At 70.1% G+C, this 57,671-nt stretch carries 41 protein-coding genes (2 of these 41 cut by a window edge); 25 read left to right on the top strand and 16 right to left on the bottom strand.

The genetic code is table 11. The features are described 5' to 3' along the window. A protein-coding gene (locus tag KRR26_RS00850) for a non-ribosomal peptide synthetase (RefSeq protein WP_217078893.1) crosses the window boundary here: on the bottom strand, positions 1–12,778 show its 5' portion. Its footprint begins 4,064 nt before the window's first position; the window shows 12,778 of its 16,842 coding nt (coding positions 1–12,778); the start codon lies at positions 12,776–12,778; the stop codon falls past the left edge of the window. An 80-nt stretch (positions 12,779–12,858) separates the two neighbouring features. Further along, positions 12,859–14,748 carry a hypothetical protein gene (locus tag KRR26_RS00845; protein WP_217078892.1) on the bottom strand — a complete coding sequence of 630 codons (1,890 nt, stop codon included), beginning with the start codon at positions 14,746–14,748 and terminating at the stop codon, positions 12,859–12,861. Positions 14,749–14,888: 140 nt separating this feature from the next. Here KRR26_RS00845 and KRR26_RS00840 point away from each other — a divergent pair, with 140 nt between their 5' ends. The 5 genes from KRR26_RS00840 (at position 14,889) to KRR26_RS00820 (ending at position 20,205) form a co-directional block, all read left to right on the top strand. Continuing rightward, positions 14,889–15,062 (top strand): Xan family putative trans-acting RiPP leader peptide, encoded by a 174-nt coding sequence (locus KRR26_RS00840; protein ID WP_147422935.1) that lies wholly within the window; start codon positions 14,889–14,891, stop codon positions 15,060–15,062. Continuing rightward, positions 15,059–16,069, top strand: a complete 1,011-nt coding sequence (locus KRR26_RS37555; RefSeq protein WP_328707033.1) for an aromatic ring-hydroxylating dioxygenase subunit alpha — start codon at positions 15,059–15,061, stop codon at positions 16,067–16,069. The genes KRR26_RS00840 and KRR26_RS37555 overlap by 4 nt, the downstream gene beginning before the upstream one ends. 57 nt (positions 16,070–16,126) lie before the next feature. Then, the gene (locus KRR26_RS00830) at positions 16,127–17,083 is read left to right on the top strand and encodes a c-type cytochrome (protein ID WP_217078891.1); all 957 of its coding nucleotides are present in this window, start codon (positions 16,127–16,129) and stop codon (positions 17,081–17,083) included. A gap of 104 nt (positions 17,084–17,187) precedes the next feature. Beyond that, positions 17,188–19,089 (top strand): hypothetical protein, encoded by a 1,902-nt coding sequence (locus KRR26_RS00825; protein ID WP_120205305.1) that lies wholly within the window; start codon positions 17,188–17,190, stop codon positions 19,087–19,089. Between the two features lie 15 nt (positions 19,090–19,104). After that, the gene (locus tag KRR26_RS00820) at positions 19,105–20,205 is read left to right on the top strand and encodes a hypothetical protein (RefSeq protein WP_217078890.1); all 1,101 of its coding nucleotides are present in this window, start codon (positions 19,105–19,107) and stop codon (positions 20,203–20,205) included. A gap of 4 nt (positions 20,206–20,209) precedes the next feature. Here the strand turns inward: KRR26_RS00820 and KRR26_RS00815 are convergent, their stop codons facing one another. Next, complete coding sequence (locus tag KRR26_RS00815) at positions 20,210–21,511, bottom strand: TldD/PmbA family protein (RefSeq protein ID WP_217078889.1); 1,302 nt, start codon at positions 21,509–21,511, stop codon at positions 20,210–20,212. 67 nt (positions 21,512–21,578) lie between these two features. Between KRR26_RS00815 and KRR26_RS00810 the strand changes: the two genes are divergently transcribed. Continuing rightward, complete coding sequence (locus tag KRR26_RS00810; protein ID WP_236068169.1) at positions 21,579–23,264, top strand: metallopeptidase TldD-related protein; 1,686 nt, start codon at positions 21,579–21,581, stop codon at positions 23,262–23,264. Between the two features lie 5 nt (positions 23,265–23,269). On the opposite strand, the gene KRR26_RS00805 is transcribed toward KRR26_RS00810, so the two are convergent. After that, positions 23,270–24,652, bottom strand: a complete 1,383-nt coding sequence (locus KRR26_RS00805; protein ID WP_120205310.1) for a hypothetical protein — start codon at positions 24,650–24,652, stop codon at positions 23,270–23,272. 106 nt (positions 24,653–24,758) lie between these two features. Between KRR26_RS00805 and gntC the strand changes: the two genes are divergently transcribed. Continuing rightward, a complete protein-coding gene (gntC, locus tag KRR26_RS00800; protein ID WP_217078888.1) occupies positions 24,759–25,883 on the top strand; it encodes a guanitoxin biosynthesis PLP-dependent (S)-gamma-hydroxy-L-arginine cyclodehydratase GntC in 1,125 nt (374 codons plus the stop codon). 33 nt (positions 25,884–25,916) lie between these two features. Continuing rightward, positions 25,917–26,561 carry a hypothetical protein gene (locus KRR26_RS00795; protein ID WP_120205313.1) on the top strand — a complete coding sequence of 215 codons (645 nt, stop codon included), beginning with the start codon at positions 25,917–25,919 and terminating at the stop codon, positions 26,559–26,561. A 21-nt stretch (positions 26,562–26,582) separates the two neighbouring features. Here the strand turns inward: KRR26_RS00795 and KRR26_RS00790 are convergent, their stop codons facing one another. The 3 genes from KRR26_RS00790 to KRR26_RS00780 form a co-directional block, all read right to left on the bottom strand. Beyond that, positions 26,583–27,053, bottom strand: a complete 471-nt coding sequence (locus tag KRR26_RS00790; protein ID WP_120205314.1) for a carboxymuconolactone decarboxylase family protein — start codon at positions 27,051–27,053, stop codon at positions 26,583–26,585. 131 nt (positions 27,054–27,184) lie between these two features. Beyond that, complete coding sequence (locus KRR26_RS00785; RefSeq protein ID WP_120205316.1) at positions 27,185–27,484, bottom strand: aminotransferase-like domain-containing protein; 300 nt, start codon at positions 27,482–27,484, stop codon at positions 27,185–27,187. A gap of 432 nt (positions 27,485–27,916) precedes the next feature. Beyond that, positions 27,917–28,306 carry a VOC family protein gene (locus tag KRR26_RS00780; RefSeq protein WP_120205319.1) on the bottom strand — a complete coding sequence of 130 codons (390 nt, stop codon included), beginning with the start codon at positions 28,304–28,306 and terminating at the stop codon, positions 27,917–27,919. Positions 28,307–28,462: 156 nt separating this feature from the next. On the opposite strand from KRR26_RS00780, the gene KRR26_RS00775 reads away from it, so the two are divergent. After that, complete coding sequence (locus tag KRR26_RS00775; protein WP_120205321.1) at positions 28,463–29,482, top strand: YeiH family protein; 1,020 nt, start codon at positions 28,463–28,465, stop codon at positions 29,480–29,482. 4 nt (positions 29,483–29,486) lie between these two features. Here KRR26_RS00775 and KRR26_RS00770 read toward each other — a convergent pair whose 3' ends face one another. After that, positions 29,487–30,401, bottom strand: a complete 915-nt coding sequence (locus KRR26_RS00770; protein ID WP_120205323.1) for a LysR family transcriptional regulator — start codon at positions 30,399–30,401, stop codon at positions 29,487–29,489. Positions 30,402–30,470: 69 nt separating this feature from the next. Between KRR26_RS00770 and KRR26_RS00765 the strand changes: the two genes are divergently transcribed. From KRR26_RS00765 to KRR26_RS00730, 8 genes are all read left to right on the top strand, one after another. Beyond that, entirely contained in the window at positions 30,471–30,887 is a 417-nt protein-coding gene (locus KRR26_RS00765) for an EamA family transporter (RefSeq protein WP_120205325.1), read from the top strand. A gap of 276 nt (positions 30,888–31,163) precedes the next feature. Beyond that, positions 31,164–31,433, top strand: coding sequence for an acyl carrier protein (locus tag KRR26_RS00760; protein ID WP_120205327.1), 270 nt, complete (start codon positions 31,164–31,166; stop codon positions 31,431–31,433). After that, a complete protein-coding gene (locus KRR26_RS00755; protein ID WP_217078887.1) occupies positions 31,430–32,827 on the top strand; it encodes an aminotransferase class III-fold pyridoxal phosphate-dependent enzyme in 1,398 nt (465 codons plus the stop codon). Before KRR26_RS00760 ends, KRR26_RS00755 begins: the two co-directional genes overlap by 4 nt. Continuing rightward, on the top strand, positions 32,824–33,240 hold the full coding sequence (locus tag KRR26_RS00750) for an acyl-CoA thioesterase (RefSeq protein WP_120205328.1): 417 nt from the start codon (positions 32,824–32,826) through the stop codon (positions 33,238–33,240). The genes KRR26_RS00755 and KRR26_RS00750 overlap by 4 nt, the downstream gene beginning before the upstream one ends. Before the next feature lie 5 nt (positions 33,241–33,245). Beyond that, positions 33,246–33,719: a 3-hydroxyacyl-ACP dehydratase FabZ family protein gene (locus tag KRR26_RS00745; protein ID WP_233576860.1), complete on the top strand. Its 474-nt coding sequence runs from the start codon at positions 33,246–33,248 to the stop codon at positions 33,717–33,719. A gap of 11 nt (positions 33,720–33,730) precedes the next feature. Then, positions 33,731–34,834 carry a beta-ketoacyl-[acyl-carrier-protein] synthase family protein gene (locus KRR26_RS00740; protein ID WP_233576831.1) on the top strand — a complete coding sequence of 368 codons (1,104 nt, stop codon included), beginning with the start codon at positions 33,731–33,733 and terminating at the stop codon, positions 34,832–34,834. Beyond that, a complete protein-coding gene (locus KRR26_RS00735) occupies positions 34,831–35,415 on the top strand; it encodes a coronafacic acid synthetase (RefSeq protein WP_233576832.1) in 585 nt (194 codons plus the stop codon). The genes KRR26_RS00740 and KRR26_RS00735 overlap by 4 nt, the downstream gene beginning before the upstream one ends. After that, entirely contained in the window at positions 35,412–36,821 is a 1,410-nt protein-coding gene (locus KRR26_RS00730; protein WP_217078886.1) for a class I adenylate-forming enzyme family protein, read from the top strand. The genes KRR26_RS00735 and KRR26_RS00730 overlap by 4 nt, the downstream gene beginning before the upstream one ends. 25 nt (positions 36,822–36,846) lie before the next feature. Here the strand turns inward: KRR26_RS00730 and KRR26_RS00725 are convergent, their stop codons facing one another. The 4 genes from KRR26_RS00725 to KRR26_RS00710 form a co-directional block, all read right to left on the bottom strand. Then, positions 36,847–37,098 carry a hypothetical protein gene (locus KRR26_RS00725; protein WP_120205334.1) on the bottom strand — a complete coding sequence of 84 codons (252 nt, stop codon included), beginning with the start codon at positions 37,096–37,098 and terminating at the stop codon, positions 36,847–36,849. A gap of 559 nt (positions 37,099–37,657) precedes the next feature. Then, on the bottom strand, positions 37,658–37,900 hold the full coding sequence (locus KRR26_RS00720) for a hypothetical protein (protein WP_120205335.1): 243 nt from the start codon (positions 37,898–37,900) through the stop codon (positions 37,658–37,660). 86 nt (positions 37,901–37,986) lie between these two features. Continuing rightward, the gene (locus KRR26_RS00715; protein WP_217078885.1) at positions 37,987–38,253 is read right to left on the bottom strand and encodes a hypothetical protein; all 267 of its coding nucleotides are present in this window, start codon (positions 38,251–38,253) and stop codon (positions 37,987–37,989) included. A 7-nt stretch (positions 38,254–38,260) separates the two neighbouring features. Next, positions 38,261–38,965: a DUF899 domain-containing protein gene (locus KRR26_RS00710; RefSeq protein WP_120205338.1), complete on the bottom strand. Its 705-nt coding sequence runs from the start codon at positions 38,963–38,965 to the stop codon at positions 38,261–38,263. A 117-nt stretch (positions 38,966–39,082) separates the two neighbouring features. On the opposite strand from KRR26_RS00710, the gene KRR26_RS00705 reads away from it, so the two are divergent. The 7 genes from KRR26_RS00705 to KRR26_RS00675 all read left to right on the top strand — a co-directional run bounded on the left by KRR26_RS00705 (position 39,083) and on the right by KRR26_RS00675 (position 45,637). Beyond that, positions 39,083–40,294 carry a helix-turn-helix domain-containing protein gene (locus KRR26_RS00705; RefSeq protein WP_217078884.1) on the top strand — a complete coding sequence of 404 codons (1,212 nt, stop codon included), beginning with the start codon at positions 39,083–39,085 and terminating at the stop codon, positions 40,292–40,294. Between the two features lie 15 nt (positions 40,295–40,309). Further along, a complete protein-coding gene (locus tag KRR26_RS00700) occupies positions 40,310–40,723 on the top strand; it encodes an ester cyclase (RefSeq protein ID WP_217078883.1) in 414 nt (137 codons plus the stop codon). A 956-nt stretch (positions 40,724–41,679) separates the two neighbouring features. Then, complete coding sequence (locus KRR26_RS00695; protein WP_236068167.1) at positions 41,680–41,958, top strand: hypothetical protein; 279 nt, start codon at positions 41,680–41,682, stop codon at positions 41,956–41,958. Positions 41,959–42,035: 77 nt separating this feature from the next. Then, positions 42,036–42,701: a Vgb family protein gene (locus tag KRR26_RS00690; protein ID WP_217078882.1), complete on the top strand. Its 666-nt coding sequence runs from the start codon at positions 42,036–42,038 to the stop codon at positions 42,699–42,701. 317 nt (positions 42,702–43,018) lie between these two features. Continuing rightward, on the top strand, positions 43,019–43,444 hold the full coding sequence (locus tag KRR26_RS00685) for a hypothetical protein (protein WP_217078881.1): 426 nt from the start codon (positions 43,019–43,021) through the stop codon (positions 43,442–43,444). Positions 43,445–43,772: 328 nt separating this feature from the next. Beyond that, positions 43,773–45,074 carry a DUF2254 domain-containing protein gene (locus KRR26_RS00680; RefSeq protein ID WP_233576834.1) on the top strand — a complete coding sequence of 434 codons (1,302 nt, stop codon included), beginning with the start codon at positions 43,773–43,775 and terminating at the stop codon, positions 45,072–45,074. Between the two features lie 92 nt (positions 45,075–45,166). Beyond that, a complete protein-coding gene (locus KRR26_RS00675; RefSeq protein WP_158611441.1) occupies positions 45,167–45,637 on the top strand; it encodes an MgtC/SapB family protein in 471 nt (156 codons plus the stop codon). Between the two features lie 53 nt (positions 45,638–45,690). Here KRR26_RS00675 and KRR26_RS00670 read toward each other — a convergent pair whose 3' ends face one another. Next, positions 45,691–47,355: an arylsulfatase gene (locus KRR26_RS00670; protein ID WP_120205352.1), complete on the bottom strand. Its 1,665-nt coding sequence runs from the start codon at positions 47,353–47,355 to the stop codon at positions 45,691–45,693. Positions 47,356–47,500: 145 nt separating this feature from the next. Next, the gene (locus KRR26_RS00665; protein ID WP_217078880.1) at positions 47,501–48,223 is read right to left on the bottom strand and encodes a helix-turn-helix domain-containing protein; all 723 of its coding nucleotides are present in this window, start codon (positions 48,221–48,223) and stop codon (positions 47,501–47,503) included. Positions 48,224–48,296: 73 nt separating this feature from the next. On the opposite strand from KRR26_RS00665, the gene KRR26_RS00660 reads away from it, so the two are divergent. Further along, a complete protein-coding gene (locus KRR26_RS00660; RefSeq protein ID WP_217078879.1) occupies positions 48,297–49,460 on the top strand; it encodes a serine hydrolase domain-containing protein in 1,164 nt (387 codons plus the stop codon). Between the two features lie 9 nt (positions 49,461–49,469). On the opposite strand, the gene KRR26_RS37325 is transcribed toward KRR26_RS00660, so the two are convergent. Together KRR26_RS37325 and KRR26_RS00650 are read right to left on the bottom strand one after the other, a co-directional pair. Next, on the bottom strand, positions 49,470–57,164 hold the full coding sequence (locus KRR26_RS37325; RefSeq protein ID WP_217078878.1) for an amino acid adenylation domain-containing protein: 7,695 nt from the start codon (positions 57,162–57,164) through the stop codon (positions 49,470–49,472). Positions 57,165–57,291: 127 nt separating this feature from the next. Further along, positions 57,292–57,671, bottom strand: the 3' portion of a protein-coding gene (locus KRR26_RS00650; protein WP_120205358.1) for a helix-turn-helix transcriptional regulator. 265 nt of this gene lie beyond the right edge of the window; only the last 380 of its 645 coding nucleotides appear in the window; its start codon lies off the right edge, out of view — the gene reads right to left on this strand; its stop codon occupies positions 57,292–57,294.

Raw genomic sequence — 57,671 nt, 5'->3', positions numbered from 1 at the left:
CGGCCAGCGCGGCGAGGGTCGGGGTGGCGAAGAGGGCCGCCACGGGCAGCTCCACGCCGAACTGCTCGCGGGCTCGCGCGGAGAGCTGCACGGAGAGGAGCGAGTGGCCCCCCAGCTCGAAGAAGTCATCCCGAGCGCCCACGCGGCGCACGCCCAGGAGTTCGCGCCACAGCTCCGCGAGCGCGACCTCGGTGGGGGTGGTGGGTGGGAGGAAGTCCTCGCTTCCCGCAGCCTCTTCGGGGGCGGGGAGCGCGTCGCGGTCCACCTTCCCGTTGTGCGTCAGCGGCAGCGCCTTCATCTCCACGAGGACGGTGGGGACGAGGTGCGCGGGGAGTCGCTGCGTGAGCGCGTCGCGCAGCGCCTGCGTGTCCAGGCCGGGCTCCGTTCCCGTGAGGTAGCCCACGAGTCGGGGGCCGGTGGCGCCATCGTTCCGCAGGACGACGCACGCGGCCTCCACGCCGGGGAGCGCGCACAGCGCGGCCTCCACCTCGCCGGGCTCCACGCGGTGGCCACGCACCTTCACCTGGAAGTCGGTGCGGCCCAAGTACTCCAGCTCGCCCGAGGGCCGCAGCCGCACGCGGTCGCCGGTGCGGTACAGCCGCGCGCCGGGCTCGGAGGAGAACGCATCCGGGATGAAGCGCTCGGCGGTCAACGCGGGGCGCTGCCAGTAGCCGCGCGCCACGCCATCGCCGCCGATGAACAGCTCACCCGGTGCGCCCGTGGCCACGGGCCGCAACGCGGCGTCGAGCACGTACAGACGCGTGTTGGCGATGGGGCGCCCGATGGGCACCGTGCCTTCCTCCGGAGTGTCCGCGCCCACGGTGTGGGCGCAGCAGCCCACCACCGTCTCGGTGGGGCCGTACTCGTTGATGAGCCGCGTGGCGGGCGCGTGGTGCCGCCAGGACTGCACGGCCTGCGCGGTGAGCGCCTCGCCGCCGATGACGAAGGCCCGCGTGCGACCGGAGCGCTCGGAGGCGGTGAGCTGCGCGGACAGGAGCTGGAGGTGTGAAGGCGTCAGCTTCACGAGGCTGAAGTCCCCGCGCGCACGCAGCGCCGCCGCGAGCCCCTCCACGCCGTCCTCCTCGGGCACCAACTCCACCGGACGACCGGCGAGGAGCGGCGCCAGGAGGCTGGTGACGGTCAGGTCGAAGGCCAGCGAGGAGTGGACGGGTGCGCCCTCGCCCGCGGCTACCGCGTAGGCGCGCTGGGCCCAGGTCAGGTAGTTCACCACGCCCCGGTGCTCGACCATCACGCCCTTGGGCTGGCCCGTGCTGCCGGAGGTGTAGAGCAGGTACGCGAGGTCGCCCGCGTGGGCCTCTGGCGCGAGCGGTCCGTCGTCCTCGCGCCCCGCGGTGCGGGCCCACTCCGAGTCCAGACACAGCACGAGCTGCTGCGAGGCAGGCAGGGTGTCCACCAGCGCGTCCTCGGTCAACAGGACGGTGGCGCCCGTGTCCTCCAACACGAAGGCGAGCCGCGACGCGGGATGGGACGGCTCCAGCGGGACGTAGGCGCCTCCCGCCTTCAATACGCCCAGCAGCGCCACCACCAGGTCCACGGAGCGGTGGAGGAACAGCCCCACCAGCGTCTGGCGGCGCACGCCCATCCGGCGCAGGTGCCGAGCGAGCTGATTCGAGCGCGCCTCCAACTCGCGGAAGCGGAGCTGCGTGTCCCCTGCGCGCAGCGCCACGGCCTCGGGGGTCCGCTTGGCCTGCTCGGTGAAGAGCGCCCCGAGGGTGGCCTCGCGCGGGTAGTCCGCGTGGGTGTCGTTCCACGCGGTCAACACCGCATGTCGCTCGGCGCTCGGGAGGACTTCCAGTGCGCCCACGGGCGTCGACGGCGATGCGAGCGCGTGCTCCAACAAGCGGGCGTAGTGGCCCAGGAGGCGCTCGGCCGTGGTGTCCTCGTACAGCTCCGTGCCGTAGCGCAGCGCGAGCGTCTGTCCCTCCCCAGCGCTGGCGACCCACAGCGAGAAGTCGAACGGGCTGGTGAGCAGCTCGGGTCGCAGCGTCTTCGCGCGAAGGTGGGGGAAGGCGTTCGCCAGCCCTTGCTCCACGCGCACCAGGTCGAACATCACCTGGAACAGCGGCGCCGCCGAGGTGGAGCGCTCCACGCCCAGCGCGTGCACCACGCGATCCAGCGGCACGTCCTGATGGGCCAGCGCTTCCAGCACGGTGTCGCGGACCTGCGTGAGCAGCGCCGCGAAGGTCGTCTCCGAGGTCACCTGGGTGCGCAGCGCCACGGTGTTGAGGAGCAGGCCGACGACGCCCTCGGTGGCCGGATGCGTGCGGCCCGAGACGGGCGTGCCGACGCAGAAGTCCTCCTGGCCCGTGTAGCGGTGGAGCAGGGCCGCGAAGGCCGCGTACAGCACCATGTACGGCGTCACGCCGCGTGCATGGCAGAGCGCATCGAGTGCCTGCACCGTGCTCGCGGGCAGCGGATGGTCGGCGGTGATGGCGCCCGCGAAGGTGGGCGTGGCCGGACGCGGCTTGTCGGGCGTGAGCTTGAGAACGCCCGGCACCCCCGCGAGCCGGTGCTTCCAGTAGTCGAGCTGGGCCTCATCGCGTGCGAGCACCGGGGCGGAGCGCTGCCACGCGGCCACGTCGGCGTGCTCCAGGCGCACGGGGGGCGTGGACGGAGCGCGGTGCTGTTGGAGGGCGGCATGGGCCTCGCCCAGCTCTCGTGAGAGCACGTCCAGGGAGAGCCCATCCACCACGAGGTGGTGGAACGTGAGCAGGAGCACGTGCTGCTCCGGCGCGGCGCGCAGCAATCGGAACCGGTAGAGCGGCCCTCGCTCCAGGTCGAAGGCGGCGTGCACGGCATCGCGCATCCAGCGGAGCCGACTCGCCGCGGAGTTCTCCTCGGTGCCCAGGGTGTCCAGGGCGAGGACCGTGGTGGGCACGGGGTTCTGCACCGGCACGGGGCGCCCGCCGCGCGAGGCGACCGTGAGCCGCAACACCGCGTGCCGCTCCAACAGCCAGCGCAGCGCCGCATCCAGCGCGGCGGCGTCCAGCGGCCCCTCCAGCTCCACGGCCTCGGACAGATGGTACGCGCGGCTGTCCGGATGGAGTTGCTGGATGAACCAGAGCCGTTCTTGCGCGGGCGACAGCGTGCGCTCCGCATCGGGCGCGAGCGGCTGGGGCGCGGGCATCCCGAAGGACTTCCCCCTTCGCTCGGCCACCTCACGCGCGAGCCCCGCGACGGTGGGCTCGGTGAAGAACGCCACGAGCGGCAGGTCCACGGCCAAGGCCGCGCGCACCCGCGCCACCAACCGCGTGGCCGCGAGCGAGTGGCCACCCAGGTGGAAGAAGTCGTCCTCACGCCGGACCTGAGGCACGCCCAGCACCTGACCGAAGAGCTGCGCGAGCAGCACCTCCACGGGCCCGCGAGGCGGCTCCCCTTCCGACTCAGCCCGCTCGAACTCGGGCACGGGCAGCGCGGCGAGCGCGCGGCGATCCACCTTGCCGCTGGTGGTGAAGGGCAGCGAGGGGACCGCGAAGAATCGCGTGGGAACGAGCGCATCCGGGAGCGCGCGTGCAAGCGCGTCGCGCAGCTTCTCCACGCCACTGCCCTCGATGACGACGAAGGCCTCCAGGCGCGTGTCGCGCTGGCTCCCCCGCACCACGACGCCCGCCTGGCGTACTCCCGGCTGACGCAGCAGCGCGGCCTCGACCTCCTCCAGTTCCACGCGAACGCCGCGCACCTTCACCTGGAAGTCCGCGCGCCCGAGGAAGGTGAGCGTGCCGTCCGCGAGCCACCGCACCCGGTCTCCCGTGCGGTAGAGCCTTCCGCCAGGAACGTCCGAGAATGGATCCGGCACGAAGCGCTCCGCGGTGAGGTCTGGACGATCGCGGTAGCCACGGCCCAGGCCCGTGCCGGCGATGAACAGCTCGCCGGGGACGCCGGGGGGAACCGGCTCGCCGCGCGCGTCCAGCACGTACAGCCGGCAGCGGTCCAACGGCCGGCCCAAGCGCACCGGACGGTCGGGGCGGGTCACCTCGGCCGTGACGTTGATGCTCGTCTCGATGGGGCCGTAGGTGTTGAGCAGGCGCCCTTGCGTGAACGCGAGCTGCTTCACCAGCGCGTCCGGCAGCACCTCGCCTCCGGTGACGAGCACCTTCAGCGTGCGGAACGCCTCCAACGCGCCGGGCTCCTCCAGCGCGGTGGCGAGCGACGACGGCGTGAGCACCGCGTGGGTGATGCGGTGCTCGCGCAGGTCGTGCCCCAACCCGAGCGGTCCCACTTCGCGCAGCACGGTGCAGGCGCCGCGCGTGAGGCTGAAGAGCAGCTCCTCCAGGTGCATGTCGAATGACAAGCTGCCCGACGAGGCCCAGCGGTCCCCGGGCTGCGTGGCGTAGGTCGCGTCGAAGGCGGCGAAGGCGTGGACGATGTTGCCGTGGGTCAGCTCCGCGCCCTTGGGCTCCCCCGTGGAGCCCGACGTGTAGAGCACGTACGCGAGGTTCGCGGCGCCAGGCGGCCGGGGGGCGGGCAGCGCGTCCGCGTCACCCTCGGGCGACACACAGGGCACCCCCAGCTCCACCTCCGCGAACAGCGAGGGACGGCTGACGACGAGGCGCGCGCGCGACTGCCGCAGCAGCGTGGCGCGGCGAGCTGCCGGATGGGTGGCCTCCAGCGGCAGGCACCCCGCGCCACTGAGGAAGATGCCCAGCAGCGCCACCACGGCATCCGGAGAGCGCTCCAGGCACAGGCCCACCACGACCTCGGGCCCCGCGCCCTGCGCGGCGAGTCGAGCTGCCAACTTCGATGCGCGCATGTGCAGCTCGCGGAAGGTGAGCGAGCCCTGTGGCGCCACCACCGCGAGCGCGTCAGGCGTGCGCTCGACCTGCGTCTCGAAGAGGGACGCGAGGGTGGCGTCCTCGGGATAGGGGCGCGCGGTGGCATTGAAGGTCCGCAGCACCTGCTCACGCTCGGCGGGAGACAGCAGCGACAGCTCGGCCACGGGCGTGGCGGGCGAGGCCACCGCATGCGCGAGCAGGCGCACATAGTGGTTGCGCAGCCGCTCCATCGTGGCGGGCTCGAACAGGTCGGTGCTGTACTGGAAGTAGACCTCGAAGCCGTCACCCACCTCGATGGCGGTGAGGAACAGGTCGGCCTCGCACGTCCACGTCTCGATGGGCACGCGCCGCGCGCCGAGCGTGTGGAACCCGCTGGCCGCCGACAGCTCGGTGCGGTGCAGGTCGAACATCACCTGCGCGAGCGGAGCGCGGCTGGAGCTGCGCTCCACGCCCAGCGACTGCACTACCTGCTCGAATGACACGTCCTGATGTGCCAGCGCCTCCAACGTCGTCGCGCGCACCTGGCCGAGCAGCGTGGTGAACGGCGCGCTCGGCTCCACGCGGGTGCGGAGCACCACGGTGTTGGTGAGCGTGCCGACGACGCTCTCCAAGGCCTCGTGCGTTCGGCCCGAGACGAGCGTGCCGAGGCAGAAGTCCTCCTGCTGTGAGTAGCGGTGCAGCAGCGCCGCGAACGCGGCGGACATCACGATGTACGGCGTCACCTGATGCTGGCGGCAGAGCGCGCGGATGCCCTCGGCGAGCGAGGCGGGCAGCGGGTGAAAGCCCGTGTTGTCTCCACGGTGGGTGAGGACCGCGGGGCGCGGCTTGTCCGTCGGGAGCGTGAGGACATCGGGCGCTCCGGCGAGCTGGGTCTTCCAGTAGTCGAGCTGGGCCTCATCTCGCGCGCGAACCGGCTCGGAGCGCTGCCACGTGGCGAGGTCCGTGTGATGGAGCGCCACGGGAGGCAGCGCGGGCGCATGTCCCGCTTCGAGCGCGGCATGGGCGGCGCCCAGTTCGTGCATCAGGATGCCCGCGGAGAGCGCATCCGCCACGAGGTGGTGGAAGACGAGCACCAACATGTGGTGCGTGTCGTTCGTGCGGAGCAGGAGGGCCCGGTAGAGTGGACCTCGCTCCAACTCGAAGGGACGGTCCGCTTCCTCGCTGATCCGCCGGGCCATGCGCGTGCGCGCATCGGAACCCTCGGCGAACTCCTCCACGCGCAGCACGCGAGAGGGAACAGGCGCGAACTCCGCCCGAGGCTGTCCTTCGTGCGACGCGACGACCGTGCGCAGCACGGGGTGCCGCTCCAGCAACCACCTGAGCGCCGCGTCGAGTGCGTTCGCGTCCGTCGCGCCCGTCCACTCCGCCGCCTGGCCCACGTTGTAGGCTGCGGAGTCCGGCTGGAGTTGATGGACGAACCACAGCCGCTCCTGGGCGGGAGACAGCGCGGGGGCCGCTCCCTCGGGCCGGGGTGTGGGTCCCGCGAGTTCCACCGCCGACTCTTGAAGCCGCGTGAGCTCGCGAGCGAGGGAAGCGACGGAGGGGGAGGCGAAGAGGGAGGCGAGGGGAAGCTGAACGCCGAAGGCGTGACGGATGCGAGAGACGAGGCGGGTGGCGGAGAGGGAGTGGCCGCCGAGGTGGAAGAAGCTCGAGTCGCGCTCGATGGAGTGGAGGGAGAGGACCTGGAGGAAGAGGTGGGAGAGGAGAGTCTCGACGTGACCGCGAGGAGGGCCGCCGGAAGAGGGGAGAGCGGAGTCGTCGAGGTGGAGGGAGGCGAGAGCCTTGCGGTCGACCTTGCCTGTGGAGGTGAGTGGCAGGGAGTCCCGCGAGAGCCAGCGGGAGGGGAGCATGAAGGAGGGGAGGATGCGAGAGAGGGAGTGCTGGAGGTCCTCGATGCGCGCGTCGGCGCTGCTCGGCACCACCCACGCCACCAACTGCGTGTCCCCCGGACGAGGCGTCCTCGCGGTGACGGCGGCATGGCGAACTCCGGGGAGCGAGGCGAGCGCGGCCTCGACTTCGCCCAGCTCCAAGCGCATGCCGCGCACCTTCACCTGGAAGTCCACGCGGCCGAGGAACGCCAGCGTGCCGTCCGCGTTCCAGCGGCCCCGGTCTCCGGTCCGATACAGGCGGGCCCCCGGCTCGGCGCTGAAGGGATGGGGTACGAAGCGCTCGGCGGTGAGATCCGGGCGGCCGAGATAGCCACGGCCCACGCCCGTGCCGCCGATGTACAGCTCACCCGGGACGCCGCGCGGGACGGGCTGAAGCCCCGCGTCCAGCACGTACAGCTCCATGTTGGCCTTGGGCGCGCCGATGGGCGTGCTCGCGCCGGAGGGCGGGGCGTGCATCGTGTGCAGCGACGCGGTGTCCGCGCACTCGGCGGGGCCGTAGGCGTTGACGAGCGGGATGCGCGGGTAGCGCTCGAACCACGCGCGGCAGGTGGCGGGCGTCAGGGCCTCGCCAATGGTGACCATCTTTCGCAGCCCGTTGAGCGCGCCCTCCGGTGAGTCCTCCAACACCGCTTGCAGCAGCGAAGGCACCAGCTCCGAGACGGTGACTCCCGCCTGCTGAAGCGCGGCGGCCAACCGAGGCGGCTCGCGCACCACCTCGTCCTCCACGACGAAGGTGGTGCCACCCGCGACGAGCGAGCCAAGCATCTGCCAGATGGAGATGTCGAACGACAGCGGCGCCGTCTGGGCGAGCACGTCGTCCGGGCCCATGCCCAGTCCCTGCTGCATGCCGAGCAGGTGGTTGAGCATGCCCCGATGGTCCACCATCACGCCCTTGGGCGTGCCCGTGGAGCCAGAGGTGAACAGGGCATAAGCGAGCGTCGTCGGCGTGGCGTTCGGAACCAGCGGCTCCGCGGACTCGGTCTCCAGTCCGTCGAGCGTCACCCCGCGCGGGCGCTGCGACGCGGGAAGCTCCGAGAGCACCGCGTCCAGCGAGGCTCCCGCGCCCTCCAGCGGAAGGACGAAGGGCGCGCGGCTCTCGGCCAGGAGTTGAGCGAGGCGCGCGGGCGGAAGTTGCGTGTCCAGCGGGAGGTACGCGGCGCCCACCTTGTGCAGGGACAGCACCGCGCGCACGGTGGCCTCGGAGCGCTGGCCCAGCACCGCGACCACGGACTCGGTCGTGACGCCCTGCGCGCGCAGCCGTCGAGCGGCACGCGTGGTGTGCTCCTCCAGCGCCGCATAGGTCCACCGCGTCTGTGAGGACGCGAGCGCCACCTGTCCGGGGGTGCGTCGCGCGTGCGCCGCGATGCGCTCGGGCAGGCAGGTACCCAGGTCGAAGTCCGGCGCGGGCGACCGAGCCGGCACGAGCACCTGGGCGCGCGCATCGGGCGCGAGCAACGACAGCCGAGCCACGGGCGTTCCGGGCGAAGCCACGGCCCGCGCGAGGAGCTGGAGGTAGTGCGCCACGAAGGCGTGCGCGGTGCCGGGCTCGAAGAGTTCGCCGCTGTAGCGGAGAGTCAGCTCGAAGCCTGTCGGCCCTTCGAGGACGCTGAGCGCGAGGTCGAACGGGCTGGCGCGCACGTCCACGGGAACGGGCCGGGCGCGCAGCCCGCGGAAGGCCTCCGTGAGCGAACCCTGCGCCCGGTGCAGGTCGAACAGCACCTGGAACAGCGGCGCGTGTCCCAACCCACGCTCCACGCCGAGGGCACGGACCAGCCGCTCGAAGGGCACATCCTGATGTGCGAGCGCGCCCAGGGTGGTGTCACGCACCTGCGCCAGCAGCGCCGAGAAGGACGTGCCGCCGTCCAGTCGCGTGCGCAGCGCCACGGTATTTGCCATGAGCCCGACGACGCCCTCGGTGGCCGGGTGCGTGCGCCCGGACACCGGCGTGCCGACGCAGAAGTCCTCCTGCTGCGAGTACCGATACAGCAGCGCGGCGAACGCGGCGTACAGCACCATGAACGGCGTGGCGCGGTGCTCTCGCGCGAGGCCTTGCACGGCCTCCGCCAGCTCGGCGGGCACGGCCTGCATTCCCGTGGACGCACCTTGATGCGTGAGCACGGCGGGGCGCGCCTTGTCCGTCGGGAGTTGAAGGACGTCCGGCACGCCCGCGAGCTGGTGCTTCCAGTAACCGAGTTGCGCATCCTCCCGCGCGAGCAGAGGCTCCGAGCGCTGCCACGCGGCCACGTCGAAGTACTGGAGCGGCACGGACGGCAGCGAAGGCATCTCTCCGATGCTCGCGTCGGCATAGGCCGCGCCCAACTCGCGCATCAGGATGTCCAGCGACAGGCCATCCACCACGAGGTGGTGGAAGACGAGCAACAACACCGAGACACCGCCGCCGGTTTGGAGCATCAGGAAGCGATACAGCGGCCCCTGCTCCAGCGAGAACGGGCGCCATGACTCCTGGAGGAGCCGCTGCTCCATCCAGCTCGCATCGCGAGCCTGGGTCTCCACTCGCTCGACCTGGAGCGCGCGCGACGGCACCTCCGAGAGCGAGGCCCGCGGCTGTCCCTGGTGAGAGGCCACCGTCATCCGCAGCACGGGGTGCCGTTCGAGCAGCAATCGCAGCGCCGCATCGAGTGCATCCGTGTCCACGGCCCCCTTCACCTCGACGGCTTGAGGGATGTGGTACGCGCCAGAGTCCGGATGGAGCTGCTGGATGAACCACAGTCGCTCTTGCGCGGGAGACAGCGCGAGGGGCTCGTTCGCGGGCCGAGGCGCCGGCGCCGGAACGTCCACCGGAGCCCCTTGAAGTCGCGTGAGCTCGCGAGCGAGGGAAGCGACGGAGGGGGAGGCGAAGAGGGAGGCGAGGGGAAGCTGAACGCCGAAGGCGTGACGGATGCGAGAGACGAGGCGGGTGGCGGAGAGGGAGTGGCCGCCGAGGTGGAAGAAGCTTGAGTCGCGCTCGATGGAGTGGAGGGAGAGGACCTGGAGGAAGAGGTGGGAGAGGAGAGTCTCGACGTGACCGCGAGGAGGGCCGCCGGAAGAGGGGAGAGCGGAGTCGTCGAGGTGGAGGGAGGCGAGAGCCTTGCGGTCGACCTTGCCTGTGGAGGTGAGTGGCAGGGAGTCCCGCGAGAGCCAGCGGGAGGGGAGCATGAAGGAGGGGAGGAGGCGAGAGAGGGAGTGCTGGAGGTCCTCGATGCGCGCGTCGGCGCTGCTCGGCACCACCCACGCCACCAGCCACGCATCATCCACGGCGCGCCGCTGCACCGTGACGGCGGCATGGCGAACTCCGGGGAGCGAGGCGAGCGCGGCCTCGACTTCGCCCAGCTCGATTCGCACGCCGCGCACCTTCACCTGAAGGTCGGCGCGGGCGACGAACTGAAGCAGCCCCTCTGGCAGCCATCTCCCGAGATCCCCTGAGCGATACAGGCGGGCCCCCGGCTCGGCGCTGAAGGGATGCGGCACGAAGCGCTCGGCGGTGAGGTCGGGCCGGCCCACGTAGCCTCGGGCCACGCCGAGTCCTCCCAGGTACAGCTCACCCGGGACGCCGCGCGGGACGGGCTGGAGCGCCTCGTCCAGCACATACACTTCCATGTTGGCCTTGGGCCGACCGATGGGCGTGAAGGTGCCATCGGGCGGCGTCTGCACGAAGTGGAGGCTCGCGATGTCCGAACCCTCCGTGGGCCCGTACGCGTCCGCCACGCGGCACGCCGGGCAGCGCGCCATCCACGCGCGGCAGAGCGCGGGCGGAACGGGCTCGCCACCCAGCACCACCCAGCGCATGTCCGGGAACGCGGCATCGGGCGCCGCGCCATCCAGGATGTTCTGGAGCACCGATGGCACCATCTCCATGACGGTGGCTCGGCCCTCTTCCAACGCGCGCGCCAACCGGGGCGCGTCTCGCACGGTGTCGTCGTCGATGAGGTGCGTGGAGCCGCCGCCCACGAGCGCACCCAGCATCTGCCAGATGGAGATGTCGAAGCTGAGCGCGGCGATCTGCGCGACGACATCGCCAGGGCCCAGGTCGAGCGCCGCGCGCATGCCCAGCAGGTGGTTGAGCATGCCCCGGTGCGGAATCATCACGCCCTTGGGCGTGCCCGTGGAGCCCGAGGTGAACAACACATAGGCGAGCGTGTCTGGTGTCGCGCGCGGAGCCAACGGCGCGGTGCTCTCGGCCTCGGCGCCATCGAGTGTCAGGACGCGAGGACGTGACGCCTCGGGCAGCCGCGCGAGGACTTCATCCAGGACCGGGCCCGACTCACCGAGCGCCAGCACGAAGGGCGCTCGGCTCTCCGTCAGCAGCGTCGCGAGTCGCTCCGGGGGGAGCCGCGCATCCAACGGCAGATAGGCGCCACCGGCCTGATGCACGGCGAGGAGCGCGCGCACGGTGGCCTCGGAGCGCTGCCCCAGCACGCCGACGATGATGTCCGGGCCCACGCCTTGGACCACCATCCGCCGCGCCGCGCGGCGTGTGTCCGCAGCCAGCGCCGCATAGGTCCACCGCGCGCCCCCAGGCGTCGTGAGCGCCACGGCGTCGGGGGAGCGCGCGACCTGCGCGTCGAAGTGCTCCGGGAAGACGGACGCCAACGGGAACGGTTGCCGAGGCGGGCTCGCGTCCTGGAGGACCTGGGCGCGCTCATCGAGGGACAGCAGCGTCAACGCGTCCAGCCGCGTATGCGGCGCGCGCAGCGCATGGCCGAGGAGCTGGAGGTAATGCCCCAGGAGCCTCCGCACCGTGTGGGCCAGGAACAGGTCGGTGCTGTAGCGGGCGTATAGCTCGAAGCCGGAGGTGCTCTCGATGAGCGTCAGGTGGAGATCGAACTCGCACGCGCCTGTGTCCAGCGGCACGTCACGCGCCCCTGGGAAGGCGCCCGCGAGCGAATGCTCCACCTGGTACAGGTCGAACATCACCTGGAACAGCGGCGAGTGACTGAGGCTGCGCTCCACGCCCAGCGCTTGCACCAGCCGATCGAAGGGCAGCTCTTGATGGGCCAGTGCCTCCAGCGTGGTGGCGCGCGTGCGCCCGAGCAGGGCCGCGAAGTCATCTGCCGGAGACACCTGCGTGCGCAGCACCACCGTGTTGACGAACAGGCCGACCAGCCCCTCGGTGGACGGGTGCGGGCGTCCGGACACGGGCGTGCCCACGCAGAAGTCGTCCTGCCGCGTGTAGCGATACATCAACGCGGCGAACGCGGCCTGGGCCGTCATGAACGGCGAGACCTGCTGCTCCCGGCTGAACGCGCGCAGTGACTCGACGAGCGCGGCGGGCAGGGAGAGCCGCTCGGTCAGCGCGCCCCGGTCCGAGCGCTGCGCGGGGCGCGGCAGGTCGGTGGCGAGGTCCAGGTGTTGAGGCGCGCCATCGAGCCTGCGCTTCCAATACGCGAGCAGCTCCGGCTCGCGCTCCGACGCGGCGGGCGTGCGCTGCCACGCCGAGACGTCCGCCAGCTCCAACGGCAACGGCGCCAGGGACGGAGCCTCGCCTCGCGTGGCCGCCGCGAGCAGCACCGCCAGCTCACGCATCAGCACGTTGATGGACGCGCCATCCGTGACGAGGTGATGGAACGCGAGCACCAGCACGTGCCGCGGGCTCGAGTCGCGCAGCAGGCGGAACCGATACAGCGGCCCGTGCTCCAGGTCGAACGGCCGCGACGCCGCTTCCTTCAGGCGAACCGCCCACGGCCCCTCATCACCCGAGCCTGGCACCTCCTCCACGTCCAGCACGCGCGCGGGCACGGGCAGGAAGTCCAGGCGGGGGCGACCGCCGTCCTCGGGGAATCGCGAGCGCAGCGCCGCGTGGCGCTCCAGCAGTCGCCGCAAGGCCGCATCGAGTCGCCCGAGGCCCACCGGGCCACGCAGCTCCGCGGCCCAGGGCACGACGTACGTCGCGGTGCCCGGGCGGAGTTGGTGCAGGAACCACATGCGCTCCTGCGCGGGCGAGAGGACCGCGGGCGCATCGGCAGGGCGACGCGTGGGACCCGTCGCGCGCGGAGCATCGGCGCTGTTGGCCCGAGGGGATTGGCGTCCCAGGAGCTGCTGAAGCAACGCGCGCTTCGCAGCCGGGTCCAGGGAGTCGAGGTCGGAAGGGGAGGTCATGTCCGGAGGGAGAGTCAGGGGCCGGGAGGTTGCGGAGGAGCAGGGGCGCGGCGGTGGGGATACGCCGCGGGCGCTGCGGACTAGATGCGCATGAAGAGGCTCAGGCCCGCGCGAAAGACGCCCAGGCCCGGGCTGCTCGATGCGGGGTCGGAGGGCGTCTGCTCGAAGCGGAACTCGCTGCCCTTGGCTCCGTAGGGCACTTCGACGAAGGCGCGGACGGCGATCTCCAGCACATCGAAAGGCGAGGCCTGGAAGTCGAGCCGCGACATGAACGAGACATCCTGCAGATTGGCCAGGGTGGTGAAGATGACCGTGGGCGTGGTGCGGCTGCGGCGCGCGATGTTGATCTGCCCCATGGCGTAGTAGCGCCCGAAGTAGAGCGACTGGTAATCGCCCTGCGCGTTGAGCCACGGGAGATAGGCCCGGTCGTCGTAGCCGAGCGGATTGGAGAAGCCCTCCACCCGCAGGATGGCGCGGTACACATCCGCGAAGACGAGCTGCGCGGACACGCCCGCGCTGGTCAGGAGCTTGGGGCCATCGAGTTCGCGCTCGACGAACCCCTCGGCGGTGCGCTGCCACAGCCGCGTCGGGCTGTCGCGCACGAGTGCCACTTCCGCGTTGAAGTCGAAGATGCCCGCGCCCACCGACAGGTCCAGGCCATAGCGAGGACGCCGCTGCTCACGGAACGCGGCCGTGGCGATGAGCTCCCCGGGACCCACCGCCATCTCGGCGCGCACGGCGCCGCCGTAGCGCACGGCTCGGTCCTCGTCGGTCGTGCCCGTCATCTCCGCGGTGCCAATGAGCGACAGGTTGGCGGCCATCGACTCCCAGGGAAGCGACAGCTTCACCATGTCCACGCCCGTGCGCAGGTCCAGGTTGCTGAGCGGATCCGGATTGGGCGCTTGGAGGAAGTCCGTGGGCCGCCACACTTGCGAGCTGCCCCAGCGAACCTCTTGGCGCCCCGCGGTGACGTAGAGGGTCCGCGCGACGTCGAACTTCAGCCAGAGCTGCCCCAGCAAGACATCGGGGCGCGTGTGGCGCGTGTCGAGCGGATCGAACCCGAGCCGCCCCAGCATGTATCCACGCACGCGCTGAGACGCGGTCGCGTCGAGGTAGAGGTCCACGAGCGTGGGGAACGAAGGCTCGAAGGACGTGGCCCCGTCGCTGCGAACTCCCACCACCTCCGCGCGCTGGTAGAGCGCTCCGCCCAGCGCGAGCGCGGGCTTGGTGGGCATCCGCTGCGTCCAGGCGCTGTCGCCGCTCTCCTCCACCGGGCCCTGCCACCCACGGATGACGGAGTCGCTCGCGCCGTCCTGGGCCTGAGGCGACGCGGCGACGGGCGCGGCCGGAGGTGGCGCGGGCGCGGGCGTCACTGGTGCCTCCTCCACCACCGCGGGCGCGAGCCCCTGGCTCAATGCCAACGCGGTGTCCGGTACGACGGGCGCGGGCGCGACTTCCTTGGCGAGGACCGGCGCGGCCTCGGGAGGAGGCAGCGCCGCGGCGGGCGCCGGGAGGAACTCCAGCGTGCGCACGCGTTGTGTCCGGTCGATTAGGACGGTGAGTCCTCGGGCGCGATAGCGCAGGCGGCTCAGTCGACCCGGGGCGGGCTCTGGGTCGAAACACGCAGGCGCGTCCGCCACGGCCTCGTCACACGCGGGACCATAGAGGGCCTCGATGGCCGCGCGCTTCATGGGCCGAGCGGGCAACACCTCGAGGGAGTTCAGGACGCGCTCGGATCCGGTGAAGCGGAAGCGCACCCGACGCGCCCCGGGAGGCGCCGATTTGCGCTGATACGTGAGCTCCACCGCGCCGCCGCGCTCCGTTCGTTGACTGGGAGCACCGAACGATTGAAGGACTTGGGGGAGGGTGGTTGTTCCGGGCGTCGCGCCACTCCACGGCTCGGCACGTGCGAGGCCGCCGCAGAGCAAGGTGAGCGCGACCGTGGCGAGGGAGAGGGGAGAGGTGGTCATCGGGGAGAAGCCCGAGCGTATACGACTCGGACGGGTGACGGCAGAGGTCGGCCAAGCCGCGCGGCGTCACGGGTCGTGCATTGACACCGCCCCCATCCTGCCGTGAGCATCCCGACTCCCAGCATTCGTGAGGAGGCTCCATGGCCGCGGAAGACACCGTGCAGGCGCAGTCCGATCAGTCCACGCAGCCGACGTCCGCCGAGGCCGCTCCCGCCACGCTCACGGCTGCTCCGGAGAAGCTCGATGAGATCGAGGAGATCGACTTCCTCCTCGAGGAGATCGAAAGCAAGATTGCTCCGCTCGCGCTCGCGTGAGCATCCCGGGCACCTACGTCGGGGACTTCGCGCCGTACTGGCACCCCGTCGCGTATTCACATGAGCTGACCAACCGCCCTCTCCCCGCGCGGTTGCTGGAGACCGACCTGGTGCTCTGGCGCACGAGCGCGGGCGTGGCGGCCACGCATCGCCGGTGTGCCCACCGAGGCGCGGACCTCGCCGCCGGCGAGGTGACCCCCGAAGGCGTGCGCTGTGGTTTTCATGGATGGACCTACGGCGTGGATGGCCGCTGCGTGCGCGTGCCGTCCCAGCCCGCGGCGCCCATCTCGCCCAAGGCGTGCATCCCCGCCTTCAAGGCCACCGAGCGCTACGGCCTCATCTGGGTGTGCCTGTCGCCCACGCCCAAGGCGCCGCTGCCCGAGTGGCCCGAGCTGGAGGACGGCAGCGTGGCCACGGTGCCGCTGCCTCGGCTGGACTGGGATGTCTCAGCGGGCCGGTTGGTGGAGATCATCCTCGACGTCGCGCACCTGGGCTGGGTGCATCGCGGCACCTTTGGCAACCCCGAGGTGCAAGAGGTGCCGCCCTACGACGTGGAGCGGCTGCCCGAGGGCGGACTGCGCACGCGCATCGTGTATCCCGCGCTGGCGCCTTCGCTGGAGGGCGCGCCGCCCAAGGTGGACCGCACCACGCTGACGTATGACGTGACGCTGCCGTTCGCCGCGCGGCTGTCGTTCAAGCCCACGCTCTTCTACGTGCACACGGTGTACGCCGTCGCCTCGCCCATCTCCGAGGACAAGATGGTGGGCTTCTACTTCTCCAGCTACCACCCGCGCTTGCGCAACCACTTCCCGGAGCTCTTCGTGAAGAGCGAGCTGGCCATCCTGGAGCAGGACCGCCGCGTCCTGGAGGGCGTGCGTCCCAAGGCGCATCCGGTGGACTTCTCCAGCGAACTGCACACGCGCGCGGACCGACTCCCCATCGAGTACCGCCGCGCCCTCATCGCGCTGCGCACCGGCCAGCCCGTGGATGGCCCCGCGCCCGAGTGACGCTTCTCCCCAGAAGCGCGTCCGCGTGACGCGCTTCACCCCAGAAGGATCTCCCCGGTGAAGCACTCCTGGCTCCCCCTGCTGCTCCTGCTGTCCGCTTGCCGGCGCGATGCCCCGCCCGCGCCGGCCGCCGCCGCGCCTGCCCCCGCATCCCCCGCCGCACCCGTGAGGGCAGGGGCGGACTCCGTGGCCTCGCGTCAGGTGGAGCGCGGGCGCTACCTGGGCGAGCACGTGCTGGCGTGTGGCTCCTGTCACAGCGCGCGGGATTGGACGCGCTATGGCGGCCCGGTGACGGGCGCGCCCCTGGCGGGCGCATGTTGGGGCGAGGGCTGGGACCTGCCCGGCCGCGTCTGTGCCCCCAACCTCACCTCGGATCCAGAGCATGGTCTGGGGAAGTGGACGGATGACGAGCTGCTGCGCGCGCTGCGTGATGGCACGGGCCGGGACGGCAAGACGCTGTTCCCGCTCATGCCGTTCCTCCTCTACCGCGAGCTGTCCGATGCGGACGCGCGCGCTGTGATCGCGTGGCTGCGCACCGTGCCGCCCTCGACGCAGACGGTGCCCCGCTCGGAGCTGCCCGCCGAGATGTATGCCGAGTACCAGGGCCTCGCCGCGCCCCAGAAGGCGCCAGTCGCCGAGCCCGCCGCGGAGCCCGTCGCGCAGGGGCGCTACCTGGCCCAGCTGGCGCAGTGCGCCGCGTGCCACGCGGGCGTGGATGAAGCCGCGACCCCGTTCGTGGGCGGTCGGCCCCTGGCCACGCCGTATGGCCCGGAGGTGGTCGCCAACCTCACCCCGCATGCCACCGGGCTGGGCTCGCTGGACGCGGAGCGGTTCGTGGCGCGCTTCGCCGCCTTCCGGGACGTGGCCCCGGCGGCCAGTGTCCGCGGGCACCCCAACAAGCTGGCCATGCCCTGGATCTTCCTGGCCGGAATGACCGAGCCGGACCTCCGGGCCGTGTACCAGTACCTGCGCACCGTGCCCGCCATGGCCACCCCCGCACCTTCCGCGAAGTGACCTTCTTGGCTTCTAAGGAAAGCAACCAGTAGAGTGAGCGACCGAGCTTCGACTCACTGCCTCGTCACCCCCCTCCCTGGGTGGCAGGCGCGGCGCATGCCCTCATGACCTCTCCCCACAAGAGCCTGCTCTTCGCTTTGCTGGTGCTGACCGCCAGCTGCGACGTCCTCAAGACCTCCGATGTCGAAGGGACCCGCGGACGCGGCGCGAGGGCCTTCGACCCCTATGCCAGCTCCGCCTCCGGGGCCATCTCGCTGTCGCTGCTGTACTTCAACGGCTGCGCCATGCTGCCCAACGGCGAGGCGGTGTCGCGCGGGTCGCTGGACCTGCCGGACTACCCGGCCAGATGCCAGCCCCTCAACTCGCCCAATCAGCCGGCCCCGCCCTCGGAGCCCACCGCGCGCTTCCGGGTGCTCGCTGGGGAGAACTACTTCCTGCGTGAGTTCACCGCGGTGGACGCCATGTTCGGCGACCTGGTGAAGGACGTCCCCAACGACTTCAACGATCGGCACGCGGCTTCCGTGTGGATGCGGAAGATGTCGCGCTTCAAGGACCTGGACTGGTCTGGCGTCACCATCGGTCACGACACGTGGCGCAACGACGGCGGCTCGGTCTTCATCCGCGAGACCTTCTACGAGAACGCCGCGTGGATGGTGTCCCTGGATGACACCTTCCTCCTCGAGGTGCTGGATGCCTCGGGAACGGTGCGGACGTCGGTGACGTACAAGCGCACCGACTTCCTCTCCGAGAGCCCGGTGACGGGGCGCACGCGCGCGAGCTGGACGGTGGGCGGGCTGTCGCGTCCGCTGTCGCCGGGGGATCCGGTTCCTCGCCTGCCCGGGCCGGACGCGCCGACGTACAAGACCCTCGTCAAGGCGTCCTTCGTCAACTCCACCAACCCGTTCAAGTCCTTCCGCATGCCGGAGCAGGCGGGTGAGGGCGTCATCCGGGTCACCTGGAGCCTGCTGCCCAACAAGCCGTTCCTGTATCCCGTCACTTTCGTCGCGGACAAGGATCGCGAGGCGACCTGCTACAAGCTCGACGCCGACGGCATGTCCACGACGGAGAAGGTCGCGTGTGGCTTCGGCCTGACGCAGTCCGTGCGGCTGCAGCGGCCCACCAACGGGAAGTTCTACCAGCCGGGTGAGACGCTCGAGTTCGCCGTGTCGCTGCAGGACGGTGACGGCCACGGCCTGCACGCGCGCGACCGGATGCCCAGCTACAACAGCTACATCGCCTCCGAGTCCAACGGCCTGTCGTACTTCAACGACGCGATGCTCCTGAGCTACCGCGACGCGAGCGCCTCCGAGTCCGGCTACAAGGTCATCGGCCCGCTCCAGGACATCAAGGTCGTGCACGGCGAGCTGAAGCTGCCGTACTTCGCGTTCCCTCGTGGCGAGCCGCAGTTCTACCTGCCCGCGGGTGTGAACAAGGTCGCCGGTGGTGGCGACGCCGAGCCCTCCACGCGCTACGGAGTCCAGCTCCCGCCCGATGCCAAGCCCGGCACCTACGCCATCTTCCTCAAGGGGCACCGCTCCTTCATGGGCGAGCGGTTGGCTCGGTTGGATCCGTTCTTCTTCCAGGTCGGGCAGGCGCAGCCCACCACGTACCCGGGCCGCGTCGGTAACTGCCAGCTTTGCCACAACGGCGTGAACTCGCTGACGAACATCCACCATGGCCTGTCGGTGGACCACGTGGAGGCGTGCAAGACCTGCCATCTGGAAGAGAGCGTGGGCTACCTGCCGGACAGCATCCACCGCATCCACATGGGCTCGCGCAAGTACAACCAGAACAAGGGTGACTGCACGGTGTGCCACCTGACGCGGGAGAGCTCGCTGTTCCCCAGCATCATGGCCTGCAACGGCTGCCACGGTCAGTCGCACGGCACCGAGTACTTCGACCTCCAGTTCCAGCCCGTCACGAATACGCCCAATGGCTACGGCAACTGCGCCCAGGCCTGCCACGTCACCACGCCCCCGGCCGAGCACATCCTGCCGGCTCGCTGAGCCTCGAGGACCGCCATGAAGCGACGCACTTCCTTCGCCCATGCCGCCGTCTGCTCCGCGCTCCTCGCGGGCTGCGCGGCCTCCGACGCCCCCACCACTCCGCCGCCTGGCAACACCGCGCCGTATGCGGACCTGGCCGTGCGCAAGACGAACGTCTCGGGCGTGGTGTTCGACCCCGAGGCCCTCTTCTACTCGTTCGTGACGTGGCCCAAGAACCCGGACGACCCGACGGAGGAGCCGCCTCCTCCCGCCTTGCTGTACGGCATGCCCACCGTCATTCGCGCCAGCGCCTGGGGCGCGAAGGTTCACCTCGTGGACGTCACGGGAGCGGTGGCCGACACCAGCACGCCCGCGATGCCGCCGTGGGGCCAGTGGCAGACCGAGAAGGGCATCTCGCCCGACGCCTCCATGGTCTACCTCATGCAGGCCGAGTCCACGCCCGAGATGTCCATCGGCGCCAACGACATGTTCCCCGGGGAGGCGGGCTTCCTCCCCATCCCCGCGGCCACGTACTTCCCGACGGTCACCCTGCGGCCCCTGGCTCCCACGGGCACGCAGTGCATGATCCAGATGGCGACGCTCGTGGGAGACGCGGGCGCGCTCGGCGCGTTGTCGAAGACGCTCTCCACCGAGACGGGCACGACCGTCACGCCGGCCAGCCTGGCGGATCCATCCAGCGGTCGCGCCGTGGCGCTCATCTGGGTGTACTCGCCCAGCCCGGTGCTGGACCTGTTCATGTTCCCGAGCGGCGACATCGCCGCCGAGACCAGCGTGGGCGCGCTGTACTCGCTGGACTGGGCGCCGCCCACGGGCGCACCCGGGCAGTCTTCGATGGGCTTCACGGCCAAGCGCAACGGGGTGAGCAGCCTGGGCTATTACGCGCTCGTGGTTCCGCCCAATGCGCCGGGCCCGGTGAAGGTGTCCTTCGTGGACACCCTGACGAAGAAGGAGGAGGGACGCCCCTGGTCCGTGCCTGCGCTGAACATGCCCGGACTGCCTCCGGGGGTGTCGTTCACCCGGCTGCTGGCCAGCGCGGAGTCGGGTCCGGAGAAGGACGACCCGTTCGCGGAGGACGAGCTGCCGCCGGACTTCAGCTTCCTGTGCTTCCCCCAGTAGGGGCTCAGCGCCAGGGGTGGACGGTGAGCTGACGGAAGCGCACGGTGGGCTGCCCGAACGACACGGGCAGCGGACCGTGGTCCAGCTTCCGGCAGCCCCGGGTGGCGAAGAGGTTGCGTGAGTCCGCCCCCACCGCGTCGATGGCCGCGAGCGCCTCCAGGCCATTGCCGCGCAGGATGCCGGGGCTCACGCGACGGCCCGGTCGCCCGTCGCGGATCTCTCGCGCCTCTGTCATGTAGAAGCTGAAGTCGCCCGTGAGCATGTTCATGTGTCGCGGGTTGAGGTGCTGCACGAGCAGCCCGTGGCCAATGTCCGCGAGGAGCGAGTCCAGGTCTCCCGCGTGCGGCTCCACGCGCGTGTGCGCCATGCGAGGCAGCGGCGCGTGACGGAAGCTGACGCGGCGACCGTGGCCGTTGGGCGCGTGTCCCAGGGCGCTCGCGCTGCGTGCATCGAAGAGCGGTGTGCCCACGACGCCCGCGCGCAGCAGGGGCACGGCTCGCGCGGCGTGACCCTCGTCGTCCCAGGTGAAGCCCAGCGCGCCGTCGCCATCCGTCGGGTCGTCGGAGACGGACACGTGCTCCGCGGCCACGCGCTGTCCCAGGCGGCTCGCCAGATAGGAGCCGCCGCGCGCGACGACGTCTCCTTCGAGTGGATGGCCACACACCTCATGAAAGAAGGAGCCCGAGGCGGCGCCCGGCGGGAACACCACGGGGAGCGCGCCGGTGGGGCAGGGGAGGGGTGGGGTGCTGTCTCGGAGCTGGCGGACCATGTCCTCCACCTGGGCCGCCAGGCGAGGCAGGTCCGCGCGCGCGTGGGCCAGGTCGGGCCACGCGGCGCAGCGCCACAGGTCCGCGCCCGTATCGAGGAAGGTCTTCACCTCCAAGAGCGCGTGGCGCTGGTGGTTCTCCACGGCGTGGGCCTCATTCACGCAGAGGGTTCGCCGGTCCACCTCGCGCAGCAGGAGGTCCAAGTGCGCGGCGCCCGCTGCGCGCGCCACCTCGACGAGTCGCCGCACGAGGGCCTCGGTCTCGGGCGCCGCGTGGGTGGGCGCGGGCTCGGCTTCGAGGAGGGGGCGGGCTCGGCGATGGACTTCTTCGGGGAACGCGGTCGGGAGTGGGGCGCGTTCGGCCAGCTCGGCCCAGCGCCAGCCCGAGCCGTCGGGCGTGGATTGGGACCAGCCGCGGTCGCGGACGGGAGCGCCGGGGCGCAGGCCGGAGCGCTGGTGAACGACCTCGGACTCCTCGCGCCGCTCGACGAACCAGTTCAGGCCCGCGCTCCCTTCCTCGGTGACGTGGATTCTTACCATCCGCGTGGCTCGCGGGCGCGGGGCGTGGGGCATGATGGCGCGGCGAAGCCGTACGTGGAGGCCGTGGATGCGGGACAGCCCAGGGGCGCGAGAGGACACGGGCGTCGAGCGCTGCGCGGACGTGGACCTGGAGGGACTGCTCGGCGCCGCGCGTGACGCGCTGGGGGACTTCGGGCGGGCTCAGGTGGGCGCGGAGCCGGAGTTGTTCCTGCGCGCGGAGCGACGGCTGGCGGTCGAGCATGACGCCGCCACGGGTACCTCCGTCCTCAACGCGGGCGAGTCCCTCCTCGCGACCGCGAAAGTGGGGCGTGACGAGGGCCTTGGTCATGCCGCGATGCCCGTGTGTGAGGCGCAGGACCTGCGTCGAGTCCTCGCGCTGGCGGCTGAACCCTGGCGGCGCCTCTCGAAGGGCCCCGCCGCGCGGGCCTCTGCGGCGCAAGGCACCGAGCGCGGCGACATCCCGAGTGGCTCAGTTGCTCCCCGCCACGACGCTTCAAGCCGCGCCTCGTCGCACGCCACCACGGCGGCTCCACCCGGCACATCGGCGGAGGTGTCAGCGCCCGCCGCGGATTCTCACGGGGCTTCGCGCAACGCAGCTCCACGCGCGGGCGATGTGTCCGCGCTCGGTGCTTCATCGCGCGAGTCATCACGCCCCGAGGAGGCGGCCGAGGCTGGAGGGGCCGCCTCGCCGAATGCGCGAGAGGCTGTCCCGGCAGGTGTCGCGAACCGTGTTCGCGATGATGCTTCACGCGATGCCGCGGTGTCCCTTGCGGAGGTGAGCAGTCCGCGGGGACCTCCGTTGCTTCGCCCCACGGACTTCGCGGAACGCGCCGCGCGTGCGGTCCGCGAAGTCGTCCCGGCGGGCGTCGTGGTCCAGGCGGCCGTGCTCACGCAGGTCGCGTCGTGGTGCGCGCTCGTCCATGACGGGCGTGCACGCCGCCTCGACGCGAGCTCGCGCGAGGACTTCTTCGTCCGCGTGGAGACGGCCCGAGGCGCCGTGGTGGATGCGCTCTCTTCTGCGCCAGCGCTGCTCGATGCGGGCCTGCCCGCGCTGCGTGCTCGACTGACCGAGGCGGTGGCCGCGCTGAATGGCCCCGCTGGAGCGGTGGACCCTTCGCTCCCTGTCGTGCTGTGCCCCGCGGTGGCCGCGCCGCTGGTGGCGGGTCTGGCGTGGCTGCTTCGCGGAGACGTCGTCGCGGCGACTCCGGCGCTGGCTCGCGCGGTGGGGCGCAAGGTGTTCCCGTCGGTGCTCACCGTGGAGGATGACCCCGCGCATTCAGGGGGCACGCGCGCGCGCGCGATGGATGACGAAGGACATCCCGTCTCGCTGCTGCGCCTCGTGGACGCGGGCCGGTTGATGGGCTTCCTGCACGCGTCGGTGACCGCGGCGCGCCTGGGCAGCGCACCGAATGGCCGAGGCCTGCGCGCGCCCGGCGAGCTTCCATCCCCCGAGGCGCTGAATCTCCACATCGTCCCGCGCGGCGACGCGCTGCCCGCGGACTACACGGAGCTGGTGGCCCGCGTGGAGACGTTCACCACCATGGCCAGACCCGGCACGGTGAGCCTCGTCGCGGCGGGTTGGGAGGTCCGAGGTGGCGAGCGGATCCGCCGCCTCGCCCCAGTGGAGCTGGACCTCTCCGTGCTGGAGACGTTCCGCGCCCTGCGTGGCGTGGGCGCGGACCTGACGTTCTTTCCGACGGCGGATGGCTGCGGCACGCCGTCGCTGCACTTCCCGCCGTTGCTCGGGCGCTGAGGTGCTCAGCGGCCCTTCTTGGGCGCCACCTTCCGCACGGCGCGCCAGCGCACCATGTCGTTGAGCAGGCCCAGGAAGGCCTTGCGCGTGAAGCCCTTCGCGGGCAGCCGCGAGAAGAACTGACTCTCCAGCGCCTCCACGTGCTGCGCCTTGGGGCCATTGAGCGTGGACACCAGCCACTCGATGCGGCGGCGCACGGCGGGAGACACGCGCAGGCCGGTGGAGCGGCCATTGGCGGAGACGAGCACATCTCCATCCGGCAGCGGCACGGCGACCAGCGAGTGATAGCCGCCGCCCCCCTGAACCCAGTCCTGCGCGGAGAGGACCGTGTTCGTGTCCTCGGGGGGCGGGCCGGACATCGCGCCGTTCGTGGCGTAGCGCACCCAGTGCTCGGTGAGCGCCCGCTCGTTGGCGACCACGGTGTTCGCCTTCGAGGCGTGCCGCAGCGGGACGCGCACGCTGTCGGGAAGCTGCCAGCCATCGCGGCTCGGCAGCTCCTTGGGCGTGAGGATGCCCGGCCACTGGGGCTGCGGGCCCACGCCCCAGAAGTCCGGCGGACGGTACGCCACGCCCAGCGAGATGCAGATGCTCAGGCCCTCGGTGGGCTCGGCGCGGTGCCAGTACGTCACGGGCCACGTGAGGATGTCGCCCGGGTCGCCCTCGATGAAGGACGCCTTGGCGAGCATCGCGTCCTCGTCCGCCTTGTCGAGCAGGTGCACGGACGCGGTGCGCAGCGGCAGCTCCGGGTCCTTGGGCATCTCCGGGCGCGAGCCCAGCGTCTCGAACGGCCAGAGGCTGATGACCTTCTTCCCGTGGACGATGAAGTTGAAGACCGCCAGGTCATCCTTGTGGATGCCAAACGGCGTGAAGCGGTAGTTGCCGAAGAGGATGGCCGGGTCGGCGCCGAACAGCGGCATGCCGAGGCCCTCGTACATGCCCTGGAGGAACGAGCGCAGCTGGAGCCAGTGCCGCCAGTTGTAGCTCTGCCCGCTGTTGAGGACGATGCCGAACCGCTTGCCGCCCAGCCACTTGTCGAGCCGGTGGTAGTACGCCTCGAAGTTCTCGTCCTCGGGCAGCGGCAGGTGCCGGCGCGTCAGCGGGAAGAGCATCGAGTGGTACGCCACGCCGTCCGGTCCATCCTCGTGCTCCAGGTAGAACCGGAACGCCTTCATGATGGCGAGGCTCTGCTCTCGCAGCAGGTGCTGGGCGCCGGCCACCAGCGCGTCGAACACCTCGTCCGACGTGGGGAAGCCACGGGCGAAGGGCTGCTTGATGACGGTGGGCTTCTTGCCGAAGTAGTTCTTGTCGAACTCCTTCCAGAAGGAGCGGGGAAGGGCCAGGGAGAGGTCGTCGTCCTGGGCCTGGGGAGCGGGAGCGCGAGCCAGCATGGGAGAACCCGGGGAGAGCCGTGGTGCGGGGGATATGGCGCCGCCCAGGCTAGCACGGGGTGCGTTAGAGTGCCCGCCTCGCCCTTTCTCCCCCGACGAGGCCCCTTTGGAGATCGCGCTCCACGAGATCGAGCCCTGGCTCATCGAGTATCAGTTCGTTCGCTACAACCTGGCCGAGAGCGGCATGGTCAACCAGACGGTGGGTCAGCTGCTGGAGGCGACCGGCGGCTCCCCCGAAGAGCTTCTGCGGCAGTCCTTCGACAACGCGGACACCCGGGGCTCGCGCGCGCTGCGCGAGGCCATCGCGGCGCTCTATGACGGCGTGGAGCCGGAGGACGTGCTCGTCACCACGGGCACCAGCGAGGCGCTGTTCCTCTACTCGCACGTGCGTCACCGTCCCGGGGCCAACGTGGTGGTGCCCACGCCCGCGTTCCAGAGCCTCCCCGAGGTGCCGCGCTACCTGGGCTACGAGGTGCGCGAGCTGCCCCTGAAGATCGAGCAGGGCTTCCGCCTGGACCTGGGCGCGCTGGAGCGGCTCGTGGACGCGAACACGCGCACGGTGGTGATGAACAACCCGCAGAACCCCACGGGCGTGCGCCTCACTGACGCGGAGGTCTCCGAGGTCCGCCGCATCGCGTCCAGGGTGGGCGCGGAGGTGCTCGCGGATGAGCACTACCGATTCGTCCCGCTTGATGACGACGCGCAGCTCATCCCCAGCCTCTACACGCCGGGCGGTGGCACGGTGGCCATCGGCTCGATGATCAAGTGCATGGGCTGCGTGGGCCTGCGCGTGGGCTGGATGATTGGCCCGAAGTCACTGCTCGACGCGTGCCGCGACTTGAAGGACTACACGACGCACACGCTGTGCTCGATGAACGACTATGTGGCCACGCAGGCGCTGCGGAACTGGCAGCCGGTGATGCGGCTGTATCGCGCGTGGGTGAAGGAGAACGTCGCGGCCTTCACCGCGTTCATGGCCCGTCACGCGGAGGTGTTGGGCTGGGTGCCGCCGCAGGGTGGGCTCGTGGCGTTCCCCTATCTGCGGGATTCCTCGGTCGCCTCGGCGCAGCTGTCTCGGCGGCTGGTGGAGACGCGCGAGGTGTTCGTGCTCCCGGGCGAGACGTTCGGTCGGCCGGGCCACTTCCGAGTGGGCTTCGGCTTGCCGCCCGCGCGCTTCGCCGAGGCGCTGGCGCGCTGGAGTGACTTCCTCTCCGAGCGCGCCTGGAAGTAAGCCGTGGCCCTGGCGCGGAAGGAGTGACACACGATGGTGGGGCAGGGACTGGGGACGCTGCTGCTGGAGGGCGCGCTCGAATGGGTGCGGAAGCTGCCCTCGGCGCTGTCGTCCGAGGTGACGGTGGACGTGGGCCGCAAGCGGGTGCGGCTGTCGCATGCGCGCGTCGAGGCCCTCTCACGGCAGGCGCTCCGGAACGTGAAGGCGCTGGAGCTGCGCGAGTGGACCTCCTCGCCCGGCGTCTATGACGTCCGCGCGACGGTGAAGGGCTGGAAGCTGCGCGTGCAGACCACGCCGGAGCGCGTGGTGCTCGCCCAGGGGCGCTACACGCTGTGGTTGCGCACGCCCGGGAAGGTGGAGCTGGAGGAGTCGCGCGGCGCGTCCGCGCTGGTGATGGGCGTGCTGCGCGCGGGGGCGGGCCAGGCGGCGGTGCGCGCGCTGGCGGACAAGCTGCTGCCTCCGAACGTCCGCTGGGACGGCAAGGTGCTGCGCGTGGAGGGCCGGCTGCCGAAGGAAGGCGCGCTGGCGGCGCGGCTCTTCGATTCCACCTCGCTGGCGATGTCGGCGGAGCACTCGCCCGAGGGGCTGTGGCTGTCCGCCGAGGCGTGGCCTGGGCTGATGGACTTGCTCCAGGCCGCCTTCGGCACGGACCTGCCTCGCCCGCCGCCGGGGAGTTGAGCCCGCGCGCGGGGCGGAGGCTCAGCTCGTCTTCTTGCCCAGGTGGGACACGTACTGGCCTGCCTTGGAGCGGGCCGCGATGGCCAGCCGGTTCCACGCGTTGATGGTGCTCACCAGGAAGGTCAGGTCGGAGATCTCCTTCGGGGAGAAGTGCCGGCTGACCTCCGCGTAGACGGCGTCCGAGATGTGGCCCTGGGTGACGAGCGTGACGGCCTCGGTCCAGGCCAGCGCCGCGCGCTCGCGGTCCGTGTAGTAGGTGCTCTCGCGCCACGCATCGAGCCCGTAGAGGCGCTGCTCCGACTCGCCCAGGGCGCGGGAGTCCTTCCAGTGCATGTCGATGCAATAGGCGCAGCCGTTGAGCTGCGAGGCCCGCAGCTTGAGCAGGTGCAGCAGCGGCTGCTCCAGCCCGCACGAGTGCAGGTACTTCTCCAGGGCAATCATGGCCTGGTAGCCGCCGGCGGACAGCTGGTCGATGGGGAATCGGGGGTCCATGGGTTCCTCGTGATTCGGCGGGGACCGAAAGGGTCCCTCGTGCTCGGGCGGATGAGTAACGGCGACCCGGCGTGCGCGCGAGCGCCACTTGCGCACGAAGGCGTGGGGCCACCTTGCGCGCGCCGCCGCTGTCAGTCGAGCGCCTCGGCCAGCAGCCGCACGCCGGTGTCGAGTTCCGGCTCCGGCACGCACGCATGGCCCAGGAGCAGCGCGTGCCGTCCGCGCGAGGCCGTTCGGAACTGCGACGGGCCCAGGGCCTGGACGCCCCGCTCGGCGTCGCGGGCGCTGACCTCCTGGTCATTCGCGCCCTCGGGCAGCCAGCCCACCAGGTGCAGGCCGGTGTCCGAGGGGGCCACGTCCAGGGCGCCCTTCAGCTCACGCCGGGCCGCCGCCACCAGCCGGGCCTGCCGCTTCGCATAGCGCCCGCGCATGCGGCGCACGTGACGGCTGAAACCAGGGACTCGGGCACCACGCTGACGGCGTTCCGGGCCGGAGAGGGGCGGTCATGGGGAAGCACGCCCACGCACTCGAGGTGGCGAGCGAGCGGGCTCGAGGCTATTCGATGCCGGCTCGACAACAGGGGGAGGATGGCATGCTCTGGTGGATGTTCTGGCTGGCCCCGGCGGTCGCTCCCCCGCGCAAGCGGAAGGCGGAGCGGGAGCCCTCGCGCGAGGCGGCCACGAAGCGCCCGCGGCGAACACCTCCGCGCGAGCGCCACTCCGAGACCCTCTCGCCCAGGAAGGCCCGAGTCCCACCCGAGGCCACGCCGTCCTGAGCGACGCGAGGCTTCCAGGCACCTCCTTCGCCGGGGCCTCCCTCCGCGGGCGCGCGCGGGCGGCGAGGTCGTGGACCGCGTGGGTGACCTAGCGGCCTTCTCCGTCCCACACGTTCGCGCGGCCCTCCAAGGGACCGCTCTGGGGGCGGACGACGCAGAATCGGTGGCCGGTGGGCGCTTCCATGACCCACCAGCGCTTCACGTACGCGATGCGCTTGGCGCCGAGCGCTTCCAGGCGCTCCACCTCGGCGTCCAGGTCATCCGACTCGATGTCCAGGTGGATGCGGCTGGGGTGGTCCACGCGCTGGAGCAGCAGGGTGGGCTCGTCTCCTCGCGGAGCCAGCTCGCGATACGTGGGGCTGTCCGGGGAGGCGGGCGTCGCGGCGCGACCGAGCGCCTGGCTCCAGAAGGCGGTCGCGGCGTCCAGGTCCTGAGTCTGACAGTCGATGACGAAGTTCGAGAGGCGGCTGTGGTGCAAGAGAATCCTCCGGTGTCCGGTCGAGGCGCGTCCTCGGGAGAAGGAGAGGGATACACCGGATGGGCCGGCGCGTGGGACCGGAGCCATCCAAAATGCTGATGGCGCATCCCACGTTGTGTCTGGTTTCGCGAGCCCCCCGGCCGCACCCTGACTCGCATGCGTCCTTCCGAATCGGTGTCCTCCGAGTCCGCCGAGCCTCCCTGTCCCACCGCGCCACCCGCGAGCCGCCTGGGGCGCGTGCTGGTGCCCCTGGGGGCGGCCGTGTGCCTGCTGCCCGTCGTGTCCACGTCCATGGCGCTGGTGGCGGGGCTCGTCGTCGCGGTGACGGTGGGCAATCCCCACGCGGCCACGACGCGGCGGGCGACGCAGGTGCTCCTCTCCCTCTCCGTGGTGGGGCTGGGCGCGGGCATGGACCTGCGCACCGTGGTGGCGGCGGGGGCGCATGGCGCGGGAGACACGGTGGTGGGCATCGCGGTGTGTCTGGCGCTGGGGGCGCTATTGACTCGGTTGCTCCGCGTGGTGCCGGGGACGGGCCTGCTCATCAGCGTGGGCACGGCCATCTGCGGGGGCAGCGCCATCGCCGCGGTGGCGCCGGTGATGCGCGCCAAGGATGACGAGGTGTCGGTGGCGCTGGGCACGGTGTTCCTGCTCAACGCGGTGGCGCTGCTCGTCTTCCCTGTCGTGGGGCGAGCGGTGGGGCTGGACGCGGAGCGCTTCGGCCTGTGGTGCGCGCTGGCCATTCACGACACCAGCTCCGTGGTGGGCGCCGCGATGAGCTACGGGCCGAGCGCCCTGGCCGTGGCCACGCCCGTCAAGCTGGCGCGCGCGCTGTGGATTGTCCCGCTCACGCTGGGGTTGGGAGTGTGGCGCGCGCGCCGCGAGGGCGGTGGGGGCACCTTGGCGCCAGCGGGGCGGGCGAAGCGGCCCTGGTTCATCCTCGGCTTCCTGGGCGCGGCGGCGCTGGTGACGGCGGTGCCGGTGCTCCGGCCGGTGGGGCAGGGCGTGGCGGCGGTGGCGCGCCAGACGCTGGTGCTGACGCTGTTCCTGATTGGCGCCAACCTGACGCGCGGAGCCTTGCGCGCGGTGGGCCTGCGTCCGCTCGTGCTCGGCGTCGTGCTGTGGGTCGTGATGGCCAGCGCGAGCCTGGGCGCGCTCGTCTCGGGCCTCATTGCCTGACGCATCAGGGGAGCAGGAGTGGGGGCGCGAGCCGCGCGTGCCGCAAGAAGCGCCCCGCGATGCCAGAGGGCGCATCCACCGGCAGGGCCCACGACAGGGCTCGGGGGATGTGCAGCCCGGGAATGGGCAGCACGCGCAATCGCCCCTGCGCCAACTCCGCCTGGATGCTCCAGCGCGACAGGAAGCCCACGCCCAGGCCCAGCGCCACCGCGCCCTTGATGGCCTCGGTGCTGCCGAGCTGGAGGTCTCCGGGCCGCGCGCCTCGCCTCGCGCCCGCGCGCCGCAGGGCTCGCTCCAGCACCGCGCGCGTCCCCGAGCCCGGCTCGCGCCACACCAGCGGCACGGTGCCCAGCGCTTGCACGTCGCGCACGCGCTGGAGCGCGGTGGGCGCCCGCGCCGAGACGACGGGCACCAGCTCGTCCTCCAGGTATCGCTCCAGTCGGATGCCGGCGGCGCGGGCGTGGCCCTCCACGAGCCCCAGCGGCACGCGCCCCTCGGTGAGCCAGCCCAGCACCTGCTCCGTGTTGCCCACCTCCAGGCGCACCGTGAGGCCCGGATGCCCGCCGAGAAAGGAGGCGAGCAGCTCCGGCACCACCGAGTTGGCCAGGGTGGTGCTCGCGGCCAACGCCAGCTCTCCCGAGAGGTCCTCTGTCTCGGGCGCCAGCGTCAGCGCCGCCTCCTCCAGGAGCGCGTGCATGCGCCGCGCGTAGTCCAACAGCACGCGCCCCGCCTCGTTGACGCGCACCCCGCGCGCGGTGCGCACGAGCAGGGGTTGTCCACACTCCCGCTCCAACTGTCGCACCTGCGCCGTCACGGCGGGCTGGGACAGGTGCAAGAGCCGCGAGGCGGCGGACACCTGCCCCGTGGTGGCCACCACACGGAAGGTCTCCAAGCGGCGAGGGTCGAGACGGACGGACACGGGGGCCTCTCACGAAGATGCGCTGCGGCAAGCATGCTATGGGCGCAGGGCGCGCATCCGGAGGAAGTCATGAGCTGGCTGTTCTATGCCCTGCTGTCCGCGGCCTTCGCGGCTGCCACCGCCATCCTGGCCAAGGTGGGCGTCGAGGGCGTCCCCTCCACGCTCGCCACCGCGCTGCGCACCGTGGTGATTCTCGCCTTCGCCTGGGGCATCGCGTTGGCGCGCGGCGAGCACCACACCCTGCCCACCCTCAGCCGCCGGACGCTCATCTTCCTCGCGCTGTCCGGCGTGGCCACGGGCCTGTCGTGGCTCGCCTACTTCCGCGCGCTCCAACTCGGCCCCGCCTCGCGCGTGGCACCCATCGACAAGTTGAGCCTCGCGCTCACGCTGGTGCTCGCGGTGACGTTCCTGAAGGAACCGTGGAGCTGGAAGCTGGTGCTGGGTGTGTTGCTCATGGTCGCCGGCGCCCTGCTCACGCTGAAGTAGTCGCGCCAATCACAATCCAATCAAGTTTTTGCAGGGATGCTGCTCCTGACGGCTTTGTGCTGTTTGGCGGGTATTGTTGAATTGAGAAACATGGTAGACGGTGCAAGTCTTATCGAGGAGCGCCATGCGCGATTTGAGAGACTTCCTGGGGGCGGGTGGGGGGCAACTTCAAATCGTGAGCGACCTGAGGCGCCCGCCTGGCGCGGGTGACCGGTCCGCCGTGTGGCGACGTCCGTCAGCTTTGGATTCACCATCCCTGGAAGGAAGGTTCGAGTCATGCAGGAAGAGCTGACATCCACTCTCAAGAAGATGCTGGTGACGAATCTGTTCGTCGAGACGCCAGAGGGTCAGATTGGCGAGGACGATGGGCTCCAGTCCGTCCTGGGGCTCGACTCGGTGGGGTTCCTCGAACTGCGCGTGCTGTGCGAGGAGCGCTTCCAGGTGCGCATCACCGACGAGGATTTCAATCCGGACAACTTCCGCACGGTGGGAAAGCTGGCGTCTTTCATCACCCAGCTCAAGTCCTCTCAGGAGAGCGTGGCGTGAACGCGCCGACCCCTGGCGCGAGGCTCAGTCCGGATGACCTGGATCGCCTGCGCGCCGGCATGGCGTTGCAGATGGACCACTATGGCGGTGGACGACTGCCTTTCGCCTGTCTGCAAGCCAAGGGGCTCGTGCAGCACTTCGCGGCCTTGGAGGGCGCGGAGGCGGGCCGGGTGCTGGAGGTGTTGGACGCGAGCGGAGGCTATGCCAGCGCATGTCTGGGCGCGGGCCACCCGCGCATCCAGGAGGCCCTGCGCGAGGGCCTGGAGCGCACAGGCTACGTGACGGACGAGCTGGGCTCGCTGGAGCGGACCCTGCTTCTCTCGGAGCTCTTGGGCCCCGGTGGCCGCTGGGCGGACCGGTTCCCGGCGGAGCAGTACCACGCGAGCGGTCGCAACTCGGGCTCCGAGGGATTGGAGCTGGCGCTTCGCCTGGTGTTGGAGTCGGGGTTCGATCGCCGCCGACTCGCGCCGCGCGCGGGCCGCGAGGAGCGGCGCACCGTGCTGGCCTTCGAGGGCGCGTGGCATGGGTGGACGGGAGGACTCGTCAGCCTGCTCAACCGCCGCCACTACCGCGTCGGCCTGCCCCCGGTGAGCCCCGAGCCGCCGCACGGGCTGGACGTGGCCTTCCTGCCCTTTGGTGAGCTGGAGCACCTGGAGCGCTTCTTCACGGAGCAGGGGCGCAAGCTGTCCGCGGTGTTCGTCGAGCCCATCCAGGGTGACGCCGGCATCCTCGTGCCGCCCGCGGGCTATTTGCGCCGGCTGGCCGCGCTCTGCCGCGAGTACGAGGTGCTGCTGGTGGCGGACGAGGTGCTCACCTTCGCCAAGACCGGCCAGTTCTTTGGCATGACGGACGCCGAGGGGCCCATCCCCACGGACATCACCGTCATTGGCAAGAGCCTGGGCATGGGCGTGGTGTCCACGTCGATGGTCATTGCCCGGCGTGAGCTGTCCGTGCGCTCCAGTGGCGCGGTGTCCACCTCGGACCTGCGGCCCTTGACGTGCGCGGTGATTCGCCACGGCCTGCGGCACCTGGTGGACGAGCACCTGCTCGAGCGCGCCGGGCCCTTGGGTGAGGAGCTGCGGGCCCGGCTGCGCCGCGACGTGGTGGCCGCGTTCCCGGACCTGTACCGCGAGGTGCGGGGCCTGGGCTACATGAACGGCGTCGAGCTGACCGAGCCCGCCGCCAACGCGCTGTCCTCGCTGCGCCACAAGCTCATCGAGGCGGGCGTCTTCGTGGAGTTCATGGCCGGCGCGGGTCGCCGCTCTCGGGGCTTGCGCTACCTGTATCCGGCGATGCGCGTGGCGCCGCCGCTCATCGCGGGCGAGGCGGACGTGCGCGCCATCGTCGAGCGCATCCACGAGGGCACGCGCCGGTTCGTGGAGACGCGTCCGTGAGGGACGGCCCGCTGCGCCACCGGGTCGAGCACGTGGACACGGACGCGTCGGGCGTCGTGCACTTCTCGCGCTACGCGTCGCTGGTGGAGACGGCGGCGCTGGACGAGTTGGAGCGCCGCGGCGCTGGACTGGACGTACTGGGGGCGCACGGCCTGGACCTGCGCGTGCGGGACTTGCGCATCACCTATCGCGCCCCCGCGCGCTTCCGGGACTGGGTGCTGCTCATGCCCGGGGTCGAGCATGTGGGGCCCGCGAGCATCAAGGTCGCCGTGAAGCTGTACCGCGAGGACACCGGGCCCGAGCCGGTGCTGCTCGCCACGGGAAGTCTGGACATGGCCGTCGTCAACCGCGAGAGCGGAGGTCCCGCATGCATTCCGGAAGCGCTGCGAGCCGAGTTCAAGCCAGTGCCTTGAGCGAGGTGGAACGGCAACCCAAACCGCTGGGCTTCACGGCCCTGCGTCAGTGGCTGCGGCACCGCCACCCGATGATTCTGTTGGACCGCATCGTGGACCATGAGCCGGGGAAGTTCCTCGACGCGCTCATCTCCATCTCCGGCAACACCGACTGCATCGCGGGGCACTTCCCCGAGCGCGCCATCTACCCGGGCAGCAACCTCATCCAGGCGTATGCCCAGGCGGGCATCATCCTGTACCAGATGAGCACGTCGATGCTCGCCGAGGACGAGCTGACGCTGATTGGCTCCGTGGAGGCGCGCTTCCTCAAGGTCGTGGTGCCGGGCGACCAGGTGCTGCTGCGCGTGCAGGCCAACCGCCTCGCGGGGGGGCTCTTCACCTTCTCGGGGAGGGCGACGGTGGGGCCCGCGCGCGTGGCGGCGTTCCGCGCGAGCCTCGTGCGCAGCAAGGTGTCGGAGCTGGGCTCGCCGCTATGGTAGCGCCCGTCGCCGTGACCGGAGCCGCGTGGCGCACCGCGCTCGGCGACGGGCTCGGCGAGGTGTGGCACCGGTTGTTGGCGGGCGATGACGGCTTCGTGGACGTGGCCTCGCCGCACCGACTGCGCAATGCGCGAGCGGCGGTGATCGCCGCGTTGCCGGAGCCCCCCAGCGAGCGCCTGCGGGTGCTCGCGGTGGACACGCTCCAGCGAGCGGCGCGCGAGGCCGGGGTCGATGTCCGCGCGCCCTCCACGCGCTTGGTTCTGGGCACGAGCCTGGGGGCCTTCCTGGACGACGCGGCCGAGCGCGAGGCGCCCCTGCATGCCTGGGCGGACGACGTGGCGCGCACGGTGGGCGCGGGGGCTCGGCCCGTGGCGCTGTCCACGGCTTGCTCCTCCGGCTCGGATGCCATCCTGGTGGGCGCTCAGCTCATTCGGGGCGGGCTGGCGGAGGTCTGTCTGTGCGGTGGCGTGGACGTCCTCACGCCGAGCAAGCGGCTGGCGCACTCGGCGCTCTCCACGATGACGCCGTCGCGGCCGCGCGCCTTCGATGTGCGGCATGACGGCATGCTGCTGGGAGAGGGCGCGGGCTTCCTCGTGCTGGAGTCCGTGGCGCGGGCACAGGCGCGTTCGGTGACCCCGTTGGCGTTGTATCGCGGCGGTGGATCCGCCAACGACGCGGCGAGCATGACCTCGCCCGACCCGAGCGCGGCCGGGGCGCGGCTGGCGATGCTCCGCTCGCTGGAGGACGCGGGCCTCGCTCCAGGTGAGATTGGGCTCGTCAATGGGCATGGCTCGGCCACGCCGGTGAACGACCGAGCGGAGCGTGACGCGCTGAAGGCCGTGTTTGGCGAGGGGCCCGGGCCGCTCGTCTTCGCCACGAAGGGGAACTTCGGGCACACGCTGGGGGCCACGGGTGCGCTGGAGGCCATCGCGCTCATCCTCGGGTTGCGCGAACAGGTGGCTCCGCCCATCGCGGGGTTGGAAGAGCCAGACCCATCGTTCCCCTTCCCGCTCCCCATGGGGCAGGCGGTGCGCCACGCGGCGCGCTGTGGGCTGAGCCTGACGCTCGGTTTCGGGGGCTTCGATACCTCGCTCGTCTTCGAGGTCCCGCGATGAGCTCGCCATCCTTGGAGCACGCCTCCATCGTGCTGCGCGCGAGCGCCTTCGTGAGTGGCGCGCGGCCGAATCTCTATGCGGCGCGCGTGAAGGGCACGGTGCGCTACGCGGACCCCATGTCCTGGTCGCTGGTGATGGCCATTGGCGAGGCCATCGCCCCGCTCGGCGACGACTTCCAGTCCTGGGCGACGCGCTGCTCGCTCATCCAGGTGGGCCCGGCGGGTCCTCCCGAGGCCATGGCCCAGGTGGCGAGCGACGCCCTGCGAGGCTTTGCGTCGCCCGTGCGCTTCCCCTCGGCGACGCCGAGCGCGCCGGCCGGCCTGGCGTGCATCGTCCACGGCATCCGAGGGCCCACCCTGGCGCTGACCTTGCCGGTGGAGGAGGCGGTGTCGCTGGCGCTGCATCTGTCCTCGGATTGGTTGTCGCGCGGCGTGGTGGAGGGCGCGCTCATCGCGGCGCCGTTGCCCTCGGGGGTGGGTTCTCCCACGGCGGGCTGTGTCCTCCTGGCGCGGGGCGAGGGACCTTCCGTGGACGTGGCGCGTGTGACGCGTGCGCTCCGGGAGGGGAGGGCGCTGCCATGAGCGAGCCCCTCGCGGAGTTGGCGGGCGTGTCGCTCGCCGTGCTTCAGCGCTTCGTCGAACGCATCCGAGACCTGACGGACTCTGGCTCACGGGGGCCCCGTGGCCTGGAACAGCTCGCCGCGACCTGGCGCGCGCGCGGCCTGCGCCCGGGTGAGGTGGTCCTGCTGGCCTTGCCCAACGGCGCGGAGTTGGTGGCGCAGGTCTTCGGGGTGCTGCTGGCGCGAGGTGTTCCCGCGCTCGTGTCTCCTGCTTCACCGCAAGGACGACAGATGGCGCTGGTGGATGCGCTCCCGGCGCGCGCGTTGGTGGCGATGCGGCGTCCCGCGGCCCAGGCCACGCGGGTGGAGCGCTTCGAGTTGGGGGGCGCCGAGGTCGCGCTGTTCCCCGGTGAGCGGCCTTCTGGCGCCGAGGCGGGGGAGATGGTGCTCCTCACCTCGGGGACGTCGGGCTTCGCGAGCGGCTGCGTGTTCGACCTGGATGCGCTGTTCCGCAATGCGCGCCGTCACGCGGACTCGGTGGGGCTTCGCGCGGGGGACACGGTGCTGGTGAACCTGCCGCTGTACTTCTCCTACGCGATGGTCGCCCAGGTGTTCGCCTCGCTCTTGTGCGGCGCGGACCTGGTCATCAGCGGCCCGCCATTCCAGCCCGCCGCGTATGGGCGGACCTTGAGCGAGCACGCAGTCACGGTTTCCGCGCTGACACCCATCCTGGTCCGCGCGCTGCTCCAGCGGGGCGAAGGCTTTCCCGAGGGACTGCGCTCCCTGGGCGTGGGCGGTGATGTCCTCTCGCCGGAGCATGTGGCGGGGCTGCTGCGGCTGCGCCCTCGGGGCGAGCTGTACCTCACGTATGGATTGTCCGAGGCGGGCCCGCGCGTGGCGACGCTCTCGGCGCATGTGGAGCCCGCGCATCGCTTCTCTTCCGCGGGGCTGCCGTTGCCAGGGACACGCGTGTCATTGGTTCCCCGCGTGCCGGAGGGACAGAAGGAGCTGTACGTCGCCTCGGACACGGTGATGAAGCGCCGCATCGGCTTCGTGGAGGGAGAGAAGCGGCACTCGCTCCGCGCGCCGGGGCTGCTGGCCACGGGCGACATCTTCGAGCAGGACGACGACGGCTATCTCTACTACCAGGGGCGCCTGTCGGACTTCCTCATCAAGGGCGGCGAGAAGATTTGCATGGCCTCCATTCGGAGGCTCGCCACCACGCTGCCCGGCGTGCTCACCGCGAGGACGCAGATCGTCGCGGGCGAGGAGGGGGACGACTACGACATGGTCCTGACGGTGGCGGAGGCCACGGGCGCGACGGATGCGCTGGCGGGCGAGGTGTCTCGGCTGTTGCGATTGTCCGAGCGGCCACGCCGCGTCCAGGTCGTCGCGGCGGATGGCGCCACGGCATCCCTGCACAAGTGAATGCCGTGGCAACCCGCCGAGGTGACTAGCGATTCACGGTCAGGGTGCACCGCGCATCGCACCGGGCGAGTGCGACCTCACACGTTTTCAGCTGGGTGTCATTGGTCGCGCTGGCCTTGCAGGACTGGTACGCGCGCATGCAGGAGTCACACGTGACCATCTCGTGGACGTCCGAAGCAGTGGACTCGGTATCCGTGGCCGCGCCGCCACAGCCCGTCAGCCCGGCCGCAGCCAGGAGTCCGGCCGACAGAATCATCCCGATGAAGCCTGTTCGCATGGGTCTCTCCAGGTGGGTGTTCGAGCGCCGCCGCGAGTGGACGACAGCGAGGGGCGCTTCATGCGCCCGGTCGAATCCTATCGGGAGAATCTCTGACACGTCGTTTCAAGTGCTGACGTGGAGAGAGCCGCGGGGCGCCATGTCGCCCCCATGTCGGGAGGGGAGGCCATGGCGCCCGGGAATGCGTGACCTGTCTTGCCGCTGGGCTAGTAGGGTCCCCAAAGACAGCCGCTGGGGGCGCTGGCGCAGTATGGCTCGGTCATGGTGGTGTCGTTGTTGGGGCCACCCAGACAGCAGATGCCCCATGGTCCCGCACACTCGCCCGCGTTGCAGATGGGGTGGCAGGTTGTATCGACACACGTAAAGCCTTCACCGCAGACGCCACCCGGTTCACACGCGGGGAGCCGCTGCTGGGTCGAGCCCAATGGGTCATCCTGAGTGCGCCCTGCTTCCGTCGGGCCACATCCCACCACGAACAATCCCATCGACAACACCACGGCGAAGAATCCTGAGCGCATGTGAACTCCTGGAGGCGAGAGGGGACCGAGGCAGCCTGTTCCTACGGGCACAGGCTCTGATTGCACCGGAGGAAGGCGGCATCGCACCTGGCCTCCGCGGCTTCCGTGGTGGCGTTGTCCAGACACCGTTGATACGTGCTGAAGCACGGCTCACAGGTCTTCATCTCTCGCACCTCCGCGGGCGCGCCCGTCTCGTCTGGGGCGACATCTCCCGCGGAGGTGAGCCCACTTCCACACCCGCACAGCAACGCCGCTGCCAGCACTCGCGTCAGAATGCTTCGCATGCCTGCTCCTTGGTTTTGGAACGCTCGCCGGTGTTCGAGCCGACAAAGCATACCACGAAACATTTGCAGGCTGGAGCGGCGCCCGGTCAGACCTGGTGTGGCTGTGTTTTCGCGCGGAGGTGCGCGCGGACCCCTCGGTACAAGAGGACCCCGAGCGCGGCCAGGGCGAGCAACGCGCCCATGGGGCGCAGCGTCAGGCCGATGATGCGAGCCATGCCTGCCGTCATGCCCATCACGGACAGGGCCGCCGCGATGCACAGCGGGCACTTGGGGAGAAGTGCCGTCAGCAGCCCGAGCGTCAGGGAGACGAGGGACGCGCGCTTGCCGCCGCGCCGCTCTGCGTGATTCCTCACGCTGACCTCACCGCCCATACTCGTCTCGGCGGCGCAGCCAGAACATGGGGTGGCCCGGGGGGGCCTCATCGCGCCCCTTGGGGAGCAGGTCGATGAGCTGATAGGCGGCGTTCGCGCGCTCGATGCCTCGGGCGAAGGTCGAGTAGGTGTAGAAGATCGCGCCGCTGGAGTCCTTCGAGAACACGCTGAACCCAGGCATGTCGGACCGATCGTACTGGAGCGGGGCGTAGTTGTAGGTGGCCACGCCGCGCGCGCGGTCATCAGGGGTGAAGGACACCTGGAAGTCGAAGTTGAAGGTGTTGTCGTGTGACGACACCCACTTGAATCCCCATCCCATGCGCTGCTTGTACTTCTCGAGGCGCTCCAGGGGCGCCCGCGAGATGGCGAGGAACGTCGCGTCACGCGCCTGGACATGGTCGTAGACGCCGTTGAAGGAGTCCGCCCAGAAGCTGCAACTCGGGCAGCCCGCCTCCCACTCGGGGGCGAACATGAAGTGATAGACGATGAGCTGGCTGCGCCCGGCGAAGAGTTGGGAGAGCGTCTCGCGTCCATCGGGGCCCTCGAACACATAGTTCGTGTCCACGCGCAGCCAGGGCATCTCTCGGCGAGCCGCGCTCAGCTCGTCGCTCATCCGCGTGAGGGCCTTCTCCTTGGCGAGCAGCTCCTTGCGCGCGGCCAGCCACTCACTTCTCGATTCAGTCTTGACGTGCATTGCGGTGAAACCTCCGCTGAGGAAGTGGTCGCTGATGTACCGGGCGGGGGCGCGAGGGAGGGAGTAACAAAACCGGCGGGCTTCCCAACCTCGGAGGGCTGGTCGAGGATGCGCGGCATGGATGGCGTCATCACCGAGGCGGCACGGGCGCTGCGGGCGGGAGACCCGCTGGGTGCCCTCAAGCGCGTGGCCCTGCGTGAGGACGCGGAGGCGCTCGCGCTGCGGGGCGTGGCGATGGCGCAGTTGGGGGACTTCTCCAAGGCGAGCCAGCTGTTGCGCCGAGCGTCGCGTGCGTACGGCTCGCGGGAGGTGCTGGCGCGGGCGCGCTGTGCGCTGGCCGAGGCGGAGGTGGCGCTCGCGGCGCGGGAGCTGAAGGGCCCGGACCGCGCGCTGGCCGCCGCGCTGCGCACGTTCACGGAGCTCGGCGACGCGGACAACGCGCGCTACGCCCGATTGCTCCAGGCACGGCGGGCGCTGCTGCTGGGGCGAATCGACGAGGCCGCGCGGACGCTCGACGCGCTGGAGTCTCATGGTGCCTCGGCGATGGCCGTGGCGGTGGCGGGCCTGCTGGAGTTCGAAGTGGCGCTGCGCCAGGGCTCGGTGTCGAGCGCACGCCGGGCCTTGGACCGAGGCCGGGCCGCCGCGACGCGCGCCCGCATCCCCGCGCTCCGGGCGGAGTTCGAGCACGCCGAGCGAGTCCTGGTGATGCCCGCCGCGCGGCTCCTGGAGAAGGGCAGCGCCCGGCCGCTGGGCTTGCAGGATGTGGAGGCGGTGCTCGCCTCGGGGCAGTTCGTGGTGGACGGGTGTCGGCGTCTCGTGCGTCAGGGGCAGGACACGGTGGTGCTGGCTTCGCGGCCGGTGTTGTTCGAGTTGCTCCGCGCCTTGGCGGAGGCGTGGCCGGGTGGGGCGGGGCGAGACGTGTTGATTGCGAATGCCTTCGGGGTGAAGACCGCGAACGCCACGCATCGAGCCCGGCTGCGAGTCGAGCTGGGGCGGTTGCGCACGTTGTTGCGAAGTCTCGCGGAGGTTCGCGCGACGCCCGAGGGATTCAGTCTGTCATTGAAGGGGGCACAGGAGGTGCGGCTCCTCGCGCCGCCCGTGGAGGGTCCGGACGCGGCGGTGTTGGCGTTGCTGGCGGACGGAGAGCACTGGTCGACCTCTGCGCTCGCGCTCGCGCTGGGGGCAAGCCAGCGGACCGTTCAGCGCTCCCTGGCGACGCTGGAGGACTCGGGCCGGGTGCATCGCCTGGGCCGTGGACGAGCGTTGCGTTGGGGCGCACCCCCGGTCACTGACTTCACGCCCCTGCTTCTGTTGCCGGCACTGCCCTGAGCGTGGGGCCCTGGCGTGTTGGATTCGTACAAGACGGGTGGGCTGGCCGTGGACACAGTGTGGCGCATGCTGCGCACCCTGCTGCTGTGCTGCTTCCTCCTGATGCCTGCGTGTGCCACGCCTCGAATCGAAAGGACCTCCGCTGTGACGACCGACCCCAAGGCCGCCGCGCGGCATTTCTACGCGAGGCTCGAGATGGCCATCCACACGGACAATGTCGCGCTGCTCGATGATCTCATGCTTCCGGACGTCGTCGACCACAACCCCGACCCCAACATGAAGCCCGGGCGCGCTGGTCGCCCCATCTCCTACTCCGTCATCGACATCCTGCGGTTCACACCCGACGGCAGGCTCATCGAGCGTTGGGGGCTCGTGGACGACGCCACCCTGAGGCAACAGCTCAGTGCTGGGCCCGCCACATCCCCTTGAGCGCGACAGGTCCTTTCTCTGGCACGCACTTTGGAATAGGGGCGCCGTTCCCGTCTCGGTGTCACCGGTACGTGGTCCAGTGGAAAACCTGTCAGTCCTCTTTGCTATGGGCGCATCTAGACCCCTGCTCTCAGGGGCTCGATTCTGAAGGGAACTGGCGATGCGGCACTGTGGGGTGGCAGTGCTCTTGTTGCTCTCGGGCTGTGCAGATGGGAGCGGCTATGTGCGACAAGGGATGGGCCAGTGGTTTGGTCGAGACGCGAATGGAGCTGTCTGGGTTCGTGGTCCATGGCCAGAGATTCAGTCGTCCGCGGACGTAGATGACGTCATTGATCAGCTGTGTCCGGCCATCATGAAGCTTCCCAATGCAATGGATGGTGATTGGGGGCAGGAGTACTGCGGGGCCCTCTATTCACTGGGCGACGGTATCTACCACGCAAGCTACGGCTCCCCTTTGGGTCCGACGGTCTTGGTGGGCGCATCGAAACGCAAGCAGTGCAGCCCTCCGCGAACCGTGGTCGACCCGCGTGGGCGGGCGATGCCCCTTGGCGATTTCCACAGTCATCCCTGGGCGCCCTCGGAGATGTCATCCGAGGACCGGCGGAAGGAGCTCCAGCGGTTCGTCATTCGGATCCAGTTCGATACGTCGTGTCGCGTCCTGAAGCTGATTCCGTATGTCAATGAGCCGAGGCCCGGAGAGGTGTACGTCCGTGATGGACGGAGATGGGTCCTGATTGGCCATATTCGGAACGAAGACAAGGCGAGTGGGCGTATAACGTCCGTCGATGACCGATAGGCTTCGAGGTCGCATGATGACCCGTGCTGCGCTGCTGTGGCTCGTTCTGCTGTCCGGGTGCTCGCTCTTCCGTGGCGCGCCTCGGCCTGTTCACGCTCCTGATGCAGAGGCCGCGAAGGTTCAGTTTCCGCGTGACCTTCCGAAAGAAGGAGTCGTGGAGGTGGCCGGTCCGATGGCCGCGGCCATCGCACTCGCCATGGAGGATTTCCGGCCGCTCGGCACGAAGCCTCACGCAGGGGCCACTCCACTCGAGCAGTGTCTGTATCGCCGAGAGGCGTTCGATGTGGCCGCATCGCCCGGACCCGAGGGCATCGTCTACGTTCAGTTCTCGTTCAGTCCGAGCCACTGTGCCGAGCATGAGCGAGACATCGTCCTGGATATGGGCGCCACCTACGCAGTGGATGTCCGGACGTGGCGCATCCTGGCCATCCAGAAATAGGGTCGCTGGAAATCGCGCCAACTTTGTTACTTCCTCTGTTGGCACGGCTCGGTTAGATGGCGTCGAGGAGCACTGACATGGACAAGCCCCGCGACGACGAGGACACGCAGCCCGCCGAGCTCCTTCGCGAGTACGGCCCCTTTCCTGGGACCGTCGCTGTTCACGGCGTCACTCACGACGGTGAACAGGTCTGGTTCGCCAGCGGTGAGTCCCTTCACTCCATGGACCCGGTGACGGGCAAGCTGGAGCGCTCCTTCTCCGTTCCGTGTGACGCTGGCACCGCGTTCGATGGCGAGCACCTCTTCCAACTCGGTGAGGGCTGCATCCGCAAGCTCGATCCCAAGACGGGCCGTGTCCTCAAGACCCTGCCTGCTCCGGGACAGACGAACGCCTCGGGCCTCGCGTGGGCGGAGGGCTCGCTGTGGATGGGCCAGTACCGCAGTCGCACCATCCTTCAGGTGGATCCAGAGACGGGCGCCGTCCTGCGCACCATCCAGTCGAATCGCTTCGTCACCGGCGTGACCTGGGTGGAGGGCGAGCTGTGGCACGGCACCTGGGAAGACGGCGCCAGTGAGATTCGCCGAATCGATCCCGCCGATGGTCGCGTGCTCACCCGCTTGTCCATGCCCGAGGGCAAGAATGTCTCGGGGCTCGAATCCGACGGCCGGGACACCTTCTACGCCGGCGGCGGAGCGAGCGGAATGGTGCGCGCCGTCAAGCGCCCCTCGCGTTCTCGCCGCTAGTCTCCGTTCGAGCCCGCCGCGTCCGCAGGCCGAGGCGGACGGCGTCATCCGCACGCTGACGACGTGCCGCTATCAGCCCGCCCTGGTTGACGGAAGAACGGTGCCCGTGCGCAATGCGTTCGACATCGGGTTCAGCCATGAGCCCGGGGGGCCGGCGACGCGGAGCGGCAGTTCGCCAGCGCGGACAAACCCGGCGAGCGCGCGGACGGCTCCAGCCAGCGCGCCTGTATCCTCTGCGCGAGCGTCTGGAGGCGTGGTGGGCGAGGGCGTCCCCCCACCGCCTCGGCACGAGAGGCTGGAATCTGACGAGGGGTGAGATGACGGATTCGGAGAGGCGGTACGACTCGACGCGGTACTTCATCGTCGGCAACCGCACGGTGAAGTGGGTGCCGCTCGAGGACGGGGGCCTACAGATCCTCAAGCTGGACTGGGCCACGGGCCTGTTCATCCCCGGGGTGGACTCCATGCCCAAGTGCATGTTTGCAGACGACTCCGAGCGTGTGAGCGAGGACGAGTTCATCCAGCAGACCGAGGCCATGCGCCGGGAGCACTTCACCGGCGACAACGCGGTCTTCGCGCTCTACGGGCTCCTGGACACAATCGAAGCGACGGCCAAGGCCGAGGGCCGGCCCTTGACGGAGCAGGAGCGGGCCATCGTCATCCTCACCCAGCGCAAGACGCACGCGATGTTCGAGAGCGTCTGTTGCCTGGGCGAGAACTACACCAAGAAGAAGCCGGACTGAGCCTTCGCCCAGGGCCTGGGCCGCGGTGATTCCCACGCCCAAGCGCACCCGGCGCCCGCGCCGATGGACGGGCCCTGCGCTCGAAGCGCGGCCCGCCCATCATTGCGTGGGCGAGTGTTCAATCCCAGCATCTGCTCAATCCCATGTCTCAGCCTGGCGCGGATGGCTGAGCACTCGAGTGTTCCCGCTGCTCGCTGTCCAGGGCCCGCGCCGAGGGGCCAAGGAGGACCGGTCCAGGATGAGCGCCCAGGTGCTGCCGCGACACAGGGGGCATTTCGATCGCGCCTCTCGAGCTCGCGCCTCCGTCCTCTCTCCAGTCCGTGGATGGATGCGCCATCGGCTGGGGCTTCAGACCTTGCTCGGCGCCGGAGTGGGGGCCCTCCTCGGCGTGCTCTTGGTGAGCCCTCCTGCTCCGGTGGCGCGGGTGCTGCGCGGAGTGGCCTGGCAGACGACCGCTCCCGAAGCGCGGCAGATGCTCTCCACCGTGCTGGGCATCGCGCTGACCTCGCTGAGCATCGTCCTCTCCCTGTCGATGGTCGTGGTGCAGAGCGCCGCGGGGCAGTACTCCCCTCGGCTCTTGCGCCACTTCGTGCACGGCGTCGGATTTCGCTGGGTCATCCCGGTCTTCGTCGCCACCAGCGTCTTCTGTCTGGTGGCTGCGCATATGTTCGGCTTCATCACGCCCGAGGCGCGCGCACCCCGTCCGGCCCTCGCCGTGGCCCTGCTGCTGCTCCTCGTCTGTGAGGTCGCGCTCATCGCGCATGTGCTCCACATGCTCCAGCTCATGCGCGTGGAGAACCTGACCCGGCTCGTGCGCAAGGACACGCTGGAGGTCGCCCGGACGCTCGACGTTCTGCGCGCGGGGGACGTGGAGCCTCCGCCGCCCGTCCGCCCGCGCCCACGCGAGGCGTGGTCCCTGCGAAGCCCGCGCGACGGCTTCATCGCCACCGTCGATGCGCAGGCGCTCCTGGCCGTGGCCGAGTCACACCGGCTGGGAGTCCACCTGGAGCGCGCCGTGGGTGAGCCGGTGGTGCAAGGCGAAGAGCTGGGCTGGGTCGAAGAGGAGGGGCCGCCCGCGCGGCGAGGCGCGATGGTGTCGGCGTTGCTCCGAGCCATCCGGTTGGACCTCTGGCGCGATGGTGACATGGACATCGCCCTGGGCGTGCGTCAGTTGGTGGACGTGGCCGTCAGGGCGTTGTCCCCGGGCATCAACGATCCGTACACCGCGGTCGAAGCGGTGGATCAGCTGACGTTCCTCCTGTGCTCATTGAGTCAGGTGAGGCTGGGGCGCCGAGTGCTGGCGGACTCGGCGGGAGTCTCTCGGGTCTTCTTGCAGGGGCTCTCCTTGGGAGACTACCGGGTGTTGGTCACCGACCAGACGCTTCGCTACGGCGCCACCGAACCCGCCGTGGTGTTGCGGCTGCTCCGAATGGTGGCGGCGATGGGACATCACGCGCGAGAGGCCGTGGATCGGGAAGCGGCTCCAGAGGCGTTGCGGTCCATCCTCGCTGCCGCCGAGGAGGCAAGCCCCGGTGCGCGCTGGCTGCCGCTCTTGCGCCAGCATGCGCAAGCACTGTTGAGCGCGCTCCAGGGGGCGCCCTGGCCTCCCCTCCCAGTCATCGGGTTCTGAGCGTCAGCCCGCGCGCTTGAGCTTGCGAGCGTGCCGGGCGAAGCACACTTTCGCGCCGGTGCTCGGGGCGGGAGCTGTGCCGGGAGGGGACTGTGGAGCGCGTTGACCTGCTCGTGCGCCTGCTCGTCGCGGGCGGCGCGGGCATCGTCCTGGGGTTGCCGTATCGGACGCGGCCCGGCGGTGTCCGGACCCATTACCTCGTGACGTTGGGCGCCGCGCTGTTCTGTTCCGCGGGCGCCAACGTGGTGGGACCCAAGGCCCAGGAGACGCTGCGCATCATCCAAGGCGTCGCGTCTGGCATTGGCTTCGTGGGGGCCGCCAGTGTGCTCAAGCGAGGAAGCGCCATCTTCGGCATCACCACGGCGGCCTCCATCTGGATCGCTGCGGCGGTGGGCTGCGAGGCCGTGCTGGGCAGCCCTTTGCTCGCGGGCCTCGTGGCCGTGGTCATCGCGGTGTCGAACCTGCTGTTGAGCCTGCTGGAGCGGCACGTGTTCCATCGACGGAGGGTCATGCTCGAGCTCTCGGATGAGCCCTCCAACCCGAGGCCCCCCCGTCAAGACTGACGGGAGGCGACCGCGAGACGCGGTGCCTCCCGAGAGACCGCTCGCGTCGAGTCTCAGGCGTGGCTCTGCTGGAGCCGGTGCAGCGCCTGCTCAATCTCCTGCGCGAGGTTCATCACCTGATCCCCCACCTCGGTCTTCCCTGCCTTCTTCGTCTCCTTCATCTTCTCCTTCACCTGCTCCTTGATGGGGCCAATGCTCAGGCTGCCCGGAGCCTGGCTGGGGACGTAGTCAAGGAGGGTTTGGGCGAACTTCTTCACCAGGGCCTGCGCGGGCACGAAGAGGAACATCCGCTCGCCATACCAGCGCGTGTAGAGCCCCGAGTAGAGCGCCTCCTCGAACGGATCCGAGCGCAGGTTGATGAGGTAGGGCCAGGACGGGTTGAAGCGCTTGCCGCTGAACCACATGTCCGGTCCGTGGCCATCCTGGTAGCTGAAGATGACCTTCCAGTCGTCGTAGCGCACGGCGGCGATGCTGCCGCTGTCGAGCACGTAGACGAACTCGTGCCGCTTCCCAGGGCCTTGGCCTGACAGCAGCTCGCGCTGGTCGTAGCCGTCCAGGTGGACGCGGAAGGTCTTGGTGCCCACCTTGAAGCCCTGCTTGCACTTCTCCACCAGGTCCGTGGGGCCGCCCGCCGCGGCGACCAGGGTGGGCATCCAGTCCTCATGCGCGAAGATGTCATTGATGACCGTGCCCGGCGGGATGACGCCCGGCCAGCGCGCGACGCACGGCACGCGGACGCCGCCTTCCCAGGTGGAGCCCTTCTCGCCTCGGAAGGGCGCGTTGCCGCCATCGGGCCAGCCCATCTTCTCCACGCCGTTGTCGGTGGAGAACACGACGAGGGTGTTGTCCGCGATGCCCAGTTCATCCAGCTTCTTGAGCAGCAGGCCGACCTGGTCATCCAGCTCCGTCATCGCGTCCGCGTAGAGCCCCTTGCCTGTCTTGTTGCGGTACTTCTCCTGCAAGAACGTCCACACGTGGGTGCGGGTGGAGTTGTGCCAGAGGAAGAAGGGCTTGCCGTCCTGGACCGCTCGCTCCATGAAGGACAGCGACGAGGCGACGAACTCCTCGTCCACCGTCTCCATGCGCTTCGTGGTGAGTGGCCCGGTGTCCTCGACCTTCTGGCGGCCCACGCGCCCCCAGCGGTGCTCCTCGGTCGGATCATCCCGGTCGGTCGCCCAGGTGTGGAGGACGCCGCGCGGGCCGAAGCGGTCCTTGAACGCGGGGTCCTTGGGGTAGTCCGGGCACTCGGGTTCGTTCTCCGCGTTGAGGTGGTAGAGGTTCCCGTGGAACTCGTCGAAGCCGTGGACGGTGGGCAGGTATCGGTTCGAGTCGCCGAGGTGGTTCTTGCCGAACTGCCCGCACGCGTAGCCCAGCGGTTTGAGCATCTCCGCGATGGTGGGGTCCGAATCCTGGAGTCCGTAGTCCGCGCCCGGCATGCCGATGGTGGTCAGCCCCGTGCGCAGTGGGTTCATGCCCGTGATGAACGCGGCGCGCCCCGCGGTGCAGCTCTGTTGTCCATAGCAGTCCGTCATCAGCGCGCCTTCGCGGGCGATGCGGTCGATGTTGGGTGTCCGGTAGCCCATCATCCCCTGGTTGTAGGCGCTGATGTTCCACAGGCCGATGTCGTCCCCCCAGATGACGAGGATGTTGGGCTTGCGCCCCGCCTGCTTGGTGGAGTGACCATTGCCATTCGTCTTGGGCTTGCCGTTGCCTGACATTGCGCGCGCTCCGATGGCTCGAGGAGAGGATCTCCGTCCCCGGAAGGGTGGGCGGAGGTGTGGCCCGAGACGAGCCGTCCTCCAGGGAGGGATGCGGCTTCGTCGCTGTCTGCCCTCCGCTTGGCGGCGGGTGCGTCCGTGGGCCTCAACGCGCGAGCACGTCCGCCAGACTCCGGGGGGAGTACCCAGCGAGCCGGACGCACGTTCGCGTCAGGTGTGCCTGGTCCGCGAAGCCCGCGCTCGCGGCGGTGTCCGCCAGATGTCCTGGGCGGAGCATGGGCAGGGAGCGCAGCAGCCGACGCCACAGCAACCAGCGCCGCAGCGAGAGGCCCACCTGGGCATGGAACAGCTCGGACACGTGACCCGGTGAGAGGCGCAGGCCGTGCGCAAGCTCGGGCAGTGACGGGGCCTGTGTGTCCTCCAGGGTCTCCAGGAGTCGTGCGATGCGCCCGTCCGCGACTCGCGCGGGGCCGGTGGGAAAGAGTCGGGCCGCGAGCGCCTCGGCCCTTCGCGGCGTGTCACCGGTGGGATGGGCCGCGAGGCTCACCGCGTCCGCGAGGACCGTGGGCGCGGTGAGGGCGAAGGGGTGGGCCGGAAGCGGAGCCTGGACCGTGGCGCGGTGGCGATCCGCGTCCAGCACCACGCTGAGCAGGGGCCCCGGGCATCGCGTGACGTGCGACACGTCTCGGGGCACGACGACGATGCGCCCGCGCGTGGTCCCCTCGGCGTGCCGCACCGTCACGTCATCCTCCAAGCCCACGAGGAGGGCGGTGCCCCACTGGCGGTGAGGCGCGGTCAGGGTTCGCGGAGCGCCGAGCACGAAGACGCCAGTGTGGGGGGCGAGCAGGAAGAACGGCGCGAGGTCCATGCATCCGAAGAGCGTTCAAGCCCCGGCGGGCCTGAAAACGTCACCCTGAAGGCTCATTTCTTCGGGAGTCTTCATGGCGACACGCTGTGCCTCATTCTCCGCGGCCGTCCTGGCCTTCGCCGTCTCATTGCTCGCCTGTCACGATGCGAGTCCGGGCAACGAGGGGCCTGCTTGTGACCCCACGCGCCTGCGCGCGTCCCTCCAGCAGGCGATGCAGGAGGTCCAGGCCGCGAACCCAGGCAACCCGGGCTGGTTGCTCGCCGCCCGAATCCCAGCGGCGGGACTGGAGTTGGAGGAGGCCGTGCAGGCTCCGGGGCTGGAGCCGCTGAGTCCTCGCGCGCCGTTCCGCATCGCCAGCGTGACGAAGACGTTCATGGCCGCCGCCATCCTGCGGCTCGTCGAGAAAGGCGAGGTGTCGCTGGACGAGACCGTGGCGGTGGCGGTCCCCGCGCCCTATCCCGAGCTGCTGCGCTCAGGAGGTTATTGGCCCGAGCGCATGACGGTGGCGCAGTTGCTCACGCACACGAGCGGGCTGTTCGACTATGCCCAGAGCGACGACTACCTCGCGACGGTCTTCGAGTCTCCCTCGCATGTCTGGACTCGGGAGGAGCAGGTGCGGTTCGCCATGGCGCATGGCGCTCCGATGGGCGAGCCCGGCGCGGCGTATGTCTATTCGGACACGGGCTATCTCTTGTTGGGCGCGTTGCTGGAATCGAGGACAGGCGTGGGGCTTGCCCAGGCCTATCGAAGCCTGCTCGGGTTCGAGCGACTGGGGCTCCAGTCAACCTGGCTCGAAACACTGGAGCTTGCGCCGCCCGGCGTGGCGGGCTTCGCGTCGCAGGCCTACGACGGGCTGCCGCTCTCGAGCATCCACGCCTCGGCGGATCTCTTCGGCGGTGGAGGGCTGGTGTCCACTGCGCCGGACCTCGCGCGTTGGTTCCAGGCGCTGTTCGCGGGGCAGGTGTTCGAGCGAGCATCGACGCTCGACACCCTGCTTCACGTGCCCGCCACGAACGAGGCCGACGGCGCCGCCATGGGCATCTTCCGGGTGCCGCGCACCAGCGGTGGGCCGTGCTGGCTGCATGAGGGCTTCTGGGGAGCGGTGGTGATGACGTGTCCCGAACTGAAGCTCACCGTGGCGGTGACCCCCCTGGATGTCTCGCACCAGGGAGACGGCGGCCCGGCGCTGCTCCGCGCCGCCGTGCAGGCCGCGGCCTCCTGTCTCTCTCCGCGGTGACGGGCACCATCAGTTCGCGTGGGCGAACCCCATGGGCAGGTCTGGATTCTCGACGACCGCGTCGAGCAGGCGGAGCAGGTCTGTGCGCAGGCGCTCGCCGGTGCTCGGGTCGAACAGGTCCGTGTTGAACTCGAGCACGCCGCCAAATCCCTCGGGGGCCTCCTGGAGCGAGAGGGTGACCTCATAGGCGGAGGACTCGCGGCTCGCCACGATGGGGGTCAGCGTGAGCCCCGGCAACTCCAACGGGGCGCCCGGGGCGTTCTGGAGCACGAACATCGCCTGGAACACGGGGCTGCGATTCGCGGGCGGGACCACGCCGAGCGCCTCGACCACCTTCTCGAAGGGGACCTCCTGGTGGGCATAGCCTCCCAAGGTCTCCTCGCGCACGCGCTTCAGCAGCTCGCGGAAGGTGGGCGTGCCCGCGAGGCTCACGCGCAGGGCGAGGCCATTGACGAACATTCCGATGAGCGACTCCAGCTCGGGATGCAAGCGATTGGCGATGGGCGAGCCGATGACCACCTCGGGCTGCCCCGCGGTCCGCGCCAGCACGGCGCCGAAGAGCGCGAGGAGCGCCATGAACGGCGTCACCTGCTCCCGCTGGCAGAGCGCGTTCAGGGCATCGCTGCGTTCGCGGCCCAGATAGACCTCGCGGTACGTGCCCGCGAAGGTGCGCTCGGCGGGACGCGGGCGGTCGGTCGGCAGGTCGAGCACGAAGGGCGCGCCCGCCAGCGCCTGCTTCCAGTAGTCGAGCCGGTGGGCCAGCTCCGCGTCCGTCAGCCAGCCGCGTTGCCACACCGCGTAGTCGGGATACTGGATGTCGAGCGCAGGCAGCGAGGGCTCTCGGCCCTCGGCGAGCGCGCCGTACAGCGCGCCCAGTTCTCGGAAGAGCACGCCCACGGACCAGCCATCGGACGCGATGTGGTGCACGTTGAGGACGAGCAGGTGCTCGGTGTCGCCCATGCGCAAGAGGGACGCACGCACGAGCGGATCCCGAGTCAGGTCGAACGGGCGCTGCGCGGCTTCCTGCATGAAGCGCCTGGCCTCGGCCTCGCGGTCGCGGTGTCCGCTGAGGTCCAGCTCCTGCCACGTGAAGCGAGCCTCGGGGTGGATCCACTGCACCGGTCGCCCGTCGCGCTCACCGAACATGGCGCGCAGGGATTCATGCCGCAGGACGAGCGCCTGGAATGCGCCTCGGAGCGCGCGCGGATCCACGCGCCCGCGCAGGTGCAGCACATCGGGCATGTTGTACGCGGCGGACTCGGGCTGTCGTTGCTGGAAGCGCCACAGCCGCTCTTGCGAGAAGGACAACGCGATGGGGCCTCCGCGCGCGGTGCGAACGAGCGGCGGGAGGGGGCGCGTGGACTCGGGGGGCTTCGCGTCGCTCAGGTGCTTCGCCATCTCGGCCACGGTGGGGCCCAGGAACAAGGTCCGCAATGACAGCTCAACGCCGAACTCCGCTCGGATGCGAGAGACGAGCTGGGTGGCGAGGAGGGAGTGGCCGCCGAGGTGGAAGAAGTTGTCGAGGGGGCTGACGGAGGGGAGTTCGAGGAGGGAGGCCCAGAGTCGGCAGAGGGCGACTTCGAGAGGGGAGCGAGGGGCGAGAGGAGAGGAGAGGGAGGAGGAGTCAGGGTTGGGGAGCGCGCGCTTGTCGAGTTTGCCGTTGGGAGTGAGGGGGAGGGAGGGGAGGAGGGAGAAGGAGGAGGGGACCATGTGCTCGGGGAGGCGCTCGAGGAGGAAGGAGCGCAAGTCCGAGTGGGAAGGGGAGGAGAGGCGAGGGACGAGGTAGGCGATGAGCTTCCTGTCGCCGGCGAAGTCGCGAGCAATGACAGCGCATTCCTTGACGAGAGGGTGGAGGCGGAGGCGCTCCTCGATTTCGCCGAGTTCGACGCGGAAGCCGCGAATCTTCACCTGGTGGTCAATGCGGCCGAGGTACTCGACGAGGCCGTTGGGGAGGAAGCGAGCGAGGTCTCCAGTTTTGTAGAGGCGCTGGCCCGGGAGGGAAGAGAAGGGGTGGGGGCGCCAGGTGAGTGCGGTGAGCTCCGGGCGGTTGAAGTAGCCGCGGCCGAGCCGCTCACCGGAGATGAAGAGTTCCCCCGGGACGCCAATGGGGCAGGGGTTGAAGTGGGAGTCGAGGATGAAGACAGGCCCATGGGGGAGAGGAGGGCCAATGGGGACGGGGAGTCCGAGGGGAGGGGGAGAGGGGATGAGGTGAGCGGTGGAGAAGACAGTGCACTCGGTGGGGCCGTAGCCGTTGAGGAGGCGGCGAGGAGGGCCGTGGCGGAAGACTTCGCGAAGTGCGAGCGGGTCGGCGGCCTCGCCTCCGAAGACGAGGGTGTGGAGGGAAGAGAAGGCGGAGGGGGCCTCGCGAGAGAGGAGAGTGAGGACGGCGGTGGTGACGAACATGACGGAGATGCGCGCGTCATGGACTTGAGAGGCGAAGGCGAGGGGCTCCCTGGCGGGGTTGGCGGAGATGCCGACGAGGTGAGCGCCGTGGAGGAGTGCGCCCCAGATTTCGAAGGAGGAAGGGTCGAAGGAGATGTTGGAGGCCTGGGCGACCCTGTCGGAGGGGGAGAAGGGGAAGGAGAGGACGTTGAAGAAGAGGGCGCAGAGTCCACGGTGGGAGATGGAGCTGCCCTTGGGGTTGCCGGTGGAGCCGGAGGTGTAGATGACGTAGGCGAGGTTGTCGGGGGAGGAGGAGGGGGGAGGGGGAGAGGAGGGGAGAGAAGAGAAGAGGGAGGGGTGGAAGAGGAGGGTGGAGCCGGGGAAGGGAGGGAGGGAGGGGAGCAAGTCCTCGTGAGCGAGGAGGACGGATACGCGGGCGTCCTCGAGCATGAAGGCGAGTCGTTGGCGCGGGTAGGAAGGGTCGAGTGGGAGGTAGGCGCCGCCGGCCTTGAGGATGGCGAGGAGGCAGATGAGGAGGTCGGTGGAGCGGTGGAGGCAGAGGGCGACGAGGACTTCGGGGCCGACGCCGAGGGAGCGCAGGTGGTGAGCGAGTTGGTTGGAGCGCTCGTCGAGCTGGCGGTAGGAGAGGGAGGAGTCGGCGTAGGAGACGGCGGGGGAGTCAGGGGAGAGGGAGGCTTGGAGGGAGAAGAGGTGGTGGACGCAGGAGTCGCGTGGGAAGTCGGAGGGGGGCGGGGCGAAGTCGACGAGGAGTTGGTGGCGCTCTTCCGAGGTGAGGAGGGGGAGGGAGCGCAGGGGCAGGAGAGGCTGGGCGACGGCGGCGTGGAGGAGGACGCGCAGGTGTCCCGCCATGCGGTGGATGCGCTCGGAGTCGAAGAGGTCGGTGTCGAACTCGAAGGTGCCACGGAGCCCCGAGTCCGAGCGCGCCATGAACAAGATGAGGTCGCACTTCGACGTGCCCGTGCTCATCTCCCAGGGTTCAGCGGTGGCCTCCAATTGCAGACGTGACGACGGGTCGGGTGCCAGCGTGGGCGCGTTCTGCAACACGAACATGACCTGGAACAGCGGCGCGTAGCTGAGGCTCCGTTCCGGTCGCAGGACCTCGACGAGCTTCTCGAAGGGCAGCTCCTGGTGAGCGAAGGCCCCCAGGGTCACTTCGCGCACGCGCGCCAGGAGGCCCACGAAGCTCGGGTCGCCCGACAGGTCCGTGCGCAGCACGAGCGTGTTGACGAACAACCCGACCAATCCCTCCAGCTCCGGGCGCGAGCGGTGGGCGACCGGCGCGCCGACGACGATGTCCTCTCGGCCGGAGTAGCGCTGAAGGAGCGCGGTGAAGCCCGCGAGCAAGGTCATGAACAGCGTCACGCCTTCTCGGCGGCACAGCTCGTCCACGGCCTGCGACAGCTCCGGCGGAAGGTGGAAGGAGTAGGTCGCCCCCTTGAAGCGATGGATGGGCGGGCGCGGGCGATCTGCTGGCAGGTCAAGGACCTCGGGTGCCCCAGCCAGTTGCTTGCGCCAGTACGTCAGCAGCCGCTCCACGGCCGCGCTGCGCAGCAGGCCCTGCTGTGAACTCGCGAAGTCGACGTATTGAACTGGCAAGGCCGGGAGCGGTGAGGGCTGGCCCACGGCGAAAGCGTCATACAGCGTGCGCAGTTCGCGCAGGAGCACACCCAGGGACCAACCATCCGAGACGATGTGATGCATCGTCAGGAGGAGCAGGTGTTCCTGTTCCCCCAGGCGCAGCAGCAGGCCGTGCATGAGCGGCCCCTGCGTCAAATCGAAGGGGCGCGCGGACTCCTCCACGGAGCGTCGTTCCACCAGCTCCGCGCGCTCGGTCTCGGAGAGGGTGCGCAAATCTTGAACTTCGAGCGCGAAGGGGCGCGCGTCCCCAATCCGTTGCACCGGCCGCGAGTCGACGGAGTGATAGGTGGCGCCCAGCACCTCGTGTCGCTTCACCAGCTCCTGAAGGCTGCGCTCCAACACGCGGACGTCGAGCGCGGAGGTGATGCGATACGAGATGGGAATCTTGTACGCGAGGTTCCCGGCTTGGAGTTGCTCCAAGAACCAGAGCCGCTCCTGCGCGAAGGACATGGGCAGGTCGCCGCCGCGCGGAATGCGCGCCAGCGTGATGCCCTGTTCGGTTGAGCCCGCGAGGCGAGCCGCCTCGATGGCCTGCGCCTGCGCCTCCACCGTGGGGGCATCGAAGATGCGCCGCAACGGGAGCTGCACCTGAAAGGTCTCTCGGATGCGAGAGACGAGCTGGGTGGCGAGGAGGGAGTGGCCGCCGAGGTGGAAGAAGTTGTCGAGGGGGCTGACGGAGGGGAGTTCGAGGAGGGAGGCCCAGAGTCGGCAGAGGGCGACTTCGAGAGGGGAGCGAGGGGCGAGAGGAGAGGAGAGGGAGGAGGAGTCAGGGTTGGGGAGCGCGCGCTTGTCGAGTTTGCCGTTGGGAGTGAGGGGGAGGGAGGGGAGGAGGGAGAAGGAGGAGGGGACCATGTGCTCGGGGAGGCGCTCGAGGAGGAAGGAGCGCAAGTCCGAGTGGGAAGGGGAGGAGAGGCGAGGGACGAGGTAGGCGATGAGCTTCCTGTCGCCGGCGAAGTCGCGAGCAATGACAGCGCATTCCTTGACGAGAGGGTGGAGGCGGAGGCGCTCCTCGATTTCGCCGAGTTCGACGCGGAAGCCGCGAATCTTCACCTGGTGGTCAATGCGGCCGAGGTACTCGACGAGGCCGTTGGGGAGGAAGCGAGCGAGGTCTCCAGTTTTGTAGAGGCGCTGGCCCGGGAGGGAAGAGAAGGGGTGGGGGCGCCAGGTGAGTGCGGTGAGCTCCGGGCGGTTGAAGTAGCCGCGGCCGAGCCGCTCACCGGAGATGAAGAGTTCCCCCGGGACGCCAATGGGGCAGGGGTTGAAGTGGGAGTCGAGGATGAAGACAGGCCCATGGGGGAGAGGAGGGCCAATGGGGACGGGGAGTCCGAGGGGAGGGGGAGAGGGGATGAGGTGAGCGGTGGAGAAGACAGTGCACTCGGTGGGGCCGTAGCCGTTGAGGAGGCGGCGAGGAGGGCCGTGGCGGAAGACTTCGCGAAGTGCGAGCGGGTCGGCGGCCTCGCCTCCGAAGACGAGGGTGTGGAGGGAAGAGAAGGCGGAGGGGGCCTCGCGAGAGAGGAGAGTGAGGACGGCGGTGGTGACGAACATGACGGAGATGCGCGCGTCATGGACTTGAGAGGCGAAGGCGAGGGGCTCCCTGGCGGGGTTGGCGGAGATGCCGACGAGGTGAGCGCCGTGGAGGAGTGCGCCCCAGATTTCGAAGGAGGAAGGGTCGAAGGAGATGTTGGAGGCCTGGGCGACCCTGTCGGAGGGGGAGAAGGGGAAGGAGAGGACGTTGAAGAAGAGGGCGCAGAGTCCACGGTGGGAGATGGAGCTGCCCTTGGGGTTGCCGGTGGAGCCGGAGGTGTAGATGACGTAGGCGAGGTTGTCGGGGGAGGAGGAGGGGGGAGGGGGAGAGGAGGGGAGAGAAGAGAAGAGGGAGGGGTGGAAGAGGAGGGTGGAGCCGGGGAAGGGAGGGAGGGAGGGGAGCAAGTCCTCGTGAGCGAGGAGGACGGAGACGCGGGCGTCCTCGAGCAGGAAGGCGAGGCGTTGGCGCGGGTAGGAAGGGTCGAGTGGGAGGTAGGCGCCGCCGGCCTTGAGGATGGCGAGGAGGCAGATGAGGAGGTCGGTGGAGCGGTGGAGGCAGAGGGCGACGAGGACTTCGGGGCCGACGCCGAGGGAGCGCAGGTGGTGAGCGAGTTGGTTGGAGCGCTCGTCGAGCTGGCGGTAGGAGAGGGAGGAGTCGGCGTAGGAGACGGCGGGGGAGTCAGGGGAGAGGGAGGCTTGGAGGGAGAAGAGGTGGTGGACGCAGGAGTCGCGTGGGAAGTCGGAGGGGGGCGGGGCGAAGTCGACGAGGAGTTGGTGGCGCTCTTCCGAGGTGAGGAGGGGGAGGGAGCGCAGGGGCAGGAGAGGCTGGGCGACGGCGGCGTGGAGGAGGACGCGCAGGTGTCCTGCCATGCGGTGGATGCGCTCGGAGTCGAAGAGGTCGGTGTCGAACTCGAAGGTGCCACGGAGCCCCGAGTCCGAGCGCGCCATGAACAAGATGAGGTCGCAGGCCACGGTGCCTCGCGGACGCGGCGCTCCCTCGACTGGCTCCGCGGACTCCTCCATCGCGAACATCACTTGGAACAGCGGTGCGTGACTGAGATTGCGCTCGGGTTGGAGGACCGCGACGAGCGTCTCGAAGGGCAGCGTTTGATGGGCCACCGCACCTTGGAGGCTGTCTTGGACTCGGCGCGCGAAGTCGACGAAGCGTGGGTTGCCCTCGGACTCCATGCGCAAGGCGAGCGTGTTGGTGAGGGGGCCCACCAGGTGCTCGAACTCGGGCCGTGAGCGGTGGCTCACCGGCGTCCCGAGGATGAAGTCCTCCTTGCCGGTGTAGCGGTGCAGGAGCGTGGCGAAGCTTGCGAGGAGCAGCGCGGACAGGGAGAGGCCCGACTCGGTCGCGCTCGCGTCCAGCGCCGCGGTGAGTTCCGCGGACAGCGTGAAGTCGTGGGTGCCCCGACTCAAGCCCTGGACGCTGGCGCGCGGGCGATCCGCCGGAAGGTCCAACACCGGCATGCTTCCGGCCAATCGCTGACGCCAGTAGGCGACCTGGGCGTCACGTCCTTCTCCCTGCGCCTGTTCCTGTTCCCAGCGCACGAACGCGCTGTAGGCCGGAGCAGGGGGCACGGAGGCGACGCGACCGTGGGTGAAGGCCGCGTGGAGCGCGCGCAACTCGCGCAGGAGCAGGCGCGCCGTTCCGTCATCGGCCACCATCCGATGCAGCGTGAGAAGCAGCCGATGGGTCTGCTCTCCCAGCCGCAACAGCGTCCCTCGCACGAGTGGCCCTGCCTCGAGGTCGAACGGCCGCTGCGCCTCGGCCCGGGTGAGCCGTTCCGCCTCGGCGTCGCGGTCCGCGAGGTGGCGCAAGTCGATGACGCCCAGCGCGAAGGGGCGGGTGGGCCCGATGCGACGATGCGGCTCGCCGTCGAGGGCGACGAACGTCGTGCGCAGGGCCTCATGCCGCTCCAACAAGACATCCAGCGCGCGCTCCAACGCCGGAAGGTCCAGCGGGCCCGACATGTCCCAGACACCGGGCAGGTGATGAAAGGCGTGGCTGGAATCGAGCTGGGTCAACAACCACAGACGCCGCTGCGCGAGGGACGCGGGCCGGATGTCGGCCGCGTCGAGCGTCGATGGGACACGGACTGCCTCTGCGTCGCCGCGGAGGGGAGTGGGCGTCATCGTCTGACCTGCCTCTCATCCTGAAGGGATGGGCGAGCATAGACGCGCCAGATTGGAATTGTCTGAAGCTACCAGCCATTGGCAGGCGTCAGAATCCAATGACAGCCAAAGCTTTCGACGGCACGGCTCAGGGCGTCTCGGTGCGCAGCACCTCGGCCTCGGCGATGCGGTCGAGTCGGAACGGACGGGTCTCCTGGGTGTCCAGATCCACCGCGTTCACGCGCGTCTCGTGGCGGTCCATGATGAAGGACTTGATGCGAATCCTTCGCGTGGTCTGGAGGAAGTTGCCATCCACATACGTGATGCGCAGGGGTTGCTGCTCGAACCAGGCGCGCTCGATGGCCTCGCGCACGGACTTCTTGCTGGGCAGGGAGGGGACGCCCAGGAAGGACAGGTCCTTGAGGCGCTCGAGCAGCTCGCGCTGGGCGGAGGTGGACAGCGCGGAGCGGACCTTGTCGAGCGCGGACTCGACGGTCTCCTCGAACGGGAGCAGCCGCATGTCCACGG

The organism is Citreicoccus inhibens, from assembly GCF_019039035.1.
In the GTDB taxonomy this organism is placed as follows: Bacteria; Myxococcota; Myxococcia; order Myxococcales; family Myxococcaceae; genus Citreicoccus; species Citreicoccus inhibens.
The sequence above is the reverse complement of the archived record's forward strand: the minus strand, read 5'-3'. Positions and strand labels throughout refer to the sequence as shown.

Coding starts and splice junctions, on each gene's coding strand:
- KRR26_RS00845 (WP_217078892.1), bottom strand. CDS start 14,748: ATGACCACCTCTCCCCTCTCCCTCGCCACGGTCGCGCTCACCTTGCTC.
- KRR26_RS00840 (WP_147422935.1), top strand. CDS start 14,889: ATGGCCGCGGAAGACACCGTGCAGGCGCAGTCCGATCAGTCCACGCAG.
- KRR26_RS00825 (WP_120205305.1), top strand. CDS start 17,188: ATGACCTCTCCCCACAAGAGCCTGCTCTTCGCTTTGCTGGTGCTGACC.
- KRR26_RS00820 (WP_217078890.1), top strand. CDS start 19,105: ATGAAGCGACGCACTTCCTTCGCCCATGCCGCCGTCTGCTCCGCGCTC.
- KRR26_RS00815 (WP_217078889.1), bottom strand. CDS start 21,511: ATGGTAAGAATCCACGTCACCGAGGAAGGGAGCGCGGGCCTGAACTGG.
- KRR26_RS00810 (WP_236068169.1), top strand. CDS start 21,579: ATGCGGGACAGCCCAGGGGCGCGAGAGGACACGGGCGTCGAGCGCTGC.
- KRR26_RS00805 (WP_120205310.1), bottom strand. CDS start 24,652: ATGCTGGCTCGCGCTCCCGCTCCCCAGGCCCAGGACGACGACCTCTCC.
- KRR26_RS00795 (WP_120205313.1), top strand. CDS start 25,917: ATGGTGGGGCAGGGACTGGGGACGCTGCTGCTGGAGGGCGCGCTCGAA.
- KRR26_RS00790 (WP_120205314.1), bottom strand. CDS start 27,053: ATGGACCCCCGATTCCCCATCGACCAGCTGTCCGCCGGCGGCTACCAG.
- KRR26_RS00785 (WP_120205316.1), bottom strand. CDS start 27,484: ATGCGCGGGCGCTATGCGAAGCGGCAGGCCCGGCTGGTGGCGGCGGCC.
- KRR26_RS00775 (WP_120205321.1), top strand. CDS start 28,463: ATGCGTCCTTCCGAATCGGTGTCCTCCGAGTCCGCCGAGCCTCCCTGT.
- KRR26_RS00765 (WP_120205325.1), top strand. CDS start 30,471: ATGAGCTGGCTGTTCTATGCCCTGCTGTCCGCGGCCTTCGCGGCTGCC.
- KRR26_RS00760 (WP_120205327.1), top strand. CDS start 31,164: ATGCAGGAAGAGCTGACATCCACTCTCAAGAAGATGCTGGTGACGAAT.
- KRR26_RS00735 (WP_233576832.1), top strand. CDS start 34,831: ATGAGCTCGCCATCCTTGGAGCACGCCTCCATCGTGCTGCGCGCGAGC.
- KRR26_RS00730 (WP_217078886.1), top strand. CDS start 35,412: ATGAGCGAGCCCCTCGCGGAGTTGGCGGGCGTGTCGCTCGCCGTGCTT.
- KRR26_RS00725 (WP_120205334.1), bottom strand. CDS start 37,098: ATGCGAACAGGCTTCATCGGGATGATTCTGTCGGCCGGACTCCTGGCT.
- KRR26_RS00720 (WP_120205335.1), bottom strand. CDS start 37,900: ATGCGAAGCATTCTGACGCGAGTGCTGGCAGCGGCGTTGCTGTGCGGG.
- KRR26_RS00710 (WP_120205338.1), bottom strand. CDS start 38,965: ATGCACGTCAAGACTGAATCGAGAAGTGAGTGGCTGGCCGCGCGCAAG.
- KRR26_RS00705 (WP_217078884.1), top strand. CDS start 39,083: ATGGATGGCGTCATCACCGAGGCGGCACGGGCGCTGCGGGCGGGAGAC.
- KRR26_RS00690 (WP_217078882.1), top strand. CDS start 42,036: ATGGACAAGCCCCGCGACGACGAGGACACGCAGCCCGCCGAGCTCCTT.
- KRR26_RS00685 (WP_217078881.1), top strand. CDS start 43,019: ATGACGGATTCGGAGAGGCGGTACGACTCGACGCGGTACTTCATCGTC.
- KRR26_RS00680 (WP_233576834.1), top strand. CDS start 43,773: ATGCGCCATCGGCTGGGGCTTCAGACCTTGCTCGGCGCCGGAGTGGGG.
- KRR26_RS00670 (WP_120205352.1), bottom strand. CDS start 47,355: ATGTCAGGCAACGGCAAGCCCAAGACGAATGGCAATGGTCACTCCACC.
- KRR26_RS00665 (WP_217078880.1), bottom strand. CDS start 48,223: ATGGACCTCGCGCCGTTCTTCCTGCTCGCCCCCCACACTGGCGTCTTC.
- KRR26_RS00660 (WP_217078879.1), top strand. CDS start 48,297: ATGGCGACACGCTGTGCCTCATTCTCCGCGGCCGTCCTGGCCTTCGCC.
- KRR26_RS37325 (WP_217078878.1), bottom strand. CDS start 57,164: ATGACGCCCACTCCCCTCCGCGGCGACGCAGAGGCAGTCCGTGTCCCA.